The following is a 57,084-nucleotide window of genomic DNA, read 5'->3' as shown; positions in this document are numbered from 1 at the left end:
GAAACACCCGTGGACACGATGCGCGCCAACGGGGTCAGCCCCAGCTCACGTGCCCGGACGTCACTCATGATCACGACGGCGGCCGCACCGTCGTTGAGCGGGCAGCAGTTGCCCGCCGTGATCACGCCTTCAGGACGGAAGACGGGCTTCAGCTGGGAAACGGCCTCGTAGGTCACTCCGGCGCGGGGTCCGTCATCGGTGGAGACCACCGTGCCGTCGGGCAAAGTGACCGGCGTGATCTCGCGGGCGAAGAAGCCGTCCGCGATGGCCTTCTCGGCGAGGTTCTGCGACCGCACGCCGAACTCGTCCTGGTCGTGCCGCGAGATGCCCATCTGCGTCGCGACGTTCTCGGCCGTCTGGCCCATCGCGATGTAGTAGTCGGGCAGCTCCCCGTCGAGCCGAGGGTCGGTCCACGGCGCGTTTGACGCAGCCGTGTCCAGGGTCCGCTGCTGCGCATCCGCGAACAGCGGGTTGAACGACGGCTCGCCCGCGTGCATGTACCGCGAGACGCATTCGACGCCGGCCGAGATGAACCCGTGGCCCTCCCCCGCCTTGATGGCGTGGAAGGCCATCCGCGCGGTCTGCACGGACGAGGCGCAGAACCGGTTGACCGTCGTGCCCGGCAGGGTGTCGTAGCCGAGCTGCACGGCCACCCGGCGCGCGATGTTCTGGCCGTGCTCGTCCTGCGGCTCGGCACACCCGAGGTGCAGGTCGGTGATCTCGGACGCCGGAACGTCGCCCAGCGCGGCCGAGATCACCTGCGTGGCCAGGTCGTCCGGGCGCAGCGAGACCAGCGAACCCTTGCGGGCACGGCCGATCGGCGACCGGGCAGTGGAGACGATGACTGCTTCAGCCATGGAACACCCCTTTACAGGCCCAGGTCGCGGCCGATGAGTTCCTTCATGATCTCGTTGGAACCGGCCCAGATCTTCGTGACGCGGGCGTCCATCCAGGCACGGGCCACGCGGTACTCGGTCATGTAGCCGTAGCCGCCGTGCAGCTGCACGCAGGCGTCGATGACCTCGTTCTCGACGTCGGCGCTCCAGTACTTGGCCTGCGCCGCCTCGACCGGGCTCAGTTCGCCGCGCACGTGCTGCATGGTCAGCGTGTCGATGAACGCCTGCGAGACGTCCAGCTTGGTGCGCAGCTCGGCGAGCAGGAACTTGTTGTGCTGGAACTTGCCGATCGCCTGGCCGAAGGCCTTGCGCTCCTTGACGTACTCCAGCGTCTCGTCGAAGACGCCCTGCGCGTGCGCCAGGTTCGAGATGGCGCCGCCGATCCGTTCCTGCGGCAGGCGTTCCATCATGTAGATGAAGCCCTGGCCCTCGTCGCCGATCATGTGCTCGGCGGACAGGCGCACGTCGGAGAAGAACAGCTCCGCGGTGTCGGACGGGTGCTGGCCGACCTTGTCGAGCTTGCGGCCGCGCTCGAAGCCGGGCATGCCGGTCTCGACGGCGAACAGCGTGATGCCGCGCGCGCCCTTGGACGGGTCGGTGCGGGCCGCGACGACGATCATGTCGGCGGTGTAGCCGTTGGTGATGAACGTCTTGGAGCCGTTGAGGATCCAGTCGTCACCGTCGCGCACGGCGTTGGTCTTCAGCGCGGCGAGGTCGGAGCCGCCGGACGGCTCGGTCATCGCGATGCCGGTCTTGATCTCGCCGGTGCACATGCCGGGCAGCCAGCGCTGCTTCTGCTCCTCGGTGCACAGGTCGACGAGGTAGGGCGCCACGACGTCGCCGTGGATGCCGAGGCTCGACGCCACCGCGGCGTTGACCCGGCACAGCTCTTCGGCGAACACCGTGTTGAACCGGTAGTCGTTGGCGCCGCTGCCGCCGTACTCCTCGGGGATCTCCAGCCCGAGCAGGCCCTGGCGTCCGGCCTCCAGCCACACGTCCCGGTCGATCACCCGCTGCTCGATGAACTTCTCGACGTTCGGCGTGATCGTGCGCTCGACGAACGCCTTCGCCGACTCCCGGAACGCGGCGTGATCCTCGTTGAACAGCGTCCGCTGCACGACTTACCTCCATACTAAGCGGTTGCTTAGCGCTAAGCGCTCGCTTAGCGTGCAGTACGATCCATCACCTGTCAACACGCGAGGAGCCGCCCGATGACGACGACCGGACTGGACGGGTTCTCGCTGCTCGACGAGACCTGGCGCACCGTCACCCCGGACGCCGCCCGCCGGATGCTCATCGCGGCCGCCCACGCGTTCGCCGGCAAGGGATATCACGCCACGACGACCAGGGACATCGCCTCGCTGGCCGGAATGTCCCCGGCGGCCGTGTACATCCACTACCGGTCCAAAGAGGAACTGCTGTTCAACATCTCGCTCGTCGGCCACGAGACGTCGCTCGCCCTGCTGTCGAGCATCGGCGGCGACGGCGCGGTGGAACGGCTCAGGAACGCGGTGGCGGGGTTCGCGGGATGGCACGCGGAGTTCCACACGACGGCGCGGGTGGTGCAGTACGAGCTCGGCGCGCTCTCTCCGGAACACCACGCGGAGGTGGCGGAGCTGCGCCGGCAGATCGAGCAGCGGATGCGGGCCTACATCGCGGCCGGCGTCGAGGAGGGCGTGTTCGACGTCCCCGACCTCAAGGGCGCGACCCTGGCCGTGCTGTCGCTGTGCATCGACGTCGCCCGCTGGTACCAGCCGAGCGGGAAGCGGACCCCGGACGAGATCGGCGCGATGTACGCCGACCTCGTCCTGAGGATGGTCCGACCTAACTGACCGACTTCCTGCCGTACACACCGGCCACGAGCGAAACACCGATCGCGGCGACGACGATCTGCACGATCACCTCGATCCAGTCGATGCCCGGCGTGTCCTCCACGCCCAGCAGTCGCGCGATCCACGACCCGATGAACGCGGCCGCGATGCCGACCAGCAGGGTCAGCCAGATCGGGATGGCCTGCTTGCCCGGTGCGAACAGCTTGCCGAGCAAGCCCAGGATCAGACCGATGATGAGCGCGCCGAGAATGCTCTCGATGGTCACGGACGCCTCCTCCCGCTACACCCCGATGCACTCGGGGATCTCGGGCGGAATCATCCCGTTGATCGTGGCTGCCCGCAGCGCGAGAACTACCAGCGGCTACCGGAGACCTGCGACATCCACTGGTTGATCGTCGCGGTCCAGTCCGTGCCGACCGCCTGCTGGTGCGAGACGGCGAAACGGCCGTACGCGTCGCCACCCGCACGGAGCAGTCCGGCGCGCTTGTCGGCCTCCAGAATGACGTGCAGCTCGCCCGGCGTCGTGACGAAGGTCAGCTCGACCTGCTTGACGCGGCCCGCGAACTGCGGCGGCGGGTAGAACTCGATCTCCTGGTAGAACGGCAGCTGCTGCGGCACGCCGTGGATGCGGCCGCGCTCGTTGTCCGCCTTGGTGAAGCGGAAGCCCATGTGCCCGAACGCCTGGAGCACGGCGTCCTGGGACTGCAGCGGGTGCACCCAGATCGGGTCGAGGTCGCCGGGGTCGACGGCGCCGCGGACCTCGAGCTCGGTGCGCAGGCCGAGCTGCATGCCGTGCAGCTGCTGGCCGCCGACGACGTTGATCGGGCACTCGAACGGCACCGGGATCTGGAACGGCAGCGAGAGGTTCTGGTGCGGCTGCACCACGATCCGCTGGCCCACGGAGAACTTGTGGAACTCCATGTTGGTGTTGTACTCGTTGTCGCCGCTCTCGACCTCGACGCGGGTGAGCAGCGCGAGCGTGACGTGGTCGATCTCGGCAGGGTGGTCGCCACCGGCGATGCGCACCTCACCCGACAGCACCTCGCCGGGCCTGACGTTGGGGTTCGTCAGCACCGTGTCGACAGTCGGCCCGCCCACACCGAACGCGCGCATCATCCTCTTGAACACCACTGCGGCCTCCTGAAGCCCTTGCATGTTTGCGGGGAGTCTGCCAACTGGATCGCCCGTTTGCGGCGAAGTGTTCCGTTGACGCCTCAGTACCCCGATCGGTTCCGTATGGACTTCCGTTCACTTCAGATGGCAACATGCGACCGCCGTCACATACTAAGCGGTCGCTCAGGAGGATTGCCGTGCTTCTCGTCGCCAACCGGGGTGAGGTCGCCGTCCGCGTGCTGCGCGCGGCTGCTGACCTCGGAATTCGCACCGTGGCGGTGTACGCGGAGGACGACGCTTCTTCGCTCCACGTGACGCTCGCGGACCGCGCCGTGGCACTGCACGGGCCGTCGCCGTACCTGGACGTGGATCAGCTGCTGGATGCCGCCGAGGGGTGTGTCGCCGTGCATCCGGGGTGGGGATTCCTGTCCGAGAACGCTGCTTTCGCTCGGGCGTGTTCGGAGCGCGGACTGGCGTTCGTCGGGCCGTCCGCTGACGTTCTGGAACTGCTCGGTGACAAACGGCGAGCACGGGAGCTGGCCTCCTCGCTGGGGATCCCGGTGCTGGACGCGCTGCCCGGCGAGTTCCCGGTGATGGTGAAGGCGGTCGCCGGCGGGGGCGGCAAGGGCATGCGGGCGGTTTTTGAGGCTTCGGAACTCGATGCCGCGGTCGAGGCGTGCCAGGCGGAAGCTTTGGCCGCGTTCGGGGTCGGGGACGTCTACTTCGAACGGTTGATGCCCTCCGCCCGGCACATCGAGGTGCAGCTCGTCGGGACGTCGGTGATCGGCGACCGCGACTGCTCGCTGCAGCTGCGGCACCAGAAGGTCGTGGAGATCGCGCCAGCTCCCCTGCTGGACCCGTTGCTGCGCAAGGCACTGCACGAGGCGGCTGTCGCGTTGGCCGTCGCGGCGGGCTACACCGGCGTAGGCACCGTCGAGTTCCTGGTGTCCGGGGACTCGTTCGCGTTCCTGGAGGTCAACCCGCGACTGCAGGTCGAGCACACCGTCACCGAGATGGTGTCCGGAGTGGACCTCGTGCGCACCCAACTGCTGCTCGCCTGGGGCGGTGACGTGGACTTCACGCCGCACGACCGCGGCGCGGCCGTGCAGGTGCGGCTGAACCAGACCTCGGGCGGCGTGCTGTCGTCGTTCGGGCTGCCGGCCGGCCCTGGTGTCCGCGTCGACACGCACGGGTACGTCGGCTACCGGGTCGGGACGCGCTACGACGGGTTGCTGGCGAAGCTCGTGGTGCACGGCGAGGACCTCGACGTGGCGCTGAACCGGGCGCGGCGGGCGTTGGGCGAGTTCCGGGTCGAGGGGGTCTCGACCAACCTGGAGTTCCTCCGCTCGCTGCTGGAGCGCGACATCGTCGGCGCTACTACCGACTTCGTGGTCGAGGAGCCCGTTTCGGGCATGCGGGCTCCGCTGGCGGGCACTGTGGTCGCTGTTGCCGCCGACTCCGTCGTGCTCGAAGCGATGAAGATGCAGCACGTCGTGCGGGTGTCCGGCGACGTGCTGGTGTCGGTGGGCGACACCGTGTCCGAGGGCCAGGTGCTGGCCTCCGGCGTGGGCGAGTCCACTGAGGACGTTGCCGAGGTGGATCCTTCGCACGTTCGGCCGGATCTGGCCGAGGTACTGGCGCGCCACGACTTCGACCGTCCTTCCGCCGCCGCGAAACGGCACGCCAGGGGCGGACGGACCGCGCGGGAGAACATCGCCGACCTCTGCACGGACTTCGTGGAGTACGGCGGCCTGGCGATCGCGGCGCAACGGCAGCGTCGTTCGCTGGACGACCTGATCGAACGCACGCCCGCTGACGGCATGGTGGCGGGCATCGGTGTCGTCAACGGCGCACGGGTCGTGGCGATGTCCTACGACTACGCGGTTCTCGCCGGCACGCAAGGCCTGCGCAACCACCAGAAGAAGGACCGGCTGTTCGCCCTGGCACAGCAGGAGAACCTGCCGGTGGTGCTGTTCGCCGAGGGTGGCGGCGGCCGTCCCGGCGACACCGACCACAGCATGGTCAGCGGACTGGACTGCGGCTCGTTCCACGCGTTCGCGCAGCTCAGCGGGCAGGTGCCGTTGATCGGCGTGGTGGCGGGGCGGTGTTTCGCGGGCAACGCGGTGCTGCTCGGCACGTGCGACGTGATCATCGCGGTCGAGGGCGCGAACATCGGCATGGGCGGGCCGGCGATGATCGAGGGCGGCGGGCTGGGGGTGTTCCGGCCGGAGGACATCGGGCCGTTGGACGTGCAGGTGCCCAACGGCGTCGTGGACATCGCGGTGGCGTCGGAGGAGGAAGCCGTTGCCGTGGCGAAGAAGTACCTCTCGTACTTCCAAGGCGCGTCGGCCGAATGGTCCTGCGCGGACCAGCGCCTGCTCCGCCACGCCGTCCCCGAGAACCGCCTGCGCGCCTACGACATCCGCACCCTGATCCGAACCCTCGCCGACACCGACAGCGTCCTCGAACTCCGCAACGGCTTCGGCAAGGCCATCGTCACCGCCCTGGTCAAGATCGAAGGCCGCCCGATCGCCCTGATCGCCAACGACCCCAAGGTCCTCGGCGGCGCCATCGACGCCGACGCCGCCGACAAGTGCGCCCGCTTCCTCCAGCTCGCCGACGCGTTCGACATCCCCGTCGTCTCCCTGTGCGACACCCCGGGGTTCATGGTCGGCCCCGACGCCGAACGCACCGCCACCGTCCGCCACCTCACCCGCATGGTCGTGACGGGCGCCAACCTCACCGTCCCCTTTGGACTCGTGATTCTCCGCAAGGCCTACGGTCTCGGCGCCCAGGCGATGGCGGCGGGCAGCCTCAAGGTCCCTCAGTTCGCGATCTCCTGGCCCACCGGGGAGTTCGGCCCGATGGGACTCGAGGGCGCCATCAAACTCGGCTTCAAGAAAGAACTCGACGCCATCGCCGACCCGGACGAGCGCAAGCAGCGCTACGACCAGATGGTCGCGATGGCTTACGAGCACGGCAAAGCACTCAACGTCGCCTCGGTCTTCGAGATCGACGACGTGATCGACCCGGCCGACACCCGCCGCTGGATCACCACGGCGCTGGCCCCTGCAACTTCCCGCTCCCAAGGGAAGAAACGCCCGTTCATCGACACGTGGTGAGGAGAATCCGTGGTCAGCGTCGCCCCTGCGGAACAGAAGACCTTACGCCGGCTCATGGCAGCCGGACTCGTCGGTTCGAGTCTTGAGTGGTACGACTTCTTCATCTACGCGACCGCCGCGGCACTGGTGTTCCCCAAGCTGTTCTTCCCGGAGGCGACGCCGATCGTGGCGCTGCTCCTGTCGTTCAGCACGTTCTGGGCGGGCTTCATCGCGCGCCCGGTCGGCGGCCTGGTCTTCGGGCACGTCGGCGACAAGGTAGGCCGCAAACCGGCCCTCGTCATCTGCCTCGGCCTGATGGCGGCGGCGACGTTCCTCATCGGCCTGCTGCCCACCACGGCGTCCATCGGCGTCGGCGCGCCCCTGCTGCTGGTGCTGCTGCGGTTCCTGCAGGGCATCGCGGTCGGCGGTCAGTGGGGCGGCGTGGTCCTGCTGCTGACCGAGACGGCGGGGCCGAAGAAACGCGGCTTCGCTGGCACGTTCGGGCAGGCCGGCGTTCCGATCGGCGTGCTGCTGGGCAACGTCGCCTTCATCAGCGCCACCACGTCCCTCTCACCGGAGGCGTTCGCGTCGTGGGGCTGGCGCGTCCCGTTCCTGGCGTCGGCGCTGCTGTTCCCGGTGGTGCTGTTCATCCAGCTGAAGGTCGAGGACAGCCCGGTGTTCCGCGAACTGAAGGAACGCCGCGCGACCGAACCGGCCGTGGCCCCTGCGCCGCTGACGGAGGTCCTGCGCACCCACCGCAAGCCGATCCTGCTCGGCGCGGGCCTGATGTTCGCCTCCAACGCGATCTTCTACGTGTCGATCGCGGGCGTCCTGTCCTACGCCACCACCACGCTCGGCCTCGCCCGCGAGTCCGTGCTGATCGTCAGCCTGCTGTCGTCCATCGTGAGCATCCCGGTCATCCTCTGGGCAGGCCACGCCTCTGACCGCCTCGGGCGCCGTCCGCTGATCATCGCGGGCACCGTCGGCATGATCGTGTGGGCGTTCCCGTACTTCCTGCTCGTGGACACCGGTTCGCTCGTGTTGCTGTTCGTCGCGTCCACGGTCGGAGGCATCGCGTCCTCTCTCGTGTACGGACCCATCGCCGCCTACCTGGGTGAACTGTTCGAGCCGCACGTGCGGTACTCGGGCGCTTCTCTCGCGTACCAGCTGGCGTCGATCCTGGTCAGCGGCGGCACGCCGTTCGTGATGACGGCTCTGCTGGGCGCGACCGGGACGTCGATGTCCGTGTCGGCGTTCCTGCTGGTCATGGGCCTGTGCACGCTGGTGTCGGTGATCAGGCTGCCGGAGACGCACCAGCCGGAACGGGCCTGATCAGAGGCTGTGAAGGCCCGATCTAAGGGACAAATCGGGCCTTCACAGTCAAGACCTCTGCGGAACATCCGGCCGATGCCGTACGTTGGCGCGTCGTGACCACTCTCATGGCGCGCTTCAAGCAGCGGATGCGCAGGTTCGCGCAGAAACCGGGGTCGATCGACCTCGCCCCGTTCCAGGCCCTGCTCTCGGACGTGGAGAAACACGCCGAGACGTTCAAGGCCTTCAGCGACGAGGAGCTGACGGCGCACGCCAAGAAGCTGCGCGAGGAGAGCACCGACACCGAACTGGTGGCGCTCACCCGTGAGGCCGCCGAGCGCGCCATCGGGCAGCGTCCGTTCGACGTGCAGGTGCTGGGTGCGCTGGGGCTGCTCAGCGGGCTCGTCGTCGAGATGGCCACCGGTGAGGGCAAGACGCTGGCGGGCGCCATGGCCGCGGCCGGCTTCGCGATCAAGGGCAAGCGCGTCCACGTGGTCAGCGTCAACGACTACCTGGCCCAGCGCGACGCCGACTGGATGGGGCCGCTGTACGGACTGCTCGGCGTCACCGTGGGCTGGATCAACGGCAGCTCGAAGCCGGAGGAGCGGCGCGAGGCCTACCAGGCCGAGGTCACGTACGCGCCGGTCAGCGAGATCGGCTTCGACGTCCTGCGCGACCGGATCGTCACCCGCGAGGAAGACCTGATCGTCCCGGAGCCCGAGGTCGCGCTGATCGACGAGGCCGACTCGGTGCTCGTCGACGAGGCCCGCGTGCCGCTGGTGCTGGCCGGTTCGACCAGCGCGGAGGCAGCCGACCCCGTCATCGCGGACCTGGTGAAGCGGCTGCGGCAGAACCTGCACTACGAGATCGACGACGAGGAGCGCAACGTCTTCCTCACGGGTGCGGGGTCCGAGGCCGTCGAGCGCGCGCTCGGCGAGATCGACCTGTACTCGCAGGAGCACGTCACCTCCACGCTGTCGAAGGTGAACGTGGCGCTGCACGCGCAGGTGCTGCTGCACCGCGACGTCGACTACATCGTGCGTGACGGCAAGGTGCACCTGATCAACGACACGCGTGGCCGTGTCGCGAAGCTGCAGCGGTGGCCGGACGGCCTGCAGGCCGCGGTCGAGGCCAAGGAGAACGTCCAGACGACCGAGTCGGGCGAGATCCTCGACTCGATGACGGTGCAGGCGCTGATCTCCCGCTACCCGACGCGCTGCGGCATGACCGGTACCGCCGTCGCCGTCGCGGAGACGCTGCGGGAGTTCTACGAGCTCGAGGTGCTCGTGATCCCGCCGAACAAGGAGAACATCCGCGAGGACGAGCACTTCCGCCTCTACGCGACGCTGGAGCAGAAGGAAGACGCGATCGTCGAGGAGATCAAGGAGGCCCACGAGAGCGGGCGCCCGATCCTCGTCGGCACGCTGGACGTCGCCGAGTCCGAGCGGATCTCCTCCAAGCTGCGCGCCGCCGGCATCGAGTGCGTGGTGCTCAACGCGAAGAACGACGCCGAGGAAGCCTCGATCATCGCGGACGCCGGTTCGTACCAGCGCATCACGGTCTCCACCCAGATGGCCGGTCGCGGTACGGACATCCGCCTCGGTGGTCACGAGGGCGAGGACCACGACCGGATCGCCGAGCTGGGCGGCCTGTACGTGATCGGCTCCGGACGCCACTCGTCATCACGCCTGGACGACCAGCTGCGCGGCCGCGCCGGCCGTCAGGGCGACCCCGGCGGTTCGGTGTTCTTCTCGTCCATGCAGGACGAGCTGATCACCCAGTACGCGCCGGACGCCGAGGATCCGTCCGAAGTGGACGACGACGGCCGGGTGCACGACAAGGGCCTGCTGCACACCTTCGAGCACGCGCAGCGCGTGGCCGAGGGCGTGAACCTGGAGATCCACCGCAACACGTGGCGCTACAACAAGCTGATCGAGCACCAGCGCGACATCCTGCTCAAGCACCGCGACGTCGTGCTGAAGACGGACGCGGCGTTCGAGAAGGTCGGCGAGAAGGAAGGCGCCCCCGACGAGATCGCCGGTGACGCCGCCCGCAAGATCACGCTGTTCTTCCTCGACGACCTGTGGACGCACCACCTGACGTTCCTGTCGGACCTGCGCGAGGGCATCCACCTGCGCGCGCTGGCCCGGCAGAACCCGCTGGACGAGTTCCACCGCGAGGCCATCCCGGCGTTCAACAAGATCGTGCCGGAGTCCTGGGAGCTCACCAGGGAGAAGTACGAGGCGGCCAAGATCACCGATGAGGGCTACGACCTCGCCGACGCCGGGGTCAAGCGCCCCAGCTCGACGTGGACGTACCTGGTGCACGACAACCCGTTCGGCTCCGGCTTGGAGGAGACGATGAAGGGTCTCGTGAAGATGGTGCGCGGCCAGCGCCGCTGACAGTCAGATCTTCCCCGGGACGACGAGGTCGTCCGCGGGTCTCGCGGGCCGGGGCAACGCCTCGGCCCGTCTGGCTGTTCTGGGCCTGGTCATCTCGTCGGTCAGCTTCCTGATCTCCGCGAGGATGTCCAGGTGTTCCTGCGACGGCGGCGGGCCAACGAGGTTGGACCGGTTGTGCGCCGTCCGTTCCGCGCGCTCGGCCAGAAGCCGGATGCGGCGCAGGTGTTCGTGCTCCCCGTCCGGGAGCAAGAGTTCGGTCTGCTCCATCACCCGTGCCAGCTTTCGCCGTGCACGGGTGAGCAGTCGATCCCCTAGTCGGCTGATTCCAGTTTCTGGACGAGCCACTCGTGGAATCCGCCGATGTGGTGCTCTGAGGGCACCAGCACTCCGCCCTGCGCGTAGGCGCGTGAGGCCATCGCGGGCTGGCATCGCTCGCAGGCTTCGAAGTCCTGTTCGTTCACCCGGTGGAACAGCTCGACCGAGCGAGAGACGTCACGGCCGGTGTCGACCACTTCCTTGGCGTAGAGCCAATCGCACTCGACGATCGTCCGGTCCGCCGCCATCGGGTACATCCGGTGCAGGATCACGTGGTCCGGCACGAGGTTGATGAACACCTGCGGTTTGATGGTGATGGCGTAATACTTCCTGTCGCGTTCCTCTTCCAGCGCCGAGAGTTTCTCGAATCCCTCGCTGCCGTCGACGGTGAAACCCCTGATCTCGTCACCGAACTCGGCGCCGTGCCCCACGTAGTACTGCGCCGCGTACCCGTCGGCGAACTCGGGCAGCACCTCGGTGAGCTCGGGGTGGATCGTCGCGCAGTGGTAGCACTCCATGAAGTTCTCGATGATGAGCTTCCAGTTGGCCTTGACGTCGTAGACGATCCGTTTGCCCACGGACAACTGGTCGATCTCGTAGCCGTCGATGCCCTCGAGCGTTCCCAAACGTTCGGTCACGGCGCTCAGCACGTCGTCCTCGAAGCTCGGCGGGTCCTCGGCGAGGTTCACCCACACGTAGCCGAGCCATTCGCGCAAATGCACTTTGGTGAGTCCATACGCAACGCGGTCGACGTCCGGCATTGAGGTGAGATTGGGTGCGGCGATCAGGTTGCCGTCCAACGCGTACGTCCAGGCGTGGTAAGGGCACTGGAACGCCCGTTTGACGCTGCCGGCCTCGTCGACGCAGATGCGCGCGCCACGATGGCGGCAGACGTTCAGGAACGCGTTGAGGCCGCCCTTGCGGTCCCGCGCGATGAGCACGCTCTCCCGCCCGACCTGCACCGTGCGGAAGTCGCCGGCGTTCGGCAGGTCGCCCGACTTCACCGCGCAGAACCACATCTTCTCGAAGATGGCGGCCTGTTCCTGAGCGAAGATCGCGGGATCGGTGTAGTAGCGGCCCTCAAGGGTGGAGATCAGGCTGCCGGTCATCTGAGGCCTCTCAGGCGAGCAGGGTCGAAAAGGCCGATCGGGTGCCGCGTGGCCCCGTCGATCACGAGGTCGGCGAGGATCTCGCCGACGACGGGCACGAACTTGAAGCCGTGCCCCGAGAAGCCGCACGCCACGGTCACGCCCTCCTCGCGGGCGATCACGAAGTGCCGGTCGGCGGTGTTGGTGTACATGCAGGCCGCGGCGCGCTGGAACGTCCCGGCGAGGCCGGGCATCGGCGGCCTGGTCGCGTTGACCACGGCCTCGACCTCGTGGGCGTGCACCGCGCGGTCGATGGTCCCGGGCGTGCAGATCTGGCCACCGCTGTGGAACGCGACCTTCACCGCGCCGTCGTGCTCGGGGAAGCCGTAGAAGTTCGTGCCGTCCGCGCGGTCCCAGATGTAGACCGGGTGGTCGCGGAAGTCGTCGTCCGGGGTGAAGTAGAACTGGACCTGACGTTCGATCTCAAACGGGATTCCCAGCTCCCCCAGCAACTCCGGCGCCCACGGGCCGGGGCACACGACGACGTGCTCGGCTTCGTAGGTGGCCAGAGCGGTGGTGACCCTGCCTGGCTCCCAGTGCGTCACCGGCTCCTCGAAGTGCAGCTCGGCGCCCGCGCGTGCGGCGAGGGCCAGATGCGCCTCCACGGCCGTCTCGGGCACCACGAAGCCCGCGCCCGGTTCGTACAGGCCGATCTCGGAGTCGAACGGCCGGAAGGCCGGGAAGCGCGCACGGAGCTGGGACGCGTCGAGCAGTTCGTGTTTCAGACCGAACTGCTCGACGCTCGCCCGGCTACCCGTGATGGCGCCGCTGTCCTGATCGCCGACGATGACTCCGCCGACGCGGTGGAAGACGTGCTCCCCGCTGTCCTGTTCGATCTGGTCCCACATCTCGTGGGCGCGCAGCAGCAACGGGACGTACGCGGGGTCCTCGAAGTAGGCCTGCCGCGTGACGCGCGACCCTCCGTGGCTCGACCCGTGCGCGTGCGCGGGCGTGAACTTCTCCAGTCCCAGCACCCGTTTCCCGCGCTGGGCGAGCCGGTACGCGGCGGCGCTGCCCATGCCGCCGAGCCCGATGACGATGACGTCGTACGTCACCCTCGCAGCCGCTTCATCTCGGGATCGAACAACGGCTCCGGCGCGGGACGTGCGGTGACGCGGTGCCCGAAGTACTCGATCTCGACCTCGTCGTCGATCTCGCTGGGCAGCCACGCGTAGGCGATGTTGAGGCCCGTCGTGTACCCGTAGGCGGCGCTGGTGACGTAGCCGACCGGTTCTCCTTGGTGGAACACGGGTTCGTTGCCCAGCACGACGCTGTGCGGGTCGTCGATCGTGAGGCAGGTGAGCTTCTTGGTCGAGGTCAGGTTGTGCAGCGATCCCTTGCCGAGGAACTCCTTGTCCTGGCGCACCGCGAACCCGAGCCCCGCCTCGAACGGGTCGTGCTCGGTCGTCATGTCCGTGCCCCACGACCGGTAGCCCTTCTCCAGGCGCAGGCTGTTGAACGCGCCGCGGCCGGCCGCGATGACCCCGTGCCGCTGCCCGGCCTCCCACAGCGTGTCCCACAGCTTCGGGCCCATGTCCGCGGTGGTGTAGAGCTCCCAGCCGAGTTCGCCCACATAGGACAGTCGCAGCGCGGTCACCGGGACGTTCTTGATGAACCCCTTCTGCGCGGTGAAGTACCCCTTCTTCGTGTCGAGGGTGTGCGAGATGTCGTTGACGAGATCGCGGGCCAGCGGGCCCCACAGGCCGATGCAGCACGTTCCGGCCGTGATGTCCTTGACGTACACGTCATCCGGCGCGTGCCGGGTGAGCCAGTCGAGGTCGAGGTTGCCGTTCGCGCCGACCTGGAACGTCGTCGCGTCGAGGCGCGCGATCGTGAGGTCGCTGCGCACGCCGCCCTGCTCGTCGAGCAGCAGCGTGTAGACGACCGCGCCGGGCTTGCGGTTGAGGTTGTTGGTCGTCATGTGCTGCAGGAACTCCAGCGCTCCCGGCCCGCTGACCTCCAGCCGTTTCAACGGGGTCATGTCGAACAGTGCGACCCGTTTGCGCGTCACCAGCGCCTCGGCGCCGCAGATCGGCGACCAGAACCGGCTCGCCCACTCACCTCGCGCCGGCACCTCGGCCACCTCGGGCAGGCCGGCGTTGGCCTCGTACCAGTGCGGCCGCTCCCAGCCGGACGCCTCCAGGAAGAACGCGCCGAGCTCCTGCTGCCTGCCGTAGAACGGACTCGTGCGGATCGGCCGCGGGCTCTCCATGGGCTGCAACGGGTGCAGCACGTCGTAGACCTCGACGAAGTTCTGGCAGCTGCGCTCCAGCACGTAGTCCGGCGCCAGCTGCACCTGCTCGAACCGGTTGAGGTCGCTCGAGTGCAGGTCCAGCTCGGGCTGCCCGTCGACGATCCACTCGGCCATCGACCGCGCCACCCCGGCGGAGTGCGTGATCCACACCGCCTCGGCGACCCAGAACCCCTTCAGGCCCGGATGTTCGCCCAGCAACGGCATCCCGTCACTGGTGAACGAGAACAGGCCGTTGAAGCCGCTCTCCACCCCCGCCTCGGCCAGCGCGGGGATCAGCTCGACGGCCGACTCCCACGACGCCTTGAAGTCCTCCTCGGTGAACGGCAGCTCCGAGCCGGTGATGTCCTGGGCGGCGACGGGCATGGGCCGATGCCCGTACGCGCCAATGCCCAGCGCCTGACCGTGCGAGCGGAAGTACAGGTCGGCTTCCTGGTGCCGCAGGATCGGCTGCCGCGCCAACGCCTCCGCGTCGGCGTTCACGTTGCCGGTGAACACGTACTGGTGCGCCATCGGCACGAGTGGCACGGTCAGCCCGACCATCTCCCCCAGCACCGGTCCCCACATGCCGGCGCACGACACCACGATGTCGGCCGGGAACACGTCCGTGTCGGTCCGCACGCCGGTGACCCGGTCGCCCGAGGTCTCGACGGCGACGACCTTCTGCCCGAACTCGAACCGCGCCCCGCGCTCGATCGCCCGCCGCGCCTGGATCTCGGCGGCCTGGACGGGCCTCGCGAGGCCGTCGCTCGGGATGAGGAACCCGCCGAGCAGCTTGTCCCGGTCCAGCAACGGGTGCAGGCGCGCGACCTCGTCCGCGTCGATCAGCCGGCTCGGCACGCCCCACGACGTGGCCCAGCCGTGCCTGCGCGAGAGGTCGGCGAGCCGTTCGGGACCGGTGGCGATCTCCAGGCCACCGATCTGGTCGAAGCAGCCCAGAGCGGTGTACTTGTCGACCGTGTAGCGGGCGAAGGCGGTCATGCTGCGGCAGGAGTTGGTCTGGAAGACCAGGCCGGGGGCGTGGCCGCTGGACCCGCCGACCGCGAGGCCCGGGGCCTGGTCGAGGACCGTGACGTTGGTGAAGCCCTTGTCGGTGAGCTCGTCGGCCAGCGCGCATCCGACGATCCCCGCCCCCACGAGCACCACGCGAGGCACTTCACCTGGCATCAGGACACCCCTTCGCCGCAGTTGCGAGTAACAGAACTCGTTCCGCTATCTGCAACAAACTGCGGCTCGGGGGCCCAGCTGTCAATACCGCCGTTCAGCCGCCGGAACCCGGCGGCGCCGACACGTTCTAGCCGGCGAAGTAACCGAGCTGCGCCGACAGGTCCGCGGCCGCGGACGTCATCGTCGGCACGATCTCCTCCACCCGCTGCCGGGACAGCCGGTAGGACGGCCCCGACGCACTCATCGCCGCGACCACCTCACCGCGATGCCCGCGCACCGGGACGGCCACCGCGTGCAGCCCCAGTTCCAGTTCCTCGAAGCACGCCGCGAACCCCTGCGCGGCGATGGCCTTCAGCTCGACCAGCAGCTGCGAGGCGTCCACGACGGTGTTCTCGGTGTAGGAGTCGAGCGGCTGCGACGCCAGCCGCTTGCGTTCGTCGTCCGGCAGGTAGGCGAGCAGGATCTTGCCGGACGAGGTGGCGTGCAGGGGCGTGCGCTGGCCGATCCAGTTCACGGCCGAGACGGCGGCGGAGCCGCGGGCCTGGGTGATGTTGATGGCGACGCCGGCGTCGTGCACGGCGATGTTGACGGTCTCGCCGAACGAGTCGGCGAGGGTCTGGCAGACGGGCTGGCCGAGCTTGGTCAGGTCCATCCGTCCGGTGGCCGCACCGGCCAGGCGGACGACCCCGAAACCGATGGCGTATTTACCTCTTTCACCGAGCTGCTCCACTAGGCCACGCGACTCCAGCACGGAGACGAGTCTGGACACCGTGGACTTGTGCACACCGAGCTCACCAGCGATTTCGGTGATGCCGGCCTCACCTTGGGCCAGCAGTTCGAGCACGCTGATGGCTCTGTCCACGGACTGCACCTGAGCTGCCGAGTCGGAGTTGCTCATCGCGCAACAGTAACCGGCAGGCAAAACAACCAGCTGGACTCTTGACGACGGGTCTCGCGAGGCTCACATTGTGTTGCGTCATTCGGAACGTGTGCCGCGTCACGCAACGGAGGCCGACGATGATCCGCGCCTGCGCTCTCATGGACCTGCCCCCAGGGGAGGCGGTTCGCATCGTCGGCCCTCATGCGCCGATCGCGGTCTTCAACGCCGACGGCGTCGTCTACGCCATCGACGACACCTGCACCCACCAGGACGCCTCCCTGAGCGAGGGGTGGCTGGAGGGGTGCTTCGTGGAGTGCCCTCTGCACGCCGCGAGCTTCGACCTTCGCACCGGCGAGGCGACTTGTCTGCCCGCCAAAAGACCGGTGAAGACCTACTCCGTCCACGTGAATGATGGAGAGGTCTATGTCGATGTCGAAGTGAACAAGGACGTGGCGTGAAGACGATCGCGATCATCGGCGCCTCACTCGCCGGTTTGAGGTCGGCGCAGGCACTGCGCCAGCAGGGGTTCGACGGACGGCTCGTCGTCGTCGGCGATGAGATCCATCTGCCCTATGACCGGCCTCCTCTCTCGAAGGACTTCCTCCTCGGCAAGGTCGAGGCGGTGCCGCTCGCGGACCAGGAGGACATCGACGCGCTCAACGCGGAGTGGCGCCTCGGCGTGCGGGCCACCGGGCTGCTCTCCACCCGGGAGATCGCGCTCAGCGACGACACCACCGTCGAGGCCGACGGCATCGTCATCGCGACGGGCGGCCTGCCGCGCACGATCCCCGGCACGCACGTCCTGCGCACGCTGGACGACGCGATCAAGCTCCGCGAGGCGTTCGGCACCGCGCAGCACGTCGGTGTCATCGGCGCCGGGTTCATCGGGGCTGAGATCGCCTCCAGTGCGCGTGCGCTCGGCAAGGACGTCACCGTCGTCGAGGCACTCCCCACGCCGCTCACGCGCGTGCTGGGGGCCGAGATGGGTACCGCGTGCGGACATCTGCACAGCGACCACGGATCAACGTTGATCACCGGAATCAATGTTGACTCAGTCAACGTTGACGGCGGAATCAACCTCGCGGACGGCCGGGTCGTCAACGCCGACGTCGTCGTCGCGGGCATCGGCACCCGCCCGGCGACGGACTGGCTCACCGGCGGACCGGTCAACCTCGGCAACGGCGTCGTCTGCGACGCGGGCGGCGTGACGAACGTGAAGAACATCATTGCGGTCGGAGACGTCGCGAACTGCGCGGGGCACCGCGCCGAGCACTGGACGTCGGCGACCGAGCAGGCGCAGATCGCCACCCGGAACCTGCTCGCGGGCGAGACCGTCGCGACGCACACCAACGGCGGCTACGTCTGGTCCGACCAGTACGGCGTGCGGATCCAGTTCATCGGACGGGCGACGGACGACGTTCGAGTAGAAGATGGGTCCATCGAGGACAGGAAGTTCGTCGCGACCTATCGAGACGGTGAGCACCCGGACGACATCGTTGGCATCGTGGCCATGAGCAACGCACGACTTTTCACCCGGCTCCGCAGGAGTCTGAAGTAACGGTCGTCACGGTTTAACGCCACCGGCGACCGGCTACACCCGAATGTCCTTCGTGGACATACGAAACAGGGAGGCAGCTCGTGTCGCCGGTGCGGCAGATCATCAACCCCTTCGACCAGAGCGTCATCACCGAGGTCGAGGAGCAGACCCGCGACCAGGCGATCGCAGCGATCGCCAAGGCACGCCACGCCTTCGACGACGGCGACTGGCAGCACTCCAGCCCCGAACACCGCGCCGCCGTGCTGAACCGCGTCGCGGACCTCCTGGAACGCGACAAGGAGGACATCGCCCGCACCGAGACGCTCGACACCGGCAAGACGCTGGTCGAGAGCCGCATCGACGTGGACGACGTCGCCGCCGTGTTCCGCTACTACGGCGGCCTCGCCGGCCTGCTGCACCCGAAGATCGTCCAGGGCGCCCCGGCGGACGTCATCAGCCGCGTCGACTACGAACCCGTCGGCGTGTGCGGCCTGATCGCGCCCTGGAACTACCCGCTGCTGCAGGTCTCCTGGAAGATCGCGCCCGCCCTGCTGGCCGGCAACACCCTGGTGGCCAAGCCCAGTGAGATCACTCCACTCACGACGATCAAGTTGTTCGAGCTGCTGGCCGAGGCCGGACTGCCGGACGGGGTCGCGAACCTCGTGCTCGGCACCGGTCCCGAGGTCGGCGCGCCGCTGTCCGAGCACCCCGACGTCGACCTGGTCTCGTTCACCGGCAGCCTCGTGACCGGCCAGCGGATCATGGCGTCGGCCGCCAAGACCGTGAAGAAGGTCGCCCTCGAACTCGGCGGCAAGAACCCGAACATCGTCTTCGCGGACGCCGACATCGACGTCGCCGTCGACTACGCGCTCACGGCGGCGTTCTTCCACGCGGGCCAGGTCTGCTCGTCCGGCACGAGGCTCATCGTGCACAGCAGCGTCTACGACGACTTCGTGAACGAGGTCGCGCGCCGGGCCGATCTCATCAAGCTGGGCAACGGTTTCGACGAGGACACCGAGTCCGGACCACTCGTGAGCGCCGAGCACCGCGCCAAGGTCGAGAGCTACGTCGAGGTCGCCAGGCAGGAGGGCGCGACCCTCAAGGCCGGCGGCAGGCGACCTGAGGAAGCCGAACTGCAGAACGGTTTCTTCTTCCGTCCCACCGTCTACGCGGACTGCACCAGGGACATGAAGCTGGTCCAGGACGAGACGTTCGGCCCGATCATCACGGCCGAGCGCTTCGAGACCGAGGAGGACGCGGTCCGGCTCGGCAACGACACCGAGTACGGCCTCGCCGGCGGCGTCTGGAGCCAGGACCTCGACAAGGCGCAGCGCGTCGCGAAGAAGCTCCGGCACGGCACGGTCTGGATCAACGAGTTCGGCCCGTACCTGCCGCAGGCCGAGTGGGGCGGCTTCAAGCGCTCCGGCGTCGGCCGCGAGCTCGGCACCGCGGGCCTGCACGAGTACACCGAGCCCAAGCACGTGTACCAGAACCTCAAGCCTGAAGCCCAGAACTGGTTCGCGCGAAAGGACTCCAGCCAGTGACCGCATATGACTACGTGATCGTCGGCGGCGGAACGGCGGGCTGCGTGCTCGCGGCACGACTCACCGAAGACGAGAACGTCACGGTCGCGGTCATCGAGGGCGGTCCCTCCGACGTCGGCGACGAGAAGATCCTGAACCTGCGCAACTGGATCAACCTGCTGGAGACCGAGTACGACTACGACTACCCGACGGTCGAGCAGCCGCGCGGCAACTCCCACATCCGGCACAGCCGCGCGAAGGTGCTCGGCGGGTGCTCCAGCCACAACACGCTGATCTGCTTCAAGCCGTTGCCGCAGGACCTCGACGGCTGGGGGCACGGCTGGACGTGGGACGCGGTCGGCCCGTACTACGACAAGGTCCAGCTCAACATCATCCCGGTGGTGGAGAAGGACCGGAACCCGATCGCCAAGGACTTCGTGGCCGCCGCGCGGAAGGCCGTCGACGTCCCGGAGATCGACAACTTCAACGCCGCGCCGTTCGAGGACGGCGTCGGCTTCTTCTCCATCGCGTACCACCCGGAGAAAAACAACCAGCGGTCGTCGGCGTCGACCGCCTACGTGCACCCGATCCTGGACCGCGGGAACCTCACCCTGCTGCTCAACACCTGGGCCGGCCGGATCGAGTTCGACGGCGACCGCGCGATCGGCGTGCACACCGACAAGGGCTACGTCGAGGCGAACAAAGAGGTTCTGCTCTGCGCGGGCGCCATCGACACGCCCCGGTTGATGATGCTCTCGGGCATCGGCGACGCCGAGCACCTGAGCAGCATCGGCATCGAGCCGAAGCACGACCTGCCCGGTGTCGGTGAGAACCTGCTCGACCACCCGGAGTCGGTCATCGTCTGGGAGACCACGAAACCGTTGCCGGAGAACTCGGTGATGGACTCCGACGCCGGCCTGTTCATCCGGCGCGACGAGTCCGACCCGCGGCCGGACCTGATGTTCCACTTCTACCAGATCCCGTTCACCACCAACACGGAACGCCTCGGCTACCCGGCGGTGGAGCACGGGGTCTGCATGACGCCGAACATCCCGCGGCCGCACAGCAAGGGCAGGCTGTGGCTGAAGTCCAGTGATCCCAAGGAGAAGCCTGAGCTCGACTTCGGCTACTTCATGAACCCCGACGGCTACGACGAGCAGACCCTCGTCGACGGGTTCCGGATCGCGCGGAAGATCGCCGAGCAGGAGCCGCTGAAGTCGTGGCTCAAGCGGGAGATCGCCCCCGGCCCGGACGTCACGAGCGACGAGGCGTTGTCGGAGTACGGCCGCCGAGCGGCCCACACCGTCTACCACCCGGCGGGCACCTGTGCCATCGGGTCCGTTGTGGACGGTGACCTGAAGGTCATCGGACTCGAAGGCCTCCGGGTCGTCGACGCGTCCGTGTTCCCGACCATGCCCACCGTGAACCCCATGGTCACGGTGCTCATGATTGGAGAACGCGCCGCGGACCTGATCAAGGAGGCGTGAAGGTGACAGCGACAGCGGAAGACAGGCTCAAGGACCTCGGCTACACCTCGGAGTTCAAACGGGACATGAGTCCCTGGGCGAACTTCTCGCTGGGCTTCACCTACCTCTCCCCCGTGGTCAGCACGTACACGTTGTTCGGCGTCGCGCTGGCCCTGGGCGGGCCGCCGATGATCTGGAGCTTCGTCGTCGCGGGCGTCGGCCAGTTCCTGGTCGCGCTCATCTTCGGCGAACTCGTGGCGCAGTACCCGGTCGCGGGCGGCGTGTACCCCTGGGCACGCCGCCTGTGGGGCAAGCGCTGGGCGTGGATGACCGGCTGGGTCTACATGATCGCCCTGCTGGTCACGATCGCGTCCGTCAGTTACGGCGCGGGCCCTTATCTGGCAACACTTCTCGGCTACACCGCCAACGTCGGCAACACCGTGCTGTGCGCGATCGCGATCATCGTGGTCTCCACGCTCATCAACTACGCGGGCACGAAGGTGCTGTCGTGGGCCGCGATCTTCGGGTTCGCGGCGGAGATCGTCGGCGCGCTCGTGGTCGGCATCTGGCTGCTGGTCGACAACCGCGTCCACGGCCTGGGCGTGCTGTTCGACAGCTTCGGCGCGGGCGGTTCGGGCAGCTACCTGCCGGCGTTCTTCGCGGCGGGCATCATCGGGCTCTACCAGTACTACGGCTTCGAGGCCTGCGGTGACACCGCGGAAGAGGTCAAGGACCCCGGCCGCGTCATCCCGAAGGCCATGCGCCGCACCATTTACATCGGCGGCGCGGCGGCCACGTTCGCGTGCCTGTCGCTGCTGCTGGCGGTGCCGGACTTCGGCAAGGTCATCAGCGGCGAGGACGCCGACCCGGTCACGAACATCCTGACCAACGCGTTCGGCCCGGTCGGCTACAAGATCGTGATCGGCGTCGTGCTGATCTCGTTCCTGTCCTGCACGATGTCGCTGCAGGCGGCCGCGTCCCGCCTGACCTACTCCTACGCCCGCGACAAGATGATCTTCGGGCACAAGGCGCTCGCGAAGTTCAACAAGAAGCGCCACATCCCGCCCTACGCCCTCGCGCTGGCCGGCATCGTCCCGGCGGTCATCGTGATCGCGTCGATGCTGTCCACCAACGCGCTGGACAAGATCGTGTCGTTCGCGACGCTCGGCATCTACCTGGGCTTCCAGATGGTCGTGTTCGCGGCGCTGCGGGCGAGGCTCAAGGGCTGGACGCCGTCCGGCGAGTTCACGCTCGGCCGGTGGGGCCTGATCGTCAACGTGCTGGCGCTCGCGTACGGCGTCGCGGCGATGGTGAACATGGTCTGGCCGCGCACCCCGGACGGGCCCTGGTACGACAACTACGTCGTGATCCTCAGCGGCGCGCTCGTGGTCGGCGTCGGCCTGGTCTACATGCTGATCGCCAAGCCGTTCGGCCACTCCGACGCCGCCGCCGGGGACGCCATCTCATCCCTGCAGGCGAAGTAGCCGCAAGGCGAGCTGCACCTCCAGCACGCGGTCCGGCGACTGCCAGTCGCCGAGCAGCGACGTGACCCGGTCGAGCCGTTGGGTGACCGTGTTGACGTGGAGGTGCAGCTCCGCCTTGGCGCGACTCAGGTTCGCGCCGCAGCGGAAGTAGACCTCCAGTGTGTGCACCAGTTCCGTGCCGCGCTCGGAGTCGTAGTCCAGCACCGGGCCGATCACCGACCGCACGTAGCCGGAGACGTCCGCGCGGTCGCCCAGCAGCACGCCGACGAACCCGAGGTCGTCCATCGTCGCGGCGTCCTTCTCCCGGCCCAGCTGCCGCAACGCCTTCAGGCACCGCCGCGCCTCCTCGTAGGCCGCCGCGATGGCCACCGGCCCCGCGACCGGCCCGCAGGCGCCCACGGTCGCGTCCAGCACCTTCGCCACCTCCCGCGCGACGTCCGTCGACCTCGACGGCAACGCCAGCACGACGTCCCGGTCCCGCGACCCGGCGAGTCCTCTGTGGACCGACGCGTAGTGCGTGGCCCCGGAAAGGTTTCCATCCGCCACCAGCACGACGTGCGGATCGGACAGCTCGACCCCCACCCGGCGTGCTCGCGCCAGCAGCCCGGCCGCGTCCCGCCCGTCCAAGATGTCGGTGATCAGCTCGCCGCGGACCTTGTTCTCCGCCTCGGCCACGGTTCGGCGCAGCAGCAACAACAACGCCGTCACCACGGCCGACCGCTCGAACAACCGCCGGTCGACGTTCGGCAGGTCCGGGCACCCGGTCAGCGCGATGCCGCCCAGCAGTTCGGACCCGGCCAGCACCGCGCACACCCAGACGTCGTCGAGCAGCACGGCCCGTCCGTTGGCCCGCACCGCCGGCGTCGGCACGGTGTCCAGCACCTCGACCTGCCCGCCGAGCAACTCCCCCACCGCCGCGGCGACCTCGGCCGAGGAACCGCCGCGCAGCACCAGGTCCGTGAGCCGGTCGTGCGCTTCCTCTGCCCGTTTCATGGCCTCGTTGTGCGACTGGATCGTCGCGAACAACGACGCCGTGTCGATCGCGATGGCCGCGTGGTCGGCCAGCGACTGCAGCAGCGCGACCTCCTCGGCCGGGAACTCCCGCGAGGTGCGGTCGGCCGCGTACAGCACGCCGATGACCTTCGAGTCGAGCTTCAGCGGCACGCCCAGGATCGCCGTCAGGCCCTCGTCGTGCACAGCCGAGTCGATCGGGTTCGTGTGGTTGAACCGGGCGTCCGCGAAGTAGTCGGAGGTCGCGTACGGCCGCGCGGTCTGCGCGACCAGCCCGCCCAGGCCCTCGCCGAGGCCGAGCCGGACCTTCTGGAACAACGGGGAGAACGACCCGTCCGTCACCCTCATGTAGGTGCCGGCCGGGTCGTTCATCGACAGGTAGGAGACGTCCGTCCCGAGCAGCGTCCTGGCTCTGCGCACGATCGAGCGGAGAACCGCGTCCGTGTCGCGCATGCCCGCGAGCTCGGACGCGGTCTCGAACAACGCCGCCAGTTCGGCCTCACGCCGTCGTGTCACACCCCAACCCTGTCACGATCCTCCAGATCCGCACCACGGGTCTCGCGGGACAAAAGGATCGCGACCACCGTGATCACGCACGTGATCACCACGTAGATCGAGATGGGGAACGAGGTGCCGTAGGCCTTCAGCAGCGCCGTCGCGATCAGCGGTGCCAGCGCTCCCGCCGCGATCGACGCCAGCTGGTAGCCGATCGACGCGCCGGAGTACCGCACCCGCGTGCCGAACAGCTCCGAGAAGAACGCCGCCTGCGGCCCGTACATCGCGCCGTGCAGCACGAGTCCGACCGTCGCCGCCACCGTGATCAGCACCGGGTCCTTGGTGTCGAGCATGGGGAAGAACACGAAGATCCACACGCCGATGCCGACCGCGCCGACGAGGTAGATCGACCGCCGCCCGAACCTGTCGGACAGATGGCCCCAGATCGGGATCGCGACCAGGTGCACCGCCGAGGCGATCAGCACGGCGTTGAGCCCCACCGACTTCGACAGCCCGAGCCCGGTCGTCAGGTACACCAGGATGAACGCGGTGATCACGTAGTACGACACGTTCTCGGCGAACCGCGCGCCCATCGCGATCAGCACCTCGCGCCAGTTGTGCTTGAGCAGCACGAGCACGGGTGCCTTCTCCTGCACGGGCTCCTTCGCGCGCTTCTCCTGCGCCGCCAGGAAGATCGGCGACTCGGACACCGTCAGCCGGATCCACAGCCCGATCACCACGAGCACACCGGAGAGCAGGAACGGGATGCGCCAGCCCCACGAGAGGAAGTCCGCGTCCGACTGCACCGCCGCGAGGATCGCCAGGACGGCCGTCGCCAGCAGGTTTCCGCACGGCACACCGGCCTGCGGCCACGACGCCCAGAACCCGCGCCGTTTCGCGTCACCGTGCTCGGAGACGATCAGCACGGCCCCGCCCCACTCACCGCCGAGCGCGAAGCCCTGCACCAGCCGCAGCAGCGTGAGCAGGATCGGCGCCAGGACGCCCACCGACGCGTAGGTCGGCAGCACACCCATCAGCATCGTCGCGCCACCCATCAGCAGCAACGACAGCACCAGCAGCTTCTTGCGTCCCACCCGGTCGCCGAAGTGGCCGAACACCAGGCCGCCCAACGGCCGTGCGAGGAAGCCGATCGCGTACGTCGTGAACGCGAGCAGCGTGCCGTTCAACGGATCCGCGGTCGGGAAGAAGAGCTTGTTGAACACCAGGGCGGCTGCCGAGCCGTAGAGGAAGAAGTCGTACCACTCGACAGTTGTTCCGATGAGCGAGGCGCCTACCACTTTTTTGATCATCGACAACTCCTCATTGAGCTGACCAGCCGCCATCGACGGCCAACGACGTACCGGTGACAAAACTGTTGTCGCACAACCACAGCACTGCCGAGGCCACCTCGGAAGGCTCCATCATCCGTTTGACTGCGCTGCGCTGGAGGAAAATCTTCTCGGGCACTTCCGACTCGGGAATCCCGTGCGCTTTCGCCTGATCCGCGATCTGCTTCTCCACCAACGGGGTCCGCACATATCCGGGGGCCACGCAGTTGGACGTGACGCCGTGCGGCGCGCCTTCCAGGGCGGCGACCTTGGAGAACCCCTCAAGGCCGTGTTTCGCCGCGGTGTAGGCGGATTTGAAGGCGGAGGCGCGAATGCCGTGCACGCTGGTGATGTGGACCAACCGGCCCCAGCCGCGCGCGTACATGTGCGGCAGCACGTGCTTGGTGAGCCGGAACGCGGCCCCCACCATCAGTTCCAGCATCGCCGAGAAGCGCTCGGCGGGGAACTCGTGGATGGGCGCGACGTGCTGCACGCCGGCGTTGTTGACGAGGATGTCGATCTCGGTGGGCAAGGCGTCGACCGGGTCCATCAGGTCGAGCACGTGACCGGCACCGCCGAGCTCCTCGGCGAGGGCGAGGACCTTCGGATCTCGATCCACCAGATGAACTTCGGCGCCGGCGGCGGCCAGTGCGCGAGCGCAGGCCAGGCCGATGCCGCTCGCGGCGCCGGTGACCAGCGCGCTGTGACCCGTGACACTCGACATGTCTGGAAACGGTAGGCGTCACGCGGCGTGATCAACATGTGGCGAGCCCACATAACGCCTGGTCACGAGGTGGCTTTAGCCAACATTTAGCGTCCTGGACGCATATCTGGCATGAAGATCGGGTATCGAGGCGTAAGCTCCCGTCACCTGAACGGGGGAAGATCCGCAAGAGGGGGCTACACCATGTCCACAACGCCTATTTACGACGACCTCCTGCGCGAGCTCGACGAGATCGCACAGGAGGCCGGTTTGACCAGCTCGGAGCCCACGCCCGAGCCCGTCAAGTCGTAGGAACTACTTCGGAGGGGCGATCAGCTCGGCGGGCACCGGCTGGTCCTTGCTGATCAGGTCGAACAGCTCGGACGCCTTCTCCTTGTTCCACTGCACGACCGAGCCCGCACCGGGCACCGTCGGCGTGGACCCGACCGGCACCGTCCCGCTCGTCGCCTCGCTCATGTTGAGAGCGACGCCGGCCAGGTGCCACACGTGGTCGTCGTCGTTGACCGACACCGCTCCGGACGCCGCGTTCATCAGCGGGATGACGCGGAACGGGTTCGCGAGCGTCGCCGGGCTCTTCACCTTCTCGAAGAGCGCCGACAGGAACTTGCGCTGGTTCTGCACGCGCTGCAGGTCGGCGGTCGCGAAGGCGCGGGTCCGCACGAACCCGAGCGCCTGCGGTCCGTCGAGTTCCTGGCAGCCCGCGGGCAGGTCGATGCCGGCCAGCGGGTCCTTGATCGGCTCGTCGAGGCAGATGTCCACCCCACCGACCGCGTCCACCATGTCGGAGAACCCGCCGAAGCCGATCTCCATGTAGTGGTCGATCCGCACGCCGGTCGCACCCTCGACGGTCTGCACGAGCATCTGCGGCCCGCCGAACGCGTACGCCGCGTTGACCTTGTTGCGGCCGTTCTCCGGGATCGCGACGTAGGAGTCACGCGGAATCGACAACAGAACCGGCTTGGCGGCGCTGTTGTCCGGCAGGTGCAGCATCATGATGGTGTCGGTCCGCCGTCCGGCGGCGTCACCGGTGGCGAGCGCGTCCTTCTGCTCCTGCGTCAGGCCTTCCCGGGCGTCCGATCCGACGAGCAGCCAGGTGGTGCCCGGCGTCTCGGCGGGACGGCCCTCGTAGTCCGGCAGCGCGTTGATCCGGGTCAGCGTCGAGTCGACGTAGAACCCGAACCCGATCGTGCCCAGCACCAGGACGAGCAGCAGCACCAGAATGACGCGTCCCGGACGCCTCTTCTTCTTCATCGGCCGCTGCGGCGGCATGGGACGCCGCGGCTGCTGGTAGCCGTGGTGATACCCAGCGCTCATTTGTCGCCAACCCCGATCGCATCAGTTTCGCTTTGCAACTAGAGACGCCGTTCGTCCCTTTAGGTTGCGACGAAACCTACCGGGGTGGGAGCACCAACGCCTCGAAAAGCCGGGTGACCTCCGCCGACGGGTCGTCGGTCCAGCCCGTGTGGGCCGGTGACGTCTGCACGATCGTGCTGCGGGGAGCGGTGAGCCAGCGGAAGCGCTGCCCGACCGTCGTCCTGCTCACCGGCCCCGCCTCGGGGGTGCCGTCGCAGGAGTTCGTGAGGTGCTTCAGCGACGATTCGAGCGTCTCGACGTCGAGGTGCGGGTCCAGCACCCGCAGCCTCTCACCGTCCACATAGGTCATGGCGCAGAGAAAGTCCAGCGGCGCGCAGTAGACGATGACGCCGACGTTCATGAACTCGCCCCGCTCCTGCCGCGGCACCGCCCGCAGCAGCGCGTACTCAAACACGTGCGGCACGCGCGGCCTCCAGCGAGTCGACCCAGCCGCGGTTCGCGAGGCGGTAGGTGAAGAAGTCCTTGTAGCGCTGACGAAGTTCGGCCGGATCGCCTTCCAGCCACTCGTCGGGAACGAGCGCGAGCACCTCGTCGAGCAGCTCCGGCGTGACCTTCGCGGCCAGTTCGCCGTCCACTTCGGACAGAGCACCGGCGTTCGGCAGCATCGCGTGGTCCGACGAGTCGTACCGGTACTCCTTGGTGGCCGGGCGCTCTTCACTCCACGAGTAGTGGAAGTACAGCGCGGCACCGTGGTCGATCAGCCACGGTTCGCGGTGCCACAGCAGCATGTTCGGATTGCGCCAGCTGCGGTCCACGTTGAGCACCAGCGCGTCGAACCACAGCAGCCTCGTCGCGAGCTCGACGCCGGGGTCGCGCACGATCGGGTTGAAGTCGAACGAGCCGGGCAGGTAGTCGAGGCCGAGGTTGAGGCCGCCGCTGGCCCGCAGCAGCTCCTGGACCTCCTGGTCGGGTTCCGCGCGCGCCAGCTCCGGGTCGAGGTGCACCAGGACGATCTCGGGTATCCGGAAGCCCAGCCGTCGTGCGAGCTCGCCGACGACGATCTCGGCGACCAGGACCTTCACGCCCTGCCCCGCGCCGCGGAACTTCACCACGTACATACCCAGGTCGTCGGCCTCGACCAGCCCCGGCATCGACCCGCCCTCGCGGAACGGCGTCACATAGCGGGTGGCCGTGACCTCCCTCAGAAGACTCACCCGCGCATGATCACACGAACGCCTGCCCGAAGCCGACCAGAATACCGCCCCAGCCACCGTCGCCGGAGACGCCTTCGCGCACCCGGTCCGGCTTGGTGAAGTGCCGTTCGAACGCGCTGTGCACCAGCTCAACGCGGGTGCCGGGGCCCTCGGGCGTGAAGGTGATCTCGACCGTGGAGGCCCGCGCCGGGTCCGGGTCGTAATCCCAGTCACCGTCGAGGTGCCAGGCCAGCAGCAACCGCGACGGCGGCTCCCACTTGAGCACGGCACCCCACTCGCACTCGGCGCCGTCAGTGCCGATCTCGTACCAGCGCCCGCCTTCACGCGGTTCGACGACGACGTCCTTCAGGTCCGCCTCGCCAATGTGGTGCGCCGACGGCCACCACGTCACGAACTTCTCCGTGAACACCTTGAAGGCGTGCTCCGCCGAGGCGTTGACCAGCACGGATCTCCGGACCTCTGTCATGTCTCCTCCACCACCGCAGCGAAGTTCGCGAGTGCCTGACCCCAGACGTCGTCGAGGTAGTCGCGCATCGCGGCCACCCCCACGTGGTCGACGGAGTACCTCCGCCGGGTGCCCAGAGCCTCGACGCGGACCAGCCGTGCCTCTTTGAGCACCTTGAGGTGCTGCGACACGGCCGGCCGCGAGACGGGCAGCTCGGCGGCGATCTCCCCCACCGCCCGCGGCCCGGCCACGAGCAGCGTGAAGATCTCGCGGCGGGTCGGGTCGCCGAGCGCCGCGAACGCCGTTTGGTAAGTCTCCACGAACGGTAAGTCTGAACTTACCTACTGCGGGAAGTCAACGCCTTGAAGTACGCGACCTGACCGGCCCTGTTCGGGTGGTAGGAGTCGGCGGTCGGACTGACCAGCGCGTTGATCCACGGTTCATCAGCACAGACACCGTGGTCCGCAAACGCTTCCCTCACGTCCACGTACTGCGCTCCAGCTCGTCCAGCAGCCTCAGCGACCACCCCGGACAGCTCGTCGGCGGCGTCGTTGAGGGAGGCCCGCTTCCTCACGGACAGCGTGCGGCAGTCGTCGGTCGGCGTGAACAGCCGCGGATAACCGAGCACGACCAGTTCGGCGTTCGGCGCGGCGACCTTGACCGCCGAGTAGGTGGCGTCGAGCCGCGCGGGCAGTTCGTCGCGGGTGAACTCCCTGGCCTTCTCCACCCGCTTCGCACACGCGTTGTCACCGCTGAGCGTGCAGGTCGTCAGCACGTCGGCGAACCCCAGGTCGTTGCCGCCGATGGTGATCGTGACCAGCGTCGTGGCCGGGGTCGGCGCCCGCAGCTGCGACTTGAGCGACTTCGTGGTCGCACCGCTGCACGCCACGAACTTGAACGACGGGAACTCCTTGCCCTGCAACGCCGGGTAGGCGTTCGAGCTGCGACGGCACGAGCCGTCCACATAGGAACCGGCGCCCGCGCCGGACGCGTAGGAGTCGCCGAGTGCGACGTACTCCGGTGCGAACGGCGCGGGCGCCAGCAGTGCGACAGCGAGGACTCCAGCCATAAGACCCATGAGAGCCGGAGTACCACTGTGGACGATCGACTAGAAGGGCATTAACCCAGTCGTGTGGGCAGCACGCAGACCGGGATCGCGGTCTGCAGCGCGGTGCCGGACGGCGTGATCCTGCCCGTGGCCTTGTCCACCGTGAACGACGTGACGTTGTTCGAGTTCTGGTTGGCCGCGAACAGCAGCGACCCGGTCGGGTCGAACGTGATGTGCCGCGGGTACTTGCCGCCGACCGCCGTGGTGCCGACCATGGTCAGCCCGCTGCCGCCGACCGCGAAGTGCGCGATGCTGTCGTGCCCGCGGTTGGACAGGTAGACGTGCTTGCCGTCCGCCGAGACCAGCACCTCGGCCGGGTAGTTCGTCGGGCTGCCCGACGGCACGGTCTTGAGCACCTGGCCCGGCGTGAGCGTCCCGTTCGCGTAGGCGCAGGTCACGATCGTCGAGTCCAGCTCGTTCGCCACGTAGGCCGTCCTGCCGTCCGGGTGGAACGCGATGTGGCGCGGTCCGGCTCCCGGCTTGACCTTCGCCTGCGAGACCTGGGTCAGCTTCCCGCCGGTGAACGAGTAGACGAAGACCGAGTCCGCGCCGAGGTCGACGGCCGCCGCGTACTTGCCGGCGGTGTCGAACACGATGTGGTGCGCGTGCGGGCCCTCCTGGCGTTCCTTGTTCGGACCTGACCCCTTGTGCTGGACCTTCTGCGTCCGCGCGCCGAGGCTGCCGTCGGCGTTGACCGGGAAGACGCTCAAGGACCCCGACGAGTAGTCGGCCGTGATCAGGAACTTCCCGGACGGGTCGAGCGTCAGGTGGCACGGGTCGGCGCCGCCGGTCGCCTGCTTGTTGATCACCTTGAGCGTGGCCGCGTTGATCGCGGTGACCTCGCCCTTGGTGTTCTCGTTGACGGCGTAGAGGAACCTGCCGTCCTTCGACTCGATCACGAAGGACGGGTTGACCACGCCCGAGATCACGCCGGTCGTCTTCAGCTGCCCGGTCACGGTGTCGTAGGTGCCGATGCCGATGCCCTTGGCGCCACCGCTCCACGTCGTGTAGGCACCGAAGAACACTCTCCGGGTGGTGGCGGCCGCCTCAGCGGTTCCTCCGGTCATCAGCAGTCCAGCTCCTACGCCCATGGCTCCGAGAAAACGTCGCCGGTCCACACCCACGTCCGCACCTCCGGGATAGCTCTTGCGGCGGCGGCGCAGCCCACACTGGCCTAGACCACTACGGCCAGGCAATAGGTGCAATCAAGATTGCGTCTAGCGCAACGGGTCGTTCGAGATCAGCCGGGCCTTCTCGGCCTCGATGTCGTAGGCGGGCGGCGGGAACTTCGGGTCCATCTCGCGCATGGTCTCCAGCAGCAACTGGCTGATCGCCCAGTTCCGGTACCACTTCCGGTCCGACGGGACGGCGTACCAGGGCGTGGCGGAGCAGTTCTTCAACGCCTGGGTGTAGGCGTCCTGGTACTTGGACCACTTCGACCGCGAGTCGATGTCCGCCGGGTTGTACTTCCAGTGCTTCTTCGGGTCGTCCAGGCGCGCGAGCAGCCGTTCCTTCTGCACCTCTGGCGAGATGTTCAGGAAGCACTTGACGACGGTGACGCCCCCGTCGGCGAGTTCCTTCTCGAACGCGTTGATCTCCTTGTAACGCCCGCGAATCTCCGCGGCCGTCAGCAGGCGTTCTACTTTGGGCACCAGGACGTCCTCGTAGTGGGAGCGGTCGAACGCCCCGATGCGCCCCTTCTCGGGCAGGACCTTCTTGATGCGCGTCAGGAAGTGCTGGCGCCGTTCGGCGGGAGTCGGTTTCTTGAACGACGCGATGCGCACACCCTGCGGGTTCACCAGGCCGACGACGTGGCTGACGACGCCGCCCTTGCCCGCGGTGTCCATGCCCTGCAGGACGAGGAGGACCGCGCGAGAATTCTCCGCGTAGAGCGCTTCCTGCAGACCGTCCAGCTCGTCCCCGGTGGCGACCAGGTCCTCGGCCGCCTCCTTCTTGTTCTTGGGACCGACCGGGCGGCCCGCCGGGTCGAGGGTGGAGAGATCCACCTCTTCGAGCCGCAGGGCTTCACGAACCGACTTCTTCGCCATCTTGAGACCGTAGCGATTCACCGCTGTTTCCGCCCGCTGTGCAATGAAACGCCACTGATTAGTGAATGTCTGCAACGAACTGAGGCAGTGCGCAATGCTTCACGGTCGATATCGCTTGTCCGGGACCCTAGCCTTGGAGGATGACCGCCATCGCTGAGCACAACACCACCACCAGCGCTGATTACGTCGCCCTCGACGAGGAGTGGAGCACGCACAACTACCACCCGCTTCCGGTGGTCATCTCGCACGGCGAGGGGTCCTGGGTCACCGACGTCGAGGGCCGCCGCTACCTGGACTTCCTGTCCGGCTACTCGTCGCTGAACTTCGGGCACCGCCACCCCGCCCTGGTGGCCGCCGCCGTCGAACAGCTCGGCCGCGTGACGCTGACCAGCCGCGCGTTCCACCACGACCAGTTCGGCCTGTTCTGCCGTGAGCTCGCAGGCCTGACCGGCACCGAGATGGTGCTCGCGATGAACTCCGGCGCGGAGGCCGTCGAGTCCGCGATCAAGGTGGCGCGCAAGTGGGCGTACCAGGTCAAGCACGTGCCGGAGGGCACGGCCGAGATCATCGTCGCCGGGTCCAACTTCCACGGCCGCACCACGACGATCGTGTCGTTCTCGACCGACGAGACCGCGCGCAACGACTTCGGGCCGTTCACGCCCGGCTTCAAGGTCGTGAAGTACGGCAACCTGGACGAGATCGAGTCCGCGATCTCCCCGCGCACGGCCGCCGTGCTGCTGGAGCCGATCCAGGGCGAGGCCGGCGTCGTCGTGCCACCCGCCGGATACCTGGCCGGGATCCGCCGGCTGTGCGACGAGAACAACGTCCTGATGATCGCCGACGAGATCCAGTCCGGCCTCGGCCGCACCGGTGAGCTGTTCGCGCTGGACCACGAGGGCGTGCGCGCCGACCTCTACACGCTCGGCAAGGCGCTGGGCGGCGGCATCCTGCCCGTGTCCGCCGTGGTCGGTTCACGGGCCGTGCTGGGTGTGCTGAAGCCCGGTGAGCACGGGTCGACGTTCGGCGGCAACCCGCTCGCGTGCGCCGTGGGCCGCGCGGTCGTGGGGCTGCTCGCGACCGGCGAGTTCCAGCAGCGCTCGCGGGAGATGGGCGCGTACCTGCACGCCGAACTGAACAAGCTGGTCGGTCACGGGGTGGCCGAGGTGCGCGGGCGCGGGCTGTGGGCCGGTGTCGAGATCGCGCCCGGCGGTCCGGTCGGCCGGGCCGCGTCCGAGGCGCTCGCCACGCGCGGGGTGCTGTGCAAGGAGACGCACGCGTCGACGTTGCGCGTCGCGCCGCCGTTGGTGATCACCCGCGACGAGATCGACCTGGGTGTTCGGGCGATCGCTGAAGTCGTTCGTCCCGTTTAGGGTGATTTTCGTTCGTAGCTAGGTCACAAATGCGGCGGACGGGCCACGTTGCCCGTCCGCCGCAGGCATCATGACTCATATGGGTGAACGCGTGCGTGCTGAGGCCGCTGCCGCTTTGGGCAGATGGGTTGAGCCTGAAGAGGTCTACGCCGAGGGACGCGCGCTGCGGTCCTCAGTGGACTTCAAGGCGCACCGCGCGATGTCGCTGGCCTCCTCGCGCCCGTCCGTGCTGGAGTTCCTGCGTGCCAGCAACAAGGGCCGATTGGAAAACCTGATCCCGCTGCGGATCGGGCGGATGCTGGAGAACCCGTTCGCGTTCTTCCGCGGCGCGGCCGGACTGCAGGCGGGCGATCTCGCCGCCGGATGCGCGACCGGGCTTCACGCTCAGTTGTGCGGTGATGCACACGCAGCGAACTTCGGCCTCTACGGCACGCCCGAGGGCCAGATCGTCATGGACATCAACGACTTCGACGAGACGCTGCCCGGCCCGTGGGAATGGGACCTCAAGCGGCTCGTGGCGTCCCTGGTGCTGGCGGGCCGGGTCGGTGGCGTGTCGGACAAGGGCTGCCGTGACGCCGCGGAGGACGCGGTGCGCGCGTACCGGGGTTCGATCAAGCACCTCGCCGAGCTGCCGTTCCTGGACTCGTGGAGCGCGCTGGGCGACGAGTCCTCGCTGTCGAAGGTCAAGGCGGACGACCTGATCAACGACTTCTCCAAGGCCGCCGAGAAGTCCCGCAAGAACACCAGCGCCCGGTTCGCCGCGAAGTGGACCGCGCACGACGGCGAGAAGTGGCGGTTCATCACGAACCCGCCGACGTTCACCGAGGCCACTCCCCCGACCGCCGAGGCGGTGATCGCCGCGTTGCCGTCCTACGTGGACACCCTGCGCGAGTCCCGCCGGAACCTGATCATGCGCTACGGCGTGTCGGACGTGGCGTTCCGCGTGGTCGGCACCGGCAGCGTCGGCCTGCGCAACTACCTGATCCTGTTGCACGGCAACGGTTCCGAGGCCCTGGTGTTGCAGGCCAAGGAAGCCAGGCCATCTGCGCTGCAGCCGTTCCTGGACGTCGAGCCGGCCAAGCACGAGGGCAAGCGGATCGTGCACGGAGCGCGGCTCGTGCAGGCGGAGACGGACATCCTGCTGGGCTGGACGACGATCGAGGGCCGGCACTTCATCGTGCGGCAGTTCCGCAACCGCAAGGGCGAGATCGACGCGACGACGTTGAAGCGCGACGACCTGGACGACTACGGCCGCTTCGCCGGCGCTCTGCTGGCTCGCGCGCACACGCGTTCACTCGACCCGCGGTTGCTCGCCGGGTACTTCCAGAACGGCGGCGGCGACGACCTCGACGAGGCGTTCGCGAAGTACGCGTTCGACTACGCCGACCAGACCGAGGCGGACCACGCCGAGCTGGCGAAGCTGGTCAAGAACGGCAAGCTGCCCGCCGTCGTCGAGGACCGCTGACGCGCCTTCGGGCCCGCACTCCGGAGTTGACCTAGCCTGGCGGTATGAAGATCCGCCGCGCCGCCTCCCCCGACGACGTGTTCGCCGCCGCGCACCTGTTCGACGCGCCACCCCGGCCGGACGCGACCGCTCGGTTCCTGGCGCAGGATCACAGCCATCTGCTGATCGCCTACGTCGGCGACCAGCCGGCCGGGTTCGTGTCCGGCGTGGAGACGACGCACCCGGACAAGGGCACCGAGATGTTCCTGTACGAGCTGGGCGTGGACGACGCGTTCCTGCGCCGCGGCATCGGCACGGCGCTCGTCGAGGCGTTGAAAGCCCTTGCGCAGGAACGGGGTTGCTACGCGATGTGGACCGGCACCGCCGCGGGTGACACGGCGGCGCAGGCCACGTACAAGAAGGCGGGCGGGTCGATCGACGACGGCGCCTTCGTCTCCTGGGAGCTCTAGGTCCAGACCGGTTCGTCCACTTCGGACACCTTGCCGTCCGCCCGGAAGTGCAGGAACCGGTCGAACGACTTGGCGAACCACCGGTCGTGCGTGACGGCGACGACCGTGCCCTCGAAGTCGTTCAGCGCGTTCTGCAACGCCTCCGCCGAGGCGAGGTCGAGGTTGTCCGTCGGCTCGTCGAGCAGCAGCAACGTCGCGCCGGACAGCTCCAGCAGCAGGATCTGGAACCGCGCCTGCTGCCCGCCCGACAGGTTCTCGAACCGCTGGTCACCCGCCTGATGCAGGCCGTAGCGCTGCAGGACGGCCATCGCGGCACCCCGATCCTTGCCCGAGCGCTGGCCCTCGCCGTGCCAGAGGATGTCCACGAGCGTGCGGCCCAGCCACTCCGGGTGCTCGTGCGTCTGCGCGAACAGGCCCGCCACGACCCGCGCGCCGAGCTTCCACTTGCCGGTCGTGCGGACGTCGTCCCCGCCGAGCAGCCGCAGGAAGTGGCTCTTGCCGGAGCCGTTCGAACCCAGCACCGCCACCCGGTCGCCGAAGAAGATCTCCTGTGAGAACGGCTTCATCAGCCCGGTCAGTTCGAGCTGCTCGCACGTGATCGCGCGCACGCCCGTCCGGCCGCCCTTGAGCCTCGGCGTGACCTTCTCGTCCTGAGGGATCTCCGGCGGCGGGCCCGCCTGCTCGTACCGTTGGAGGCGCGCGGCCATGACGCGGTACTTCTGGGCCATCACCTCGGAGGACTTGGCCAGCTGCTGGAGCGTGCGGACGAGGTCCTTGAGCCGCTCGTGCTCCTCGTTCCAGCGGCGGTGATCCTCCAGCAGCCTGTCGATGCGTTTCGCTCGGGCACCGTGCCACGTGCCGAACGAGCCTGCGTGCGTCCACGTGGAATGCGCCTCGACCGTGACGACGTGCGTCGCGGCGGTGGACAGCAGCTCGCGGTCGTGACTGACGACGAACACGGCCTTGTCGGTGGCCTTCAGCCGTTCTTCGAGCCAGCGCTTGCCGGGAACGTCGAGGTAGTTGTCGGGCTCGTCGAGCAGCAGCACCTGCTCGTGGCCGCGCAACAACGTTTCGAGGACCAGCCGCTTCTGCTCGCCACCGGACAGCGTGCGCACCTCGCGGAAACGGGCCCGGTCGTACGGCAGTCCGAGCGCGGCGACGGTGACGGTGTCCCAGAGGACCTCGACGTCGTACCCGCCGGCCTCGCCGTAGTTGGTGAGGGCGTTCGCGTACCGCATCTGGGCGGCTTCGTCGTCGGTGTCCATCAACGCGAGCTCGGCGTCGTCGAGCTCCTTGGCGGCCTTTTGCAACGCCACGGGCGCCACGGACAACAACAGGTCGCGCACCAGGCTGTCGTCGCGGACCGAGCCGATGAACTGCGGCATCACCGCGAGCCCGCCCTGCACGTGCACGCTGCCCTGCTTCGGGATGAGCTCACCCGACAGGATCCGTTGCAGCGTCGTCTTGCCGGCACCGTTGGCGCCGACGAGCGCGACCACGGTCCCGCCGCTCACCTTGAACGAGACGTCGCGGAACAGCTCCCTGCCATCAGGCAAGGCGTACGCGAGCCCGTTCGCTTCCAGATAACCCACGCGGAGATGGTCCGGGTTGTGCTGTCCCGGCGCCAGCGAGTTTCCGCTACCGGAGGCGAAGCGGGTACTTGCGAAGCACCAGTACGCCGGCCGTGACCAGCAGGCACTGGAAGGCGGGGCCGAAAGCGCTGATCACCGTCAGCAGCACCGTGAGGCCACCGAAGACGAACAGGAGGGAGTAGAACAGCCAGGGCCGGACCTGGCGGTTCATGGTGCGGGCGAGTCTTGGCTCGTCCGCGAGCAACCGCTGCTCGATCTCCTCGAGCGAGCGGCGTTCGGCTTCACTCAGCATGGGTGCCTCCGGAAGACGTCGGGACGTCATCATTCCCGCTCGCCTCCCAGTGGATACTCGAACTTCCCCGGAGTCAAACTCGCCGTTCGGGTTCAGTCATACTCGCGCGCATGCTTGGGGGACATCCGAAGAAGCTCGCGCTCAGACTCGACGCCGCTCAGTACGCCGCGTACGAGGGCACTCCGCCCACCCGCCCGCGGTGGACCGCGTCGCGCGTCGCACTGGTCGCTCTGTCCGGCGTGCTGGTGGCCTTGGTGGCCGGGCTCGCCGTACTGGGTGCCTGGCTCGTGGTGCGCGACTTCCCGTCGTTCTTCTCGATCGTCGCCGGGATTCCGGTGCTGCTGGTGGCGTGGGCGCTGCGGCCGCGGCTGGGGAGTGCCGGAGACGTGTGGCACGAACTGCACCGCGACGACGCGCCCACGTTGTTCGCCCTGCTCGACCGCGTCGCGTCGGCCGCGGGAACGCGGCTTCCGGACCGGATCGCGCTGGACGCCGACTTCAACGCCTCGGCGGGCACTCACGGCCTGCTGCGGCGGCGGACGCTGACGATCGGGCTGCCGTTGTTCGGCGTGCTCACCCCGCAGCAGCGGGTGGCGGTGCTGGGACACGAGTTCGGGCACTTCGTGAACGGTGACCCGGCGCGCGGCCTGCTGACCGCGCCCGCGGTGCGCACGCCGCTGATCCTCGCGGACCTGGTGCGGCCGTCCGAGTCGTTCGTCAGCGACAACCTGTGGGGCCGGCTCGCCGAGCGGCTGTTCTGGCCGTTCCAGGCACTGCTGGAACGACTGTTCGTGCTGGTCGGCATCGGCGTGCGAGCGGTGGCGGCGCGGGACCACCAGAGGGCGGAGTACTGCGCGGACGCACTGGCGGTGCGGCTCGCCGGCTCGTCGGCGACGGAGGCGTTGATGATCGACTTCGCGACCGCCGAGCAGTTGCTGGGGACGATCTCGGCGGCCGAGCGCGGCACGCAGGCGAACGCCGAGACGGCACGCCGCAACCATCCGGGTGCGGCGCGGTGGCGGGCGGCGGCGGACGCGTGGCGGGCCGCGTCGGACGCGGAGGCCGCGGTGGAGAAGTCGGTCACCGAGGACGCCTCGTTGTGGCGCGAGCACCCGCCGTCCGGGCTGCGGGCCCGGATCGTGCGGTCGTGGCCGCACACCGATCCGTCGATCGTGCTCAGCCAGGCCGACTCGGCGCGGATCGACGCCGAACTGCACCGCTTCTACGCTCGCGCGGGCCGTGACATCGCCTGGTCAGCGGCTTAGGGCGACCAGTCGGCTGACCGCGCGCAGATACTTCTTGCGGTAGCCGCCGCGCAGCATCTCCTCGGTGAACAGCTCCGACAGCGGCTGCCCCGACACCGCCACCGGGACGTCGCGGTCGTAGAGCCTGTCGCCGAACGCGACGAGCCGCAGCCCGACGTTCTGGTCGGGTGCCGGCTTGACGTCCTTGAGGTGCACGGCGGTGACGCCGTCGAGGAGCCTGCCGTACTTCGACGGGTGGATGCGGGCGAGCGCCTTGCACAGGTCGTCGAAGTCGTCGATGGTCGAACCCTCGGTGTTGGAGGCTTTGACGACCAATTCGGTGTCTGACATCGGTGACGGGGCGTCCGGCAGGCCGCGGTGGCGGTAGTCGGGGCCGTCGACGCGCACGACGTCGAACTTCGAGGACATCGACTGGATCTCGCGCAGGAAGTCGGCGGCGGCGAAGCGGCCCTCGCCGAGCTTGTCCGGCAGCGTGTTCGAGGTGGCGGCGACGTGCACGCCGGCCGCGATCAGCTCCTTGATCAGGCGCGTGACGAGCATGGTGTCGCCGGGGTCGTCGAGCTCGAACTCGTCGATGGCGAGCAGCTTGTGACCGGAGAGCCGCCGGACGGCCTCGGGGAACGTCAGGACGCCGACCATGTTGGTCAGCTCGACGAACGTGCCGTACGCCTTCGGGCCCGGCACGGCGTGCCAGAGCGAGGCGAGCAGGTGGGTCTTGCCGACGCCGAAGCCGCCGTCGAGGTAGAGGCCGAGCTTGCCCGCCTCCTCGTCGCGGGAGCCGAACAGCGACCACTTCTTGCGCTTGACGCTGACGCGCGCGGCGAACAGGCGGCCGGCCTCGACCGCGGCGGACTGCGAGGGCTCGTCCGGGTTGGGGAGGTAGGTGTCGAAGCTGACCGAGTCGAACCTCGGTGGCGGCACCAGGTTCTCGATCAGTTCGTCGGGACTGATCTGGGGATCCCGGTCGGACAAGCGCATGCCCGCAGCCTATCGGCGTGATGGGATGGCTCGGTGGAGATGTTGTGGCCCTCACCGGGCGTTGAGATGACCGACACAGCCCTGGAGTCCCTGTACGCCTATCCGGCCGGTCGGACGTGGGTCGCCGCGAACTTCGTGTCCAGCGTGGACGGTGCGGTGTCGGTCGACGGGCGTTCGGAGGGCCTGGGGTCGCCCGCGGACCGGAAGATCTACCTGCTCGGGCGCGAACTCGCCGACGTCGTGATGGTGGGTGCGGCGACCGTGCTGATCGAGGGGTACCGGGGTGCGAGGCGCGCCAGGCCGTTGCCGATCGCCGTGGTGACGACGCGAGGATCTCTGACGCCGGACCTGCCGCTGTTCACCGACACCGCGGTGCCGCCGATCGTGATCACCACCGAGGCCGCGCGACTGCCGGAACTGCCCGCCGAGGTGATCGTCGCCGGGGACACCGAGGTCGATCTGAAGGTGGCCGTCGCCGAACTCGCGGCGCGGGGACTGCACCGGATCAACCTCGAGGGCGGGCCGCGGCTGTTCGGGTCGATGGTGGCCGAGGGGCTGGTGGACGCGCTGAACCTGACCGTGGCGCCGGTGCTCGCGGTGGGCGACTCGTCGCGGATCGCGCACGGTTCGGTCATCCCGCCCGTGGATCTCGCGCTGGCGTCGGTGCTGCGCGCGGAGGACGTCCTGTTGCTGCGGTATCAGCGGCGAAATTCCAGTTGAGGAGGCAGGATGTGCGCGTGGACCTACCGCTGACGCCACCTCTGCAGCCGATGCTCGCCACTGCGGTGGACGGGATCCCGGACGACGCGAACCTGTTCTTCGAGCCGAAGTGGGACGGGTTCCGCTGCGTGGTGTTCCGCTCCGGCGACGAGGTGCTGCTGCAGTCGCGCAGCGGGAAGCCGCTCAACCGCTACTTCCCCGAGGTCGTCGCCTCGATGCTCGACGTGCTGCCGGACAAGGTGGTCGTCGACGGCGAGCTGGTGGTCGCGAAGAACGACGAGCTGGACTTCGACGCGTTGTCCGAGCGCATCCACCCGGCGGCCTCGCGGGTGGCGATGCTGTCGGAGTCGACGCCGGCCACGTTCGTCGCGTTCGACCTGCTGGCGCTGGGGTCCGAGGTGCTGCTGGAGCAGCCGACGGTCGCGCGGCGCGAGGCGTTGCTGAAGCTGGCGGGGTTGAACGTGACGCCCGCGACCACGTCCGTCGAGACGGCGCGGCAGTGGTTCACGCTGTTCGAGGGCGCGGGGCTGGACGGCGTGATGGGCAAGCCGTCGGACGGCCCGTACACGCCCGGCAAGCGCTCGATGATCAAGGTGAAGCACGCGCGCACGGCCGACGTCGTGCTCGCGGGCCTGCGCTGGCACAAGGACACCGAGCCCGGCACGGCGGTGGGCTCGTTGCTGCTCGGCGTCTACGACACGAACGACGTGCTGCACCACATCGGTGTCTGCGGCTCGTTCAAGGCCGCCGAACGCCGTGAGCTGGCCGCCGAACTGGCGCCGTTGATCACCTCGGGTGACCACCCGTGGGCGAATCCCGTTCCGGGCCAGCGGATTCCCGGCGAGATCAACCGGTGGCGCGGCAAGCAGGCCGAGTACGTGGCGCTGCGGCCCGAGCGGGTGCTGGAGATCCACTACACCCAGACCGAGGGCGAGCAACCCGTGCGGCTGCGGCACAACGGCCAGTTCGCGCGGTGGCGCCCGGACCGCGAGCCGCTGTCGTGCCGCTACGACCAGCTGGAGATCCCGGCCCGCTACGACGTGGCGTCGGTGCTGAAGGGCGAGCTCCGGGCCCGTTAGCCGGCGGGCTTGGCCGATCTCGCCGCACCGATCGACGCGATCACGACACAGCCGACGGCGACCCACTGCGTCGGCGCGAGGTGCTCGCCGAGCAGCACCAGGCCCGCGACCGCGCCCACCGCCGGTTCCAGCGACATCAGGATCCCGAACACGCGCGGCGGCATGCGGCGCAACGCCTCCAGCTCCAGCGAGTACGGGACGACCGACGACATCAGCGCGACCAGGATCGCCACCGCCAGCACCACCGGGTCGAGCATCGCGGTACCGGCCGAGCCGATGCCGAACGGCAGCGCGATCACCGTGCCGACCACCATCGCGAGCGCGAGGCCCTTGCCGTCGGTCGTCTGGCTGCCGAGCTTGGCCGTCACCAGGATGTACGCCGCCCAGCACGCGCCCGCGGCCAACGCGAACAGCACGCCCGTCCACAACAGACCGCCCTGCACGCGCGTGAGCAGCACAACGCCCGTGCCCGCCAACAACACCCACAGGCCGTCGATCCAGCGCCGTGAGCCCGCGACCGCCACCGCCAGCGGTCCGAGGAACTCGATCGTGACGGCCGCGCCGAGCGGGATGCGGGCCAGCGCCGCGTAGAAGCAGAGGTTCATCGTGGCGAGCACGGCGCCGTAGGTGAGGACCGTGACGAGCGTTCTGCGGTCGAGCCTGAGCGACGGACGCCAGATCGCGACCAGCACCAGTGCGGCCATGAGCAGCCGCAACGTGACCATGCCCGCCGCGCCCGCGACCGTGAACAGCTGCTTCGCGAACGCCGAGCCGATCTGCACGCTGACGATGCCCAGCAGCACGAGCGCCGTCGGCGGGATGCCGCCCACGAGGCGCGCGACGGGGAGCCGATCGGCGTGATCCATGTCCCCATCCTGACTCACTGCGTCCATTCCCGAGCGGGACGAGCCTGGAGGTGAGTCAGGGCGCAAAGGACGCGCCCTGACTCACCTCGCATTTACCTTCCCCGTGCGAGGCTCAGCTTCCCGGAGTGTGAACGAGAGTGAGGGAATCTGTGCGTGGCGCTGCCTTGGCCCTACTGGCAGTGAGCGTGCTGACGGCGTGCAGCGCGGGTCCCTCGAACCGGCCGGTGATCGCGGTCAAGGGCGAGGAGAACCAGCCCGTCGACCAGAGCGCGCTCGCCGGGCCGCAGCCGGTGCCCCCGCTCGGCGAGTACAAGAAGGACTCGCTGCAGTGGTCGCCGTGCAACGAGCAGATGAAGGACCGCTTCGGCGCGGACGCTCCCCAAGGCGAGCAGACGTACGAGTGCGCGCGCATGACCGTCGTGCTCGACCCGCCGGGACGTCCCGGACGCGGCCAGCTCGGCATCGCACTCACGCGCGTCGGCACGGGCAAGAGCGCGCTGGTCGTCGTCAACGACCCCGGCGGTGAGCCCGGCACGCTGAAGGCCGCGCGGCTCGCGGCGGCGTTGCCCAAGGAGATCCTCAGCACGTACACGATCATCGGCATGGACCGGCGCGGCACGGGCCGTTCGGACGGCATGTCGTGCGTACCGCAGGCCACGCGCGCCCAGCTCGTCGAGTACGACCCGGCCGAGACCGAGCAGTCGAACCTCGTGGTCGCCGCGGGCGAGGCCTCGCAGGAGTGCGTCCTCGACCTGGAGGGCAGGCTGACCGCGTTCGACTCGTGGCGTGCCGCCGCCGACCTCGAACGACTGCGCGACTTCCTGGGCTCCGACCGCCTCAACGCCATCGGCCTCGGCGAGGGCTCCCGGGTCATCACGACCTACGCCCAGCGCTACCCGAACCGCATCGGCCGCACCGTCCTCGACGGCGCCCCGGACCCGACGCTCGACCAGGTGGGCGTCCTCGAGTCCCGTGCCGTCGCGGCCGAGGCGACGTTCGACGCGTTCGCCCGCGACTGCAAGACCCGCGGCTGCGCTCTCGCGAACCCGCGCGAGGACGTGCAGGCACTGCTGACCCAGCTGCGTTCCGGACGTGTGCGCGGCGACTACGTCGACCTGACTCCCGGCTCCGCGCTGAACGCGATCGTCGCGGGCCTGGCCGATCGCGGGAAGTGGCCCGCGCTGGCCGACGCCGTGGTGAAGGCCCGCGCAGGCGACAGCACGGGCCTGTTCGCCCTGCTCGACCCGCTGGTGAACGACCTGGACGAGAACCCGCCGCGCTTCGACGCCGGCCTGATCATCGGCTGCAACGACACGGCCACCCGCATCCCACCGGATCGGGTGAAGGCCCTCACGGCCGACTGGCAGTCGAAGCACGCGATGTTCGGTGCCCTGTTCGCCCGCCAGCTGCTGCACTGCAACCCGTTCCCGCCGCCCAAGGCCGAGAAGGTCGACGCGCTGAAGAGCGCGCCGCCGATCGTGGTGCTGAGCACGGCCAACGACCTCTCCACGCCCGCGCCGGGTACCGAGCACGCGGCGCAGCGGTTGCCGGGGTCGGCGTTGATCGGGTGGCAGGGCAGCGGACACGGCGCCCTGACGCTGTCGGGATGTGCGACCACGGCGGTGCGGGACTACCTGATCGACGCGAAGGTGCCGTCGAACGGCACCGTCTGCCCGCCCTGATCGGACTCAGTCGTCCTGAGCCGGTCAGGGGTCGTGCCCGCGCGCTTTCGCAGGCGTCCCCCCGAGCTGGGAACCCCTACATCTCAACGTACTCAGAGGGTCTGACAGAAACAGTCCGGACTGTGCGCCGCCTGGTCCGTCGGCCTGAACACGTCCGGACATGACGCGGGGAGCCTTTCGCATGACCACGACGCGATGAAGGCTCCCCCGCCCGAATCTTGTGTCAGCAGCTCGAACAGCAGCCGCAGCCGGGACCCGTGCACCCGGAACAGCACCCACACGTACCCATCAGGGCCTCCCCGTCCTCCAAGCCGGACCTGCGCGGGACCTCCGCGCATCCCACGGTCCGCCCCGGTACAAGCCCTGGGAACCCCCCTCACTCGAACGCGTGGGGACAACCACCGGGGAGTCGCAGCCCGTGATGGCGCTATGCGCCCAGGTCGTCCAGGGCCTTCTGGGCTGCCTCCAGTTCGGCGCGCAGTTGCTCCACGCGGGCGAGCTGCTGTGCACGCGCCGCGTTCAGAACGCCCTCGACGATCTCGGCGACCTCGGGGGTGAGCAGCTTCGCGGCCTGGGCCACGGAGGCGGGCGGCACCGGCGTCGGCCGGACCGTCTTGCGGGTGCCCTGCAGCACTTCCACGGTCCACTCGCCCTCGCCCACCGACACCAGCGTGACGGTGACCTCGGGGACGGCGTTCTTCGCGGACGGCTTGCGCGCGGCGGGCTTCGCGGGCGCCTGCTCGACGGGAGCGGGTGCGGGTTTCGGCTTGGGGGCCGCGGGTTTCACCGGCGCCTCCGGAACGTAGGGGTGAATGATCTCAGTGTGGCGCGGCGGCTCCGGGGGCGCAGGAGGCGGGGTCGCCGGCTTCTTGCGCGGCGGGGGCTTCTCCAGCGTCAGTTCGGCCGGGGAGAACGACATCTCGTCCTTCGAACCCGTGGGCCGGACCTGGATGAAATCACCCTCCGGAGGGTCGGTGACGGCCAGCAGCTTCGCCGACCTGCCCTCCTCCATGCCCACCGCGGCAGCCGTGAACCACACCATCGGCACGGTGCCTTCGTCCAACTGCGAGCGCAGGCTGTCGACGTCCTCCGCCGACAGCCCGCTCTTCTTCGCCATCGCGCTGCCTCCCCAACCGTTCGAACACCTGTGCCCAAAGCATGCCCTACACCCCTGACATTTCTGAGCACCGGGTCGGCAGCAAGATCATCAAGGGTTTCCGTCGACCCCGCAGATGTAGCCGGCGTTGATGCAGTTGGAGACACGCCGTTGCAGTTCAACGGGATCCCACGCGTTCATGAAGTCGCCGTGGAACGTGTAGCCGGGCGCGCTCGTGACGTTCGCACCGTTGAGCGTGCCTCCCAAAGACAACCCGGCACCGTTCACCGGATAGGTGATCAGGAACTCCAGCCGCGGCACCACCACCGGGTGCGACGACGGGCAGACCAGCCCCGCCGCGAACGCCATGTGGTCGCGGTGGTTCGCCGAGTCGAGGTCGCGGCCGTTCCAGCACGTCGGGAAGTCCAGGTAGGTCTCCACCTTCGTGCCGGGCGGGCAGTTCAGGAAGTCGCGGCCGGACGGCGACTGGGTGGTGCACGACCACCGCGCCGCCGGGTTCTCGGCGGGCGACGCGGCCTTCGCGTTGCCCACCACGTACCGCAGCCCCTGCGGAGGCGCGACCGCTCGAGCGCGGTCGTGAATGCCCTGGTAGTAGACGGTCACGCTCTCGGGCGCGACCGGCTGACCGTTCTTGTACAGCGTCGGCACCCAGTACGCGGACCTGTCCGAGATCGGGTTGCAGTTCGTCGTCCCCGCCCGCAACGACGTCAGCGTCGAGAACGCGTCCGTCGTCCGGTTGCCGAAGAACTCGTGCATGTGGGAGACGCCGGACTGGTTCTGGAACACGATCGGGTCATCTTGACGACGATGACTGGACGCGCAGGTCACCCGGAACTCGGACCCGGCGACCGCCTGCTGCTCCACCATCGCCCGCGCCTGCTCGGCGCTGTACGCGAAACCGTGCCCCGCGTGGGAGACCGGTTGCCCCACCACGAAGCCCGTCGCCACGACCGCCGTCGCCACCGCCGCGACACCGATCGCTCCTCGAATCCGCACGTGCATGGAATCTCCTCTCGCACCACAGTGTGTGAGAGCGCTCTCATGACAAGACGGTAAACCCACTTGCCTCTACATGTCCACGTGAGGCTTGCTCAGGCTTCGTCGCCTTCACCGGCGCGCAGCCGGTACTCGCACCCGTACTCGACCGCGTACTCGAGGTCGTAGACGTGCACGATCTTGGGACCGCCGTGCAGGTGCACGTACGTCACGGTCTGCTTCGGGTCCTCCGGCGTGGACGGCAGCGAGTCGACCCTGCCGTCGAGGGGACCGCCGACGTACCGCACGACATAAGGCTGGGACATCACGACCTCCTCTCGCGTTTCGTCCATTCTACGAGGTCGCCGACTAGATCCGTTCCCGATACAGCCGGTTGGCGCACTCACCGATCGGGATCGACCAGTGCCACTTCCCCACGGCCCCACCGCTCCAGCAACTCACGAAACGGTCGTGCCTCGTCGGACAGATCGCAGCGCTCGACCAGGAGGCGACCGAGTTCCTGGCTGGGATCGGACGACGCCGCCTCGACCAGCGCGGTGAACGCGAGAAACGCGGGTGCCTTCGACACGGGGAGTCCACGCACGTTCAACTGGCGCAACTCCTCGACGACCACCCGCAGGACCGAGGCGGGGATCGGCAGCACCGCCTCCCAGTAGACCAGCAAGTGCAGGAACACCAAGCTGTCCAGCCCGCCATCACGGATCGCGTTGACCGCGGGACCTGGCACGTACGCGTCCACACCCGGTAGCCGGGCGTACAGCAAGGCCGCGTGGCCGTGCGCCCGCGCGAACATCATCGGGTGTTCGATCCCGTGCCGCACTTCGCCCAGCGCCACCTCGTACGCGACAGAAGGCACGCGCACCACCATCCCCGCGCCCAGCCTGAGGTCGCAGCCGGGTGTGCTTCCCGCCAGCACCGCACGCGCAACGCTGGCGGTGCGCGTCCGCTTCACCCTCCGCACCGCTTTGAGCGCGTCGAACAGAACCGGGTCCCCGGTCCGCCCCAGGAGTTCGAACGCCTGCTCCAGCAGGGCTTCGGTCGTGGCCCGGCGAAGCCTGTTGTGCTCCAGGAAGGTCACGCAGAAGGTGATGACCGCGAGTTCGTCCTTCGCGTTCTCGAGGAGCAACCGGACACACGTGTCACCTCCGTCCGCGCGGTGCACGTCGTACAGCTGCAAAGCGATCTGTGGAACCACCAGGCTTCTGCCGGAGACGATCATCGGCAGCAGGCACTCGACGATCTCCTCCGCCGTCTCACGAGTACGCAGCACGTAGCAGGCCGTGTAGTACTCCATGAACGTCCGATGTGTGAAGCCGAACCGCCGCTCGCCCTCCGATGACGTGTCGACCTGGGTCAGCACCCAGGCCCGCTCGGCGCAGTAGTCCAGGAACTCCCGTGCCTGCTGGTGATACGACTGCGCGCCCTCCTCCTCGCGTTCGCTCAGGTGAGCGACGACCAGGCGTTCCAGTGTCTGCTCGCCCTCGTCACCCTGCCCGTCGAGGCCGAAGAAGAAGTGCTGCGCCAACTCCTGCACCAGGAACTTCGCGAGCTTCACCGACCGGATCACCGACGGCACCTGGCTCACGGCGTCCCACCGCACCAGCATCAGCTCGGAACACTCGCGGTAGACGTCAGCGGTGTTCTCCGGGATGTAGCCCTCGCTCTGATAGAGCATGCACAGCAACGAAAGCATCAACGGGTTCGACCTCAGGTCGGCCAGATGCCCGCTGTCCCGAAGGAACGCCTCCGCCCGGCCCGCCGCGTACACCAGGGCGAACCAGGTGCGGACGTAGTGCTCGACCTGGTCGGGTTCGAAGTCGGGCAACCGGTACACCGGAAAGGCCGTGTCCTCGAGCCTCGCCGCCGGATAACTCTCCTGACGGCACGTCACCACGATGCGCGCCAACGGAAAGCGCGCGGCGAACGCCTCGATCGCGGCCACCGCCGAGCGCCGCGCCTGGATGTCGCCGACCTCGTCGAGCCCGTCGAAGACCACCAGCGCCTCACCCGCGTCCAGCAGGTCCGCGACGTGCCGCCGCGGCACCACGCGCTGGGTCAGCGGCCGCAGTTCCCCGGCGATGATCGTGACGAAGTCCTCCGCGAGCTTCTGGTGTTGCTTGAGCTGCACCAGCAACGGCACGAGCGGCGCGCGGTGCAGCAACCGCCGGATGAAGGTGCTCTTGCCGGCACCGGGGTTCCCGACCACGACGAACCGGCGGTCGCCCACCACGTCCTCGCCGACCGAATCGCGCCCGAGCCGCAGCCTGCGGCGCACGTAGATCTGGTCGACCGGAAAGCGGAAGTCCGCCTTCGAGTGCGGCATGACCATGCGGTCGTAGGCACGTGCCATCGCCGCACGGATCACCTCGCCCGTGGCGCGCGACTCGGTACGCCGGCCCATGTCGACGGCAAGAGCGAGGCGTTCGGCGATCGGACGCTCGGGGCCGGTCACCTTGATCCGGATCCGGTCGCGGACGTCCAGGACGCGGAACGGCGCGTTCTGCTCGATCACACCCCACAACGAAGCTGCGAAGTCGTGCGACTCGGTCGTCTCCACTCGCACCGCGCGCTGAAACTCGCGACGGAACGCCTCGGCCAGTTCCGAACGTTCCGCGACCTGCTGGAACGCACCCTGTTCGGTGTGTTCGAGCTGGCAGAGGAGTTCCAGCAGGGAGGCGCAGTCGGGGCCGCCCAGGTAGTCCGAGATGCGCCGCCGCACGAGTCCGGACATCGGCACGGACGAGTTCCGCACCCACGTGAGCGCGGTCTCGGCCAGGTCGGCAACGACGGTCGCGATCGCTGTCACGCAAACAGGATCGGCGTCGAACGGTGGGCTGTTACTCCTGTTTGCGGGCGCGGGAAGGCTGCACGCGCATCGGTTCTCCCGGCATCTTCGGGTAGTCCGGCGGATACGGCATCTCGCCGCGCGGATCGGCCGCGTACCACTCCAGCAGCGTCTCGATCCCGAACGCCTCCGAGTCCAGCGCGGCGTGCGGATCGCCCCGCTCCTCCAGGTACTTCGGCACGGTCAGCACGTCGAAGTCGTCAGGGTCCACAGTGGACAGTTCGTCCCACAGGACCGGCGTGGACACGGTCGCGCGCGGAGTGCCCCGCACCGACCAGGCCGAGGCGATCGTGCGGTCGCGGGCCGCCTGGTTGAAGTCGATGAAGACGCGCTCACCGCGTTCTTCCTTCCACCAGGCCGAAGTCGCGAGCGTCGGCGCCCGCTTCTCCACCTCGCGCGCCAGGGCGATCACGGCGTGCCGGACGTCGATGAAGTCCCACTCCGGCCGGATCCGCACGGCCACGTGGATGCCGCGTCCGCCGGAGGTCTTCGGGTAGCCGGTCAGGCCGGCGTCGGCGAGCACCTCGCGCAGCACCAGTGCGACGCGGGCGGCGTCGGAGAAGCCGGTGCCCGGTTGCGGGTCCAGGTCGATGCGCAGCTCGTCCGGGTGGTCGACGTCGGATCGGCGGACGGGCCACGGGTGGAAGTCGAACGTGCCGAGGTTCGCGGCCCAGACGATCACGGCTTCCGAGGTCGGGCAGATCTCGTCGGCCGGACGGCCGGACGGGAACTTCACCTGCACGGTCTCCACGTACGAAAGAGCCCCCTTGGGCACGCGCTTCTGGTAGAACGCCTCGCCTTCGACGCCGTCCACGTAGCGCTTCAGGACGACGGGGCGGTCGCGCAGCACCGAGAGCAGCACGGGTGCGACGGTGCGGTAGTACTCGACCACCTGCCGCTTGGTGATGCCCCGCGCGGGGAAGTACGGCTTGTCCGGGTTGGACACCCGCACCAGCTGGTCACCGACCTCGAGCTCGATCGCCTTGGAAGCCACGCCAGCACACTAAAGGCCGCGCACGAACGCCGCGAGCGCCAGCTCGAAGCTGTCGCGGTCGAGTTCCCTCGCCACGCCCGGCAGCAGGTGGGCGCGGTCGAGGTGGGGATAGCGGTCGGTGTAGTCGGCGGGGTCGGCGGAGAAGCCGCTGGAGAACGAGCTCAGCGCGGAACCGAACACGATGTACATCAGACCCGCGGCGATCATCGTGGCCTCACGGCGCGACCAACCGGCGTCGACCAACGCGCCGTGCAGCAGGTCGAGGCGTTGGAGCGACTCCTCGCGGCCCGCCGGACCGTACGCGAGGAACGGCACGATGTTGGGGTGCGACGACAAAGCCGCACGGTACGAGCGCGCGCACCGGATCAGGCCCTCACGCCAGTCGACCTCGAAACCGGATACGTCGACCGTCGACAGGATCGACGACGCGATGTCGTTGAGCAGCTGGTCCTTCGTGCGGACGTGCCCGTACAGCGACGCGGCCTGCACTCCCAGCTCGGCGGCGAGCTTGCGCATGGACAGGCCGTCGAGGCCGTCGCGGTCGATGATGGCCAGAGCCACCGACCTGATGCGATCGGGGCTCAGCAGAGGGGTGCTCGGCCGGGGCATGTGAGTTAACCTAACACTGTTCGGTTAGTCGGGAGGGCCTGTGGATCTAACGCTTTCGGACGAACACCGGCAGCTCAGGGAGCTGGCCCGGCGGTTCACCGACGAACGCATCGTCCCGCACGCCACGCGCTGGGACCGCGACGAGGCGATCGACAGGGACCTGGTGCCGGCACTCGGCGAGGTCGGATTCCTCGGGCTCGGCATCGACGAGCGCTACGGCGGCAGTGGCGGCGACAACCTCGCCTACTGCCTGGTGCTCGAGGAGATCGCGCGCGGTGACAGCGCGGTCAGGGGGATCATCTCCGTCTCGCTCGGGCTGGTCGCGAAGTCGATCGCCAAACACGGCACGGAAGAGCAGAAACAACGCTGGCTGCCGGGCCTCACGAGCGGTCGGCAGATCGGCTGCTTCGCCCTCACCGAACCCGGCACCGGCAGCGACGCGGGCAGCCTGACGACCAAGGCCACCAAGACGGACAACGGCTACCGGATCAACGGCCGAAAGGTCTTCATCACCAACGGCACGTGGGCCGACGTCGCGCTCGTGTTCGCTCGCACGGGCGGACCAGGCCCGAAGGGCATCTCAGCCTTCCTCGTGCCCACGGACACCGCGGGCTTCGAAGCCACCGAGATCAAGGGCAAGCTCGGCATGCGCGGCCAGGCCACCGCCGAGATCACCCTCGACGACGTCGAGGTGGCAGAAGACGCTCTGCTCAGCGAAGAGGGCTTCAAACTCGCGATGGGCTCGCTCGACAAGGGCCGCATGTCCGTCGCGGCGGGCTGCGTCGGCGCCGCGCGGGGTGCCCTCGAAGCCGCGCTGAAGTACGCGAAGGAACGCGAGCAGTTCGGCAAGCCCATCGCGGGCTTCCAGCTCGTCCAGGAACTGCTCGCGGACATGGCCGTGGACACCGACGCCGCCAGGCTCCTGACGTGGCGCGTCGCCGACCTGGCCGACCGGGGTGAACCGTTCAGCACCGAGGCGAGCATGGCGAAGCTCTTCGCCAGCGAGGCCGCGGTCAGGGTCGCCAACAACGCCATCCAGGTCTTCGGCGGCTACGGCTACATCGACGAGTACCCGGTGGGCAAGTACCTGCGGGACACCCGCGTCACCACGCTCTACGAGGGCACCAGCCAGATCCAGAAACTGCTCATCGGCCGGGCGCTGACCGGCATCAACGCGTTCGTCTGAAAGGAAAGCAATGGACTTCACGCTCGACGAGGAGCAGAAGGAGATCCGCGACTGGGTGCGGACCTTCGTGCGCAAGGAGATCATCCCGCTGGAGCCCGAGGTGCTGCGCCGCGAACGCGCGGGCCAGCCGGGTCTGCCGAAGGAGGAGCTGAAGGCGCTGCAGGACAAGGCCAAGCAGGCCGGGTTCTTCGGTGTCCTCACCCCGCAGGAGTACGGCGGCATGGGCCTCGGCGCGGTGATGACCGCGCTCCTCGAGGCCGAACTGGGCCGCAGCTTCGTCCCGTTCCGCTTCGGTGGCTACGCGGACAACATCCTGTTCCACGGCAACGAGGAGCAGAAGCAGCGCTACCTGCTGCCGACGATCTCCGGCGAACGCGTCTCGTGCTTCGCGATCACCGAGCCCGGCGCCGGCAGTGACGCCAAGGCCATCCGCACGTCCGCCGTCAGGGACGGCGACGAGTGGGTCATCAACGGCGAGAAGACCTTCATCACGCAGGGCAACGAGGCCGACTTCGTGATGGTGTTCGCGGTGACGGACAAGGAGAAGGGCGCCGACGGCGGCGTCACGTGCTTCCTGGTCGACCGCGACATGGGCTGGAAGTCCGAGCCCATCCCGACCATGGGCCAGTGGGGTCCGGCGGCGCTGGTGTTCGACAACGTCCGCGTGCCGCACGAGAACATCCTCGGCGAGGAGGGCAAGGGCTTCAACCTGGCGATGCAGTGGATCGGCCAGGGCCGCTACCTGCTGCCCGCCCGCGCGCTCGGCAGCGTCGAGCGACTGGTCGAGATGTCGATCGACCAGGCCAAGAACCGCGTCACGTTCGGCCAGCCCATCGCCGAGTACCAGGCCATCCAGTGGATGATCGCCGACTCCGCGGTCGAGATCGAGGCGCTGCGCTGGCTCGTGCTGCACGCCGCGTGGCTGGTCGACCAGAAGCAGGACTCGCGGCAGGCGCAGTCGATCGCGAAGCTCTACGGCGGCATCAAGGCCAACGAGATCGTCGACCGCGTGCTGCAGATCCACGGCGGCATGGGCTACACCCGCGAACTGCCGATCGAGCGCTGGTACCGCGAACTGCGGCTGCTGCGCATCTACGAGGGCACCGACGAGATCCAGCGCCGCACGATCGCCCGCAACCTGCTCAAGGGCCACGCGAACATCCGCGGCACGCTCGGCTAGCTCTATCTTGGGCTGATGCTCAACCACGACATCCTCGGCGTCGTCGAACGACAGGTCCGCACCTGGTCGGCCGGCGACGCCGAGGTGTACGCGGCGGCGGCCGGCGGCTACTCCCCCGCGTTCGCGATCCCGTTGCTGCAGCACGGTGGCCCGCAGCTCGGGCTGACCGGCGCCGACATGACCCAGGTCCTGCACGCCGAGCAGTCGTTGTGGCTGCACGGCACACTCCCGGAGCAAGGCTCGACGGTCGTCACCAAGACCGTCACGAACATCTACGACAAGGGATCCGGCGCACTCGTCGTCAGCACGTGGGAGTCGGACTTCGCGACAACGCGGTCGTCGTGCTTCCTCAAGGGCGAGGGCGGTTTCGGCGGCGAACGTGGGGAGACGCGCGAGTTCGCCGTTCCCGGCAAGCGCCACGAGATCAGCTTCTTCCAGACGACGGAAGACCAGGCGCTGCGCTACCGCGAGACCGGCGACGTGAACCCGATGCACCACGACCCCGAGTTCGCCCGGCGGGCGGGGTTCGCGACGCCCATCCTGCACGGCCTGTGCACGCTCGGAATCACCGTGGGCGGCCTGGACTTCACCGAGCTGCACGCCCGGTTCACCGCGCCCGTGACGCCCGGCGACGAGCTCCGGATCGAACGCTGGCCGACCGGGGAGTTCCGCACGTTCGCCCGTGGCCGGCAGGTTCTCGTCGGATCGGTTCGGTTTTCCGAAGTGGACGGCGGCTGAAACTTCGCACGATCGTGTCATGAGTAGTGCCCTGGCAACCGTGGACTCCGGAATCGAACCGGTGCGCGTGGCGGTGGAGTCCCGTGACCTGATCAGCGCGGCCGGCGTGACGCACCTGTTGAAGAACACACCACGGGTGCGGGTGGTGCAGGACCGCACCGACGCACATGTGCTGCTGGCCCTGGTGAACGAGCTGTGCGCGCAACAGGCCGCACGGCTGCGGGCCTGCGGTTCCGCCAGAATCGTGGTCATCGCGGCCCGCGTGCACGACCTCACCCCGTCGATCGCGGCCCAGGCCGGGCTGGCGCTTCCGTTGCGGCGAGCCGATGTCAACGCCGAACGCCTCGTCAAGCTGCTGGTCGGCGGCCAGGCCGTGCAGGACCGCTCCCCGGTGCTGAACGACCGCGACCTGCAACTGCTCAGGCTGCTGGCAGACGGCGCGACGATCGCGGAGGTCGCCGCGCGGCTGTTCTGCTCGGAACGGACCGTGAAGTACGCGCTGCACCAGCTGCTCGAACGGTTCGGGCTGCGCAACCGGGTGCACGCGGTGGCGTGGGCGCTGCGCTCGGGCCTGCTCTAGGTGTACTTGGCCAACACGTTGGTGACGGTGTGTCGGCTTGATCATGGGTGAGGCCTCCGGGTGCGGTGGTGATTGCGAAGTCAGTCACCACAGCCGGAGGCCTCGATGGGACACGCTAACGCCCGCTTGACCGTGCACGGACGCCTGGTCCTGGTTTCCCGGGTCGCCGCCGGCAGACCGGTCGCTCACGTGGCCAAGGAGCTCGGTGTCTCACGGCAGTGCGCGCACCGCTGGGTCCGCCGTTTCCGTGACGAAGGCGCCGCGGGTCTGGCCGATCGGTCCAGCAGGCCGCACCACACGCCGTCGCGGACCTCAGCTCAGACAGAGCGTCGGGTCGTCGCGGCACGCAGTGAGTTGCGTTGCGGACCGGCTCGGATCAGCGTCCGCACCGGTGTCCCCGTCCGCACCGTGTCACGGGTGCTGGCCCGGCTTGGCGTGCCGCGGCTGGCCGAGTGCGATCCGCTGACCGGGCAACGGATCCGCGCCACCCGGCACACCACCCGCCGTTACGAACACCCGCACCCCGGCGACCTGGTCCACCTGGACGTCAAGAAGATCGGCAAGATCCCGCCCGGAGGCGGCTGGCGCGCGCACGGCCGCAGCACGCGTCCCGGTTCCCATCGAGGACTGGGTTACGACTACGTCCACGCCGCCATCGACGACCACTCCCGGCTCGCCTACGCCGAGATCCTCGACGACGAACGCGGCATCACCTGCGCGGCGTTTCTGCTCCGCGCCGCCGCGTGGTTCGTCGAGCAGGGTGTCCCACGAGTTCACCGTGTTCTGACTGACAACGCCAAGAACTACCTGATCTCCCGTGACTTCGCCGCCGCGGTCGCGGCGGTCGGCGCCCGCCACAAGACCATCAAGCCACATTGTCCTTGGCAGAACGGCAAAGTGGAGCGTTTCAACCGCACGCTGCAGACCGAATGGGCCTACCGCGAGGTCTTCCTCGACAACACCACCCGATCCGCAGCGCTGGCGCCATGGCTTGATCACTACAACACTGAACGCGGTCACTTCGCACTCGATGGTCACCCACCCATCAGCCGCGTTCAGTCACCAACCTCATGACCAAGTACATCTAGGCGGGGAAGACGGCGGAGAGCTGCACTCGCCTGCTGATCCCGACCTTGCGGTAGACGCGGGTCAGGTGCAGCTCGACCGCCCGTTGCGTGACGCCGAACCGCGCGGCGATCGCCCGATTCGTCTCGCCTTCCAGTGCCAGCAAGACGATTCGGGACTCGTGCGGCGTCAGCTTGTCCCACGCCGCCCCGCGCGCCGGCCGGTGCCGCGGTACCGCCAGCGCCGCCCGCGCCTGGTCCGCCAGCTCGGCGGCACCCGCCCGTTCGGCGTCGGCCAGGGCGGCCCGGGCGGCACCGAGAGCGAGATGCATGCGGGCACGTTCACGCAGCAGCAAGGCGCACGCCCAGGCCGGTGCCAACGCTCCGGTGTAACCGAGTCGCACCAACATCTCCAGCGCCTCACCCGGACGTCCAACGTCCACACAGGACGCCACGAACGCCGCCGCGCCCAACGCCACACAGCCGCGCAACGGCGACGCCTGGGCGAGTTCGCGCATCAACCGGGAGACTTCGGTGTGGTCGCCGTTGGCCCGGTGCGCCCACATCTCCAGCGCCGTCAGCCAGTCCCGTTCCGCGCCGACGAGCCGACCGCGCAGCTGTGGCGCGAGATCCAGCACCACCTGTTCGGAACCCCGTCGCAGCAACCCGAGTCCGGCCAGCGCGAGCGACGGAACCACGAACGGTCCGCTCTCCGGAAGATCCCGCAGCACCTGTTCGGGATCGTCCGGAACGACGGGGTCGCCGCCGGGCAGGTCCTCGTCGCACTGCCAGTCGAGCACCACCGCGTCGAACCAGTCCCCGGCGGCGGCCCGCTGCCGGACGAGTTCGCCGGCCCGAGGCGCGATCCCGCACCGCAGGTGAAGATCCGCCATCGCCGCGGCCACCTCCGCCGCGACCTCTCCGGTCAGCGGTTCGCGCAGCGCCGCGCGCAGACACCTCGCCGCCTGCTCCGGCCGTCCCGCCGCCCGATGCAGTCGCGCCGCGCCGTGCAGCACCGGCGCCGTCCACCCCGCGCCGACGGGTTCCGCGCACGCCACGACGTGCTCGGCGACGGCGGCCGGTGAATCGCACCTCCGATGCAGGACCTGAGCGGCCGCGCGGTGCAGGCGTTCGCGCTCCTCGGGCACCATCTCGTGCCGGAACGCGTGGCTCAGCGCAGGCGTCCGGACGCGCATCGGCTCGTCGACGGCCAAGCGCGCGTCGACAAGCCGTTCGAACGCGGCGAGCGTGCGGAACGACCCCATTCCGGCCACCTCGCACAGCACGTCCAGCGACGCGCTCCCGAGCACCGCAAGCGCTCGCGCGACCGCCACCGCGTCGGCGTCCAGCGCCTGCCGGCTCCGGCGCACGGCCCGCAACAGCCGCGGCACTCGCAAAACAGGGAACATCACGCGCAACGAAGAGACGGTAACGTCCGTTACAACCTCTAACACGTCGCTCAGCACCCCAGGCGCGCCACCGCTGTACTCCAGGCACGACGCGGCCAGCTCCGGCGAGACCTCGACGTCGAACCGCCGCCGGATCAGCTCTGCCACGGCCTCCGCGCCGATCGGCCGCAACGGCACCCGCACGGCGTCGAAAACCTCCAAATCGTCCGGATCGCAGTCGCCCGCGAGCAGCACCGCGCCCCGGAATCGCGCCAGCCGATCGACCTCTTCCTCGCTGAGCCGGTCGACGTCGTCCACCACCAGCACCGTCTGGCTGTCGACCCCGCTCAACGCCCGCAAACCGCGAACCGGCCGCAACCCGCTGCGCAACGCGATTGAAGACGCAACGGACAACAATGCACTTTTGCCCATACCAGTTGCACCATGCACAACGCACGATCGAGCGCCACCGCTCAGCACGTCCGTCAACAGGGCGATCTCCCGTTCACGGCCCAC

52 protein-coding genes (1 of these 52 cut by a window edge) are annotated in these 57,084 nt (G+C 68.6%); 21 read left to right on the top strand and 31 right to left on the bottom strand.

The genetic code is table 11. From position 1 onward, the window contains the following. Positions 1 to 857 carry the 5' portion of an acetyl-CoA C-acetyltransferase gene (locus ACIQF0_RS00540; RefSeq protein WP_401023183.1) on the bottom strand. The gene continues 340 nt to the left of window position 1, outside the view, so the window shows 857 of its 1,197 coding nt (coding positions 1–857); it begins with the start codon at positions 855 to 857; its stop codon lies beyond the left edge, outside the window. A gap of 11 nt (positions 858 to 868) precedes the next feature. Continuing rightward, a complete protein-coding gene (locus ACIQF0_RS00535) occupies positions 869 to 2,014 on the bottom strand; it encodes an acyl-CoA dehydrogenase family protein (RefSeq protein ID WP_360046751.1) in 1,146 nt (381 codons plus the stop codon). Between the two features lie 93 nt (positions 2,015 to 2,107). Between ACIQF0_RS00535 and ACIQF0_RS00530 the strand changes: the two genes are divergently transcribed. Beyond that, positions 2,108 to 2,728, top strand: coding sequence for a TetR/AcrR family transcriptional regulator (locus ACIQF0_RS00530; protein ID WP_401023182.1), 621 nt, complete (start codon positions 2,108 to 2,110; stop codon positions 2,726 to 2,728). Here the strand turns inward: ACIQF0_RS00530 and ACIQF0_RS00525 are convergent. Both ACIQF0_RS00525 and ACIQF0_RS00520 read right to left on the bottom strand, forming a co-directional pair. Next, positions 2,721 to 2,993: a GlsB/YeaQ/YmgE family stress response membrane protein gene (locus ACIQF0_RS00525; RefSeq protein WP_401023181.1), complete on the bottom strand. Its 273-nt coding sequence runs from the start codon at positions 2,991 to 2,993 to the stop codon at positions 2,721 to 2,723. The two genes, ACIQF0_RS00530 and ACIQF0_RS00525, sit on opposite strands and share 8 nt — an antisense overlap. 86 nt (positions 2,994 to 3,079) lie before the next feature. Next, entirely contained in the window at positions 3,080 to 3,859 is a 780-nt protein-coding gene (locus ACIQF0_RS00520; RefSeq protein WP_319981545.1) for a sporulation protein, read from the bottom strand. Positions 3,860 to 4,038: 179 nt separating this feature from the next. Here ACIQF0_RS00520 and ACIQF0_RS00515 point away from each other — a divergent pair, with 179 nt between their 5' ends. The 3 genes from ACIQF0_RS00515 to secA2 all read left to right on the top strand — a co-directional run bounded on the left by ACIQF0_RS00515 (position 4,039) and on the right by secA2 (position 10,655). Further along, a complete protein-coding gene (locus tag ACIQF0_RS00515; RefSeq protein ID WP_401023180.1) occupies positions 4,039 to 6,963 on the top strand; it encodes a carboxyl transferase domain-containing protein in 2,925 nt (974 codons plus the stop codon). A gap of 54 nt (positions 6,964 to 7,017) precedes the next feature. Beyond that, complete coding sequence (locus ACIQF0_RS00510; protein WP_401023179.1) at positions 7,018 to 8,274, top strand: MFS transporter; 1,257 nt, start codon at positions 7,018 to 7,020, stop codon at positions 8,272 to 8,274. Positions 8,275 to 8,369: 95 nt separating this feature from the next. Further along, positions 8,370 to 10,655, top strand: a complete 2,286-nt coding sequence (secA2, locus tag ACIQF0_RS00505; protein ID WP_360046745.1) for an accessory Sec system translocase SecA2 — start codon at positions 8,370 to 8,372, stop codon at positions 10,653 to 10,655. 3 nt (positions 10,656 to 10,658) lie between these two features. Here secA2 and ACIQF0_RS00500 read toward each other — a convergent pair whose 3' ends face one another. The 5 genes from ACIQF0_RS00500 to ACIQF0_RS00480 form a co-directional block, all read right to left on the bottom strand. After that, the gene (locus tag ACIQF0_RS00500; protein WP_360046763.1) at positions 10,659 to 10,922 is read right to left on the bottom strand and encodes a hypothetical protein; all 264 of its coding nucleotides are present in this window, start codon (positions 10,920 to 10,922) and stop codon (positions 10,659 to 10,661) included. A gap of 44 nt (positions 10,923 to 10,966) precedes the next feature. Beyond that, positions 10,967 to 12,079: an aromatic ring-hydroxylating dioxygenase subunit alpha gene (locus tag ACIQF0_RS00495; RefSeq protein WP_401023178.1), complete on the bottom strand. Its 1,113-nt coding sequence runs from the start codon at positions 12,077 to 12,079 to the stop codon at positions 10,967 to 10,969. Then, on the bottom strand, positions 12,076 to 13,173 hold the full coding sequence (gene solA / locus ACIQF0_RS00490) for an N-methyl-L-tryptophan oxidase (RefSeq protein WP_401023177.1): 1,098 nt from the start codon (positions 13,171 to 13,173) through the stop codon (positions 12,076 to 12,078). Before solA ends, ACIQF0_RS00495 begins: the two co-directional genes overlap by 4 nt. Beyond that, positions 13,170 to 15,536 carry an FAD-dependent oxidoreductase gene (locus ACIQF0_RS00485; RefSeq protein ID WP_401023176.1) on the bottom strand — a complete coding sequence of 789 codons (2,367 nt, stop codon included), beginning with the start codon at positions 15,534 to 15,536 and terminating at the stop codon, positions 13,170 to 13,172. The genes solA and ACIQF0_RS00485 overlap by 4 nt, the downstream gene beginning before the upstream one ends. 127 nt (positions 15,537 to 15,663) lie before the next feature. Further along, positions 15,664 to 16,434, bottom strand: coding sequence for an IclR family transcriptional regulator (locus ACIQF0_RS00480; protein ID WP_401023175.1), 771 nt, complete (start codon positions 16,432 to 16,434; stop codon positions 15,664 to 15,666). 119 nt (positions 16,435 to 16,553) lie between these two features. On the opposite strand from ACIQF0_RS00480, the gene ACIQF0_RS00475 reads away from it, so the two are divergent. From ACIQF0_RS00475 to ACIQF0_RS00455, 5 genes are all read left to right on the top strand, one after another. Further along, complete coding sequence (locus tag ACIQF0_RS00475; RefSeq protein WP_360046740.1) at positions 16,554 to 16,874, top strand: bifunctional 3-phenylpropionate/cinnamic acid dioxygenase ferredoxin subunit; 321 nt, start codon at positions 16,554 to 16,556, stop codon at positions 16,872 to 16,874. Beyond that, positions 16,871 to 17,974 (top strand): NAD(P)/FAD-dependent oxidoreductase, encoded by a 1,104-nt coding sequence (locus tag ACIQF0_RS00470; protein WP_401023174.1) that lies wholly within the window; start codon positions 16,871 to 16,873, stop codon positions 17,972 to 17,974. Before ACIQF0_RS00475 ends, ACIQF0_RS00470 begins: the two co-directional genes overlap by 4 nt. 80 nt (positions 17,975 to 18,054) lie before the next feature. Next, the gene (locus ACIQF0_RS00465) at positions 18,055 to 19,497 is read left to right on the top strand and encodes an aldehyde dehydrogenase family protein (RefSeq protein ID WP_401023173.1); all 1,443 of its coding nucleotides are present in this window, start codon (positions 18,055 to 18,057) and stop codon (positions 19,495 to 19,497) included. Beyond that, complete coding sequence (locus ACIQF0_RS00460) at positions 19,494 to 20,963, top strand: GMC family oxidoreductase (protein WP_401023172.1); 1,470 nt, start codon at positions 19,494 to 19,496, stop codon at positions 20,961 to 20,963. The genes ACIQF0_RS00465 and ACIQF0_RS00460 overlap by 4 nt, the downstream gene beginning before the upstream one ends. A 2-nt stretch (positions 20,964 to 20,965) precedes the next feature. Then, positions 20,966 to 22,426, top strand: coding sequence for an APC family permease (locus ACIQF0_RS00455; RefSeq protein WP_401023171.1), 1,461 nt, complete (start codon positions 20,966 to 20,968; stop codon positions 22,424 to 22,426). Here ACIQF0_RS00455 and ACIQF0_RS00450 read toward each other — a convergent pair. From ACIQF0_RS00450 to ACIQF0_RS00400, 11 genes are all read right to left on the bottom strand, one after another. Next, a complete protein-coding gene (locus tag ACIQF0_RS00450) occupies positions 22,406 to 23,953 on the bottom strand; it encodes a helix-turn-helix domain-containing protein (RefSeq protein ID WP_401023170.1) in 1,548 nt (515 codons plus the stop codon). The genes ACIQF0_RS00455 and ACIQF0_RS00450 overlap by 21 nt on opposite strands. Beyond that, a complete protein-coding gene (locus ACIQF0_RS00445) occupies positions 23,950 to 25,242 on the bottom strand; it encodes an MFS transporter (RefSeq protein WP_401023169.1) in 1,293 nt (430 codons plus the stop codon). Before ACIQF0_RS00445 ends, ACIQF0_RS00450 begins: the two co-directional genes overlap by 4 nt. 10 nt (positions 25,243 to 25,252) lie before the next feature. After that, positions 25,253 to 25,984 (bottom strand): SDR family NAD(P)-dependent oxidoreductase, encoded by a 732-nt coding sequence (locus ACIQF0_RS00440; RefSeq protein WP_401023168.1) that lies wholly within the window; start codon positions 25,982 to 25,984, stop codon positions 25,253 to 25,255. Between the two features lie 294 nt (positions 25,985 to 26,278). Beyond that, positions 26,279 to 27,298 carry an LCP family protein gene (locus tag ACIQF0_RS00435; protein ID WP_401023167.1) on the bottom strand — a complete coding sequence of 340 codons (1,020 nt, stop codon included), beginning with the start codon at positions 27,296 to 27,298 and terminating at the stop codon, positions 26,279 to 26,281. 76 nt (positions 27,299 to 27,374) lie between these two features. Next, the gene (locus ACIQF0_RS00430; RefSeq protein WP_401023166.1) at positions 27,375 to 27,761 is read right to left on the bottom strand and encodes a DUF3037 domain-containing protein; all 387 of its coding nucleotides are present in this window, start codon (positions 27,759 to 27,761) and stop codon (positions 27,375 to 27,377) included. Beyond that, positions 27,745 to 28,512: a HipA family kinase gene (locus ACIQF0_RS00425; protein WP_401023165.1), complete on the bottom strand. Its 768-nt coding sequence runs from the start codon at positions 28,510 to 28,512 to the stop codon at positions 27,745 to 27,747. Before ACIQF0_RS00425 ends, ACIQF0_RS00430 begins: the two co-directional genes overlap by 17 nt. A gap of 10 nt (positions 28,513 to 28,522) precedes the next feature. Then, positions 28,523 to 28,978 carry an SRPBCC family protein gene (locus tag ACIQF0_RS00420; RefSeq protein WP_401023164.1) on the bottom strand — a complete coding sequence of 152 codons (456 nt, stop codon included), beginning with the start codon at positions 28,976 to 28,978 and terminating at the stop codon, positions 28,523 to 28,525. Next, the gene (locus ACIQF0_RS00415; RefSeq protein WP_401023163.1) at positions 28,975 to 29,277 is read right to left on the bottom strand and encodes an ArsR/SmtB family transcription factor; all 303 of its coding nucleotides are present in this window, start codon (positions 29,275 to 29,277) and stop codon (positions 28,975 to 28,977) included. The genes ACIQF0_RS00420 and ACIQF0_RS00415 overlap by 4 nt, the downstream gene beginning before the upstream one ends. Before the next feature lie 17 nt (positions 29,278 to 29,294). Next, positions 29,295 to 30,026 (bottom strand): SGNH/GDSL hydrolase family protein, encoded by a 732-nt coding sequence (locus tag ACIQF0_RS00410; RefSeq protein WP_401023162.1) that lies wholly within the window; start codon positions 30,024 to 30,026, stop codon positions 29,295 to 29,297. A gap of 50 nt (positions 30,027 to 30,076) precedes the next feature. Continuing rightward, positions 30,077 to 31,132, bottom strand: a complete 1,056-nt coding sequence (locus ACIQF0_RS00405) for a lactonase family protein (protein ID WP_401023161.1) — start codon at positions 31,130 to 31,132, stop codon at positions 30,077 to 30,079. A 150-nt stretch (positions 31,133 to 31,282) separates the two neighbouring features. Beyond that, a complete protein-coding gene (locus ACIQF0_RS00400; protein WP_401023160.1) occupies positions 31,283 to 32,113 on the bottom strand; it encodes a PPK2 family polyphosphate kinase in 831 nt (276 codons plus the stop codon). Positions 32,114 to 32,253: 140 nt separating this feature from the next. Here ACIQF0_RS00400 and rocD point away from each other — a divergent pair, with 140 nt between their 5' ends. The 3 genes from rocD to ACIQF0_RS00385 all read left to right on the top strand — a co-directional run bounded on the left by rocD (position 32,254) and on the right by ACIQF0_RS00385 (position 35,397). Next, positions 32,254 to 33,483 (top strand): ornithine--oxo-acid transaminase, encoded by a 1,230-nt coding sequence (gene rocD / locus ACIQF0_RS00395; protein WP_401023159.1) that lies wholly within the window; start codon positions 32,254 to 32,256, stop codon positions 33,481 to 33,483. A gap of 79 nt (positions 33,484 to 33,562) precedes the next feature. Then, positions 33,563 to 34,948, top strand: coding sequence for a DUF2252 domain-containing protein (locus ACIQF0_RS00390; RefSeq protein ID WP_401023158.1), 1,386 nt, complete (start codon positions 33,563 to 33,565; stop codon positions 34,946 to 34,948). A 44-nt stretch (positions 34,949 to 34,992) separates the two neighbouring features. After that, complete coding sequence (locus tag ACIQF0_RS00385; RefSeq protein ID WP_360046722.1) at positions 34,993 to 35,397, top strand: GNAT family N-acetyltransferase; 405 nt, start codon at positions 34,993 to 34,995, stop codon at positions 35,395 to 35,397. Here ACIQF0_RS00385 and ACIQF0_RS00380 read toward each other — a convergent pair. Continuing rightward, complete coding sequence (locus tag ACIQF0_RS00380; RefSeq protein WP_401023157.1) at positions 35,394 to 36,989, bottom strand: ABC-F family ATP-binding cassette domain-containing protein; 1,596 nt, start codon at positions 36,987 to 36,989, stop codon at positions 35,394 to 35,396. The two genes, ACIQF0_RS00385 and ACIQF0_RS00380, sit on opposite strands and share 4 nt — an antisense overlap. 46 nt (positions 36,990 to 37,035) lie before the next feature. Next, the gene (locus tag ACIQF0_RS00375) at positions 37,036 to 37,281 is read right to left on the bottom strand and encodes a DUF3040 domain-containing protein (RefSeq protein ID WP_177320869.1); all 246 of its coding nucleotides are present in this window, start codon (positions 37,279 to 37,281) and stop codon (positions 37,036 to 37,038) included. 110 nt (positions 37,282 to 37,391) lie between these two features. On the opposite strand from ACIQF0_RS00375, the gene ACIQF0_RS00370 reads away from it, so the two are divergent. Then, entirely contained in the window at positions 37,392 to 38,546 is a 1,155-nt protein-coding gene (locus ACIQF0_RS00370; RefSeq protein ID WP_401023156.1) for a M48 family metalloprotease, read from the top strand. Here ACIQF0_RS00370 and zapE read toward each other — a convergent pair. Continuing rightward, on the bottom strand, positions 38,535 to 39,524 hold the full coding sequence (gene zapE / locus ACIQF0_RS00365; RefSeq protein WP_401023155.1) for a cell division protein ZapE: 990 nt from the start codon (positions 39,522 to 39,524) through the stop codon (positions 38,535 to 38,537). The two genes, ACIQF0_RS00370 and zapE, sit on opposite strands and share 12 nt — an antisense overlap. Before the next feature lie 66 nt (positions 39,525 to 39,590). Here zapE and ACIQF0_RS00360 point away from each other — a divergent pair, with 66 nt between their 5' ends. Both ACIQF0_RS00360 and ACIQF0_RS00355 read left to right on the top strand, forming a co-directional pair. Then, positions 39,591 to 40,244, top strand: coding sequence for a dihydrofolate reductase family protein (locus ACIQF0_RS00360; protein ID WP_401023154.1), 654 nt, complete (start codon positions 39,591 to 39,593; stop codon positions 40,242 to 40,244). 17 nt (positions 40,245 to 40,261) lie between these two features. Beyond that, positions 40,262 to 41,323: an ATP-dependent DNA ligase gene (locus ACIQF0_RS00355; RefSeq protein ID WP_360046717.1), complete on the top strand. Its 1,062-nt coding sequence runs from the start codon at positions 40,262 to 40,264 to the stop codon at positions 41,321 to 41,323. Here ACIQF0_RS00355 and ACIQF0_RS00350 read toward each other — a convergent pair. Further along, complete coding sequence (locus ACIQF0_RS00350; protein WP_401023153.1) at positions 41,320 to 42,189, bottom strand: EamA family transporter; 870 nt, start codon at positions 42,187 to 42,189, stop codon at positions 41,320 to 41,322. The genes ACIQF0_RS00355 and ACIQF0_RS00350 overlap by 4 nt on opposite strands. A 179-nt stretch (positions 42,190 to 42,368) precedes the next feature. Between ACIQF0_RS00350 and ACIQF0_RS00345 the strand changes: the two genes are divergently transcribed. Continuing rightward, the gene (locus ACIQF0_RS00345; RefSeq protein WP_360046715.1) at positions 42,369 to 43,871 is read left to right on the top strand and encodes an alpha/beta hydrolase; all 1,503 of its coding nucleotides are present in this window, start codon (positions 42,369 to 42,371) and stop codon (positions 43,869 to 43,871) included. 427 nt (positions 43,872 to 44,298) lie between these two features. Here the strand turns inward: ACIQF0_RS00345 and ACIQF0_RS00340 are convergent, their stop codons facing one another. From ACIQF0_RS00340 to ACIQF0_RS00315, 6 genes are all read right to left on the bottom strand, one after another. Then, positions 44,299 to 44,988, bottom strand: coding sequence for a DUF6319 family protein (locus ACIQF0_RS00340; RefSeq protein ID WP_401023152.1), 690 nt, complete (start codon positions 44,986 to 44,988; stop codon positions 44,299 to 44,301). A gap of 90 nt (positions 44,989 to 45,078) precedes the next feature. Beyond that, entirely contained in the window at positions 45,079 to 45,990 is a 912-nt protein-coding gene (locus ACIQF0_RS00335) for a DUF1996 domain-containing protein (RefSeq protein WP_401023151.1), read from the bottom strand. Between the two features lie 89 nt (positions 45,991 to 46,079). Continuing rightward, on the bottom strand, positions 46,080 to 46,316 hold the full coding sequence (locus ACIQF0_RS00330; protein ID WP_401023150.1) for a hypothetical protein: 237 nt from the start codon (positions 46,314 to 46,316) through the stop codon (positions 46,080 to 46,082). A gap of 50 nt (positions 46,317 to 46,366) precedes the next feature. After that, positions 46,367 to 48,790, bottom strand: coding sequence for an NACHT domain-containing protein (locus ACIQF0_RS00325; protein WP_401023149.1), 2,424 nt, complete (start codon positions 48,788 to 48,790; stop codon positions 46,367 to 46,369). A 31-nt stretch (positions 48,791 to 48,821) separates the two neighbouring features. Then, positions 48,822 to 49,823: a non-homologous end-joining DNA ligase gene (ligD, locus tag ACIQF0_RS00320; RefSeq protein ID WP_401023148.1), complete on the bottom strand. Its 1,002-nt coding sequence runs from the start codon at positions 49,821 to 49,823 to the stop codon at positions 48,822 to 48,824. 9 nt (positions 49,824 to 49,832) lie between these two features. After that, the gene (locus ACIQF0_RS00315) at positions 49,833 to 50,384 is read right to left on the bottom strand and encodes a TetR family transcriptional regulator (protein ID WP_401023147.1); all 552 of its coding nucleotides are present in this window, start codon (positions 50,382 to 50,384) and stop codon (positions 49,833 to 49,835) included. An 88-nt stretch (positions 50,385 to 50,472) separates the two neighbouring features. Here ACIQF0_RS00315 and ACIQF0_RS00310 point away from each other — a divergent pair, with 88 nt between their 5' ends. The 5 genes from ACIQF0_RS00310 to ACIQF0_RS00290 all read left to right on the top strand — a co-directional run bounded on the left by ACIQF0_RS00310 (position 50,473) and on the right by ACIQF0_RS00290 (position 55,190). Continuing rightward, positions 50,473 to 51,618: an acyl-CoA dehydrogenase family protein gene (locus ACIQF0_RS00310; protein WP_401023146.1), complete on the top strand. Its 1,146-nt coding sequence runs from the start codon at positions 50,473 to 50,475 to the stop codon at positions 51,616 to 51,618. A gap of 10 nt (positions 51,619 to 51,628) precedes the next feature. Further along, the gene (locus ACIQF0_RS00305) at positions 51,629 to 52,798 is read left to right on the top strand and encodes an acyl-CoA dehydrogenase family protein (RefSeq protein WP_360046708.1); all 1,170 of its coding nucleotides are present in this window, start codon (positions 51,629 to 51,631) and stop codon (positions 52,796 to 52,798) included. Positions 52,799 to 52,813: 15 nt separating this feature from the next. Next, positions 52,814 to 53,536, top strand: a complete 723-nt coding sequence (locus tag ACIQF0_RS00300) for a MaoC/PaaZ C-terminal domain-containing protein (protein WP_401023145.1) — start codon at positions 52,814 to 52,816, stop codon at positions 53,534 to 53,536. A gap of 19 nt (positions 53,537 to 53,555) precedes the next feature. Further along, positions 53,556 to 54,116, top strand: coding sequence for a helix-turn-helix transcriptional regulator (locus ACIQF0_RS00295; protein ID WP_360046706.1), 561 nt, complete (start codon positions 53,556 to 53,558; stop codon positions 54,114 to 54,116). Positions 54,117 to 54,221: 105 nt separating this feature from the next. After that, the gene (locus ACIQF0_RS00290) at positions 54,222 to 55,190 is read left to right on the top strand and encodes an IS481 family transposase (protein ID WP_401023144.1); all 969 of its coding nucleotides are present in this window, start codon (positions 54,222 to 54,224) and stop codon (positions 55,188 to 55,190) included. A gap of 10 nt (positions 55,191 to 55,200) precedes the next feature. On the opposite strand, the gene ACIQF0_RS00285 is transcribed toward ACIQF0_RS00290, so the two are convergent. After that, positions 55,201 to 57,000, bottom strand: coding sequence for a LuxR C-terminal-related transcriptional regulator (locus ACIQF0_RS00285; protein ID WP_401023143.1), 1,800 nt, complete (start codon positions 56,998 to 57,000; stop codon positions 55,201 to 55,203). Positions 57,001 to 57,084: the final 84 nt, after the last annotated feature.

Origin of the sequence: Lentzea sp. NPDC092896, from assembly GCF_044754905.1 — a bacterium.
In the GTDB taxonomy this organism is placed as follows: domain Bacteria; phylum Actinomycetota; class Actinomycetes; order Mycobacteriales; family Pseudonocardiaceae; genus Lentzea.
This window is presented reverse-complemented; position numbering and strand designations above follow the sequence as displayed.

Excerpts from the sequence above, each read along its gene's own strand:
- ACIQF0_RS00530 (WP_401023182.1), top strand. The coding sequence starts at position 2,108 with ATGACGACGACCGGACTGGACGGGTTCTCGCTGCTCGACGAGACCTGG.
- ACIQF0_RS00510 (WP_401023179.1), top strand. The coding sequence starts at position 7,018 with ATGGCAGCCGGACTCGTCGGTTCGAGTCTTGAGTGGTACGACTTCTTC.
- ACIQF0_RS00500 (WP_360046763.1), bottom strand. The coding sequence starts at position 10,922 with ATGGAGCAGACCGAACTCTTGCTCCCGGACGGGGAGCACGAACACCTG.
- ACIQF0_RS00495 (WP_401023178.1), bottom strand. The coding sequence starts at position 12,079 with ATGACCGGCAGCCTGATCTCCACCCTTGAGGGCCGCTACTACACCGAT.
- ACIQF0_RS00485 (WP_401023176.1), bottom strand. The coding sequence starts at position 15,536 with ATGCCAGGTGAAGTGCCTCGCGTGGTGCTCGTGGGGGCGGGGATCGTC.
- ACIQF0_RS00480 (WP_401023175.1), bottom strand. The coding sequence starts at position 16,434 with ATGAGCAACTCCGACTCGGCAGCTCAGGTGCAGTCCGTGGACAGAGCC.
- ACIQF0_RS00475 (WP_360046740.1), top strand. The coding sequence starts at position 16,554 with ATGATCCGCGCCTGCGCTCTCATGGACCTGCCCCCAGGGGAGGCGGTT.
- ACIQF0_RS00445 (WP_401023169.1), bottom strand. The coding sequence starts at position 25,242 with ATGATCAAAAAAGTGGTAGGCGCCTCGCTCATCGGAACAACTGTCGAG.
- ACIQF0_RS00440 (WP_401023168.1), bottom strand. The coding sequence starts at position 25,984 with ATGTCGAGTGTCACGGGTCACAGCGCGCTGGTCACCGGCGCCGCGAGC.
- ACIQF0_RS00435 (WP_401023167.1), bottom strand. The coding sequence starts at position 27,298 with ATGAGCGCTGGGTATCACCACGGCTACCAGCAGCCGCGGCGTCCCATG.
- ACIQF0_RS00420 (WP_401023164.1), bottom strand. The coding sequence starts at position 28,978 with ATGACAGAGGTCCGGAGATCCGTGCTGGTCAACGCCTCGGCGGAGCAC.
- ACIQF0_RS00410 (WP_401023162.1), bottom strand. The coding sequence starts at position 30,026 with ATGGCTGGAGTCCTCGCTGTCGCACTGCTGGCGCCCGCGCCGTTCGCA.
- ACIQF0_RS00405 (WP_401023161.1), bottom strand. The coding sequence starts at position 31,132 with ATGACCGGAGGAACCGCTGAGGCGGCCGCCACCACCCGGAGAGTGTTC.
- ACIQF0_RS00400 (WP_401023160.1), bottom strand. The coding sequence starts at position 32,113 with ATGGCGAAGAAGTCGGTTCGTGAAGCCCTGCGGCTCGAAGAGGTGGAT.
- rocD (WP_401023159.1), top strand. The coding sequence starts at position 32,254 with ATGACCGCCATCGCTGAGCACAACACCACCACCAGCGCTGATTACGTC.
- ACIQF0_RS00390 (WP_401023158.1), top strand. The coding sequence starts at position 33,563 with ATGGGTGAACGCGTGCGTGCTGAGGCCGCTGCCGCTTTGGGCAGATGG.
- ACIQF0_RS00385 (WP_360046722.1), top strand. The coding sequence starts at position 34,993 with ATGAAGATCCGCCGCGCCGCCTCCCCCGACGACGTGTTCGCCGCCGCG.
- ACIQF0_RS00375 (WP_177320869.1), bottom strand. The coding sequence starts at position 37,281 with ATGCTGAGTGAAGCCGAACGCCGCTCGCTCGAGGAGATCGAGCAGCGG.
- ACIQF0_RS00370 (WP_401023156.1), top strand. The coding sequence starts at position 37,392 with ATGCTTGGGGGACATCCGAAGAAGCTCGCGCTCAGACTCGACGCCGCT.
- zapE (WP_401023155.1), bottom strand. The coding sequence starts at position 39,524 with ATGCGCTTGTCCGACCGGGATCCCCAGATCAGTCCCGACGAACTGATC.
- ACIQF0_RS00360 (WP_401023154.1), top strand. The coding sequence starts at position 39,591 with ATGACCGACACAGCCCTGGAGTCCCTGTACGCCTATCCGGCCGGTCGG.
- ACIQF0_RS00350 (WP_401023153.1), bottom strand. The coding sequence starts at position 42,189 with ATGGATCACGCCGATCGGCTCCCCGTCGCGCGCCTCGTGGGCGGCATC.
- ACIQF0_RS00340 (WP_401023152.1), bottom strand. The coding sequence starts at position 44,988 with ATGGCGAAGAAGAGCGGGCTGTCGGCGGAGGACGTCGACAGCCTGCGC.
- ACIQF0_RS00335 (WP_401023151.1), bottom strand. The coding sequence starts at position 45,990 with ATGCACGTGCGGATTCGAGGAGCGATCGGTGTCGCGGCGGTGGCGACG.
- ACIQF0_RS00330 (WP_401023150.1), bottom strand. The coding sequence starts at position 46,316 with ATGGACGAAACGCGAGAGGAGGTCGTGATGTCCCAGCCTTATGTCGTG.
- ACIQF0_RS00305 (WP_360046708.1), top strand. The coding sequence starts at position 51,629 with ATGGACTTCACGCTCGACGAGGAGCAGAAGGAGATCCGCGACTGGGTG.
- ACIQF0_RS00300 (WP_401023145.1), top strand. The coding sequence starts at position 52,814 with ATGCTCAACCACGACATCCTCGGCGTCGTCGAACGACAGGTCCGCACC.
- ACIQF0_RS00295 (WP_360046706.1), top strand. The coding sequence starts at position 53,556 with ATGAGTAGTGCCCTGGCAACCGTGGACTCCGGAATCGAACCGGTGCGC.
- ACIQF0_RS00290 (WP_401023144.1), top strand. The coding sequence starts at position 54,222 with ATGGGACACGCTAACGCCCGCTTGACCGTGCACGGACGCCTGGTCCTG.
- ACIQF0_RS00285 (WP_401023143.1), bottom strand. The coding sequence starts at position 57,000 with ATGGGCAAAAGTGCATTGTTGTCCGTTGCGTCTTCAATCGCGTTGCGC.